At 67.4% G+C, this 57,671-nt stretch carries 38 protein-coding genes, 1 tRNA gene and 3 rRNA genes (1 of these 42 running past the window's edge); 10 read left to right on the top strand and 32 right to left on the bottom strand.

The genetic code is table 11. The annotated features are described in order from the left end of the window. Positions 1-76 precede the first annotated feature (76 nt). Both OG798_RS37495 and OG798_RS37490 read left to right on the top strand, forming a co-directional pair. Positions 77-913, top strand: a complete 837-nt coding sequence (locus OG798_RS37495) for a DNA-formamidopyrimidine glycosylase family protein (protein ID WP_267062976.1) — start codon at positions 77-79, stop codon at positions 911-913. An 87-nt stretch (positions 914-1,000) separates the two neighbouring features. Continuing rightward, positions 1,001-1,762, top strand: a complete 762-nt coding sequence (locus tag OG798_RS37490) for an SDR family NAD(P)-dependent oxidoreductase (protein ID WP_095852267.1) — start codon at positions 1,001-1,003, stop codon at positions 1,760-1,762. A gap of 213 nt (positions 1,763-1,975) precedes the next feature. On the opposite strand, the gene OG798_RS37485 is transcribed toward OG798_RS37490, so the two are convergent. The 10 genes from OG798_RS37485 to OG798_RS37440 form a co-directional block, all read right to left on the bottom strand. Next, positions 1,976-2,236 carry a hypothetical protein gene (locus OG798_RS37485; RefSeq protein ID WP_095852268.1) on the bottom strand — a complete coding sequence of 87 codons (261 nt, stop codon included), beginning with the start codon at positions 2,234-2,236 and terminating at the stop codon, positions 1,976-1,978. A gap of 164 nt (positions 2,237-2,400) precedes the next feature. Then, positions 2,401-2,871, bottom strand: a complete 471-nt coding sequence (locus OG798_RS37480) for a Dps family protein (RefSeq protein WP_095852269.1) — start codon at positions 2,869-2,871, stop codon at positions 2,401-2,403. Positions 2,872-3,084: 213 nt separating this feature from the next. Continuing rightward, positions 3,085-3,462, bottom strand: coding sequence for a helix-turn-helix domain-containing protein (locus tag OG798_RS37475; protein WP_054228608.1), 378 nt, complete (start codon positions 3,460-3,462; stop codon positions 3,085-3,087). 109 nt (positions 3,463-3,571) lie between these two features. Beyond that, the gene (locus OG798_RS37470) at positions 3,572-4,117 is read right to left on the bottom strand and encodes a CinA family protein (RefSeq protein WP_121414849.1); all 546 of its coding nucleotides are present in this window, start codon (positions 4,115-4,117) and stop codon (positions 3,572-3,574) included. Further along, positions 4,114-4,827: a CDP-diacylglycerol--glycerol-3-phosphate 3-phosphatidyltransferase gene (gene pgsA / locus OG798_RS37465; RefSeq protein ID WP_075030681.1), complete on the bottom strand. Its 714-nt coding sequence runs from the start codon at positions 4,825-4,827 to the stop codon at positions 4,114-4,116. The genes OG798_RS37470 and pgsA overlap by 4 nt, the downstream gene beginning before the upstream one ends. Further along, positions 4,824-6,311 carry a 30S ribosomal protein S12 methylthiotransferase RimO gene (gene rimO / locus OG798_RS37460; RefSeq protein WP_267062974.1) on the bottom strand — a complete coding sequence of 496 codons (1,488 nt, stop codon included), beginning with the start codon at positions 6,309-6,311 and terminating at the stop codon, positions 4,824-4,826. The genes pgsA and rimO overlap by 4 nt, the downstream gene beginning before the upstream one ends. A gap of 142 nt (positions 6,312-6,453) precedes the next feature. Further along, complete coding sequence (locus tag OG798_RS37455) at positions 6,454-7,308, bottom strand: helix-turn-helix domain-containing protein (protein WP_095852272.1); 855 nt, start codon at positions 7,306-7,308, stop codon at positions 6,454-6,456. Positions 7,309-7,621: 313 nt separating this feature from the next. Next, positions 7,622-10,360: a DNA translocase FtsK gene (locus tag OG798_RS37450; RefSeq protein WP_121418292.1), complete on the bottom strand. Its 2,739-nt coding sequence runs from the start codon at positions 10,358-10,360 to the stop codon at positions 7,622-7,624. Positions 10,361-10,484: 124 nt separating this feature from the next. Then, positions 10,485-11,168 carry a response regulator gene (locus OG798_RS37445; protein WP_054228614.1) on the bottom strand — a complete coding sequence of 228 codons (684 nt, stop codon included), beginning with the start codon at positions 11,166-11,168 and terminating at the stop codon, positions 10,485-10,487. Between the two features lie 301 nt (positions 11,169-11,469). After that, positions 11,470-16,965, bottom strand: coding sequence for a HAMP domain-containing protein (locus OG798_RS37440; protein ID WP_095852273.1), 5,496 nt, complete (start codon positions 16,963-16,965; stop codon positions 11,470-11,472). Positions 16,966-17,387: 422 nt separating this feature from the next. Here OG798_RS37440 and OG798_RS37435 point away from each other — a divergent pair, with 422 nt between their 5' ends. Further along, positions 17,388-20,135, top strand: a complete 2,748-nt coding sequence (locus tag OG798_RS37435) for a SpoIIE family protein phosphatase (protein ID WP_121414850.1) — start codon at positions 17,388-17,390, stop codon at positions 20,133-20,135. A gap of 64 nt (positions 20,136-20,199) precedes the next feature. Here OG798_RS37435 and OG798_RS37430 read toward each other — a convergent pair. The 8 genes from OG798_RS37430 to thyX form a co-directional block, all read right to left on the bottom strand. Beyond that, positions 20,200-20,275 (bottom strand) — tRNA-Thr (locus tag OG798_RS37430). 84 nt (positions 20,276-20,359) lie between these two features. Continuing rightward, positions 20,360-21,022 carry a DegT/DnrJ/EryC1/StrS family aminotransferase gene (locus OG798_RS37425; RefSeq protein ID WP_121414851.1) on the bottom strand — a complete coding sequence of 221 codons (663 nt, stop codon included), beginning with the start codon at positions 21,020-21,022 and terminating at the stop codon, positions 20,360-20,362. A gap of 114 nt (positions 21,023-21,136) precedes the next feature. Further along, positions 21,137-21,253, bottom strand: a 5S ribosomal RNA gene (gene rrf / locus OG798_RS37420). 97 nt (positions 21,254-21,350) lie between these two features. After that, a 23S ribosomal RNA gene (locus tag OG798_RS37415) occupies positions 21,351-24,471 on the bottom strand. Between the two features lie 316 nt (positions 24,472-24,787). After that, positions 24,788-26,313: ribosomal RNA gene (locus OG798_RS37410) — 16S ribosomal RNA — on the bottom strand. The 16S, 23S and 5S rRNA genes sit together here, the layout of an rRNA operon. A 536-nt stretch (positions 26,314-26,849) precedes the next feature. Beyond that, entirely contained in the window at positions 26,850-28,535 is a 1,686-nt protein-coding gene (locus OG798_RS37405; RefSeq protein ID WP_095852276.1) for a ribonuclease J, read from the bottom strand. Positions 28,536-28,672: 137 nt separating this feature from the next. Then, positions 28,673-29,572: a 4-hydroxy-tetrahydrodipicolinate synthase gene (gene dapA / locus OG798_RS37400; protein WP_067371314.1), complete on the bottom strand. Its 900-nt coding sequence runs from the start codon at positions 29,570-29,572 to the stop codon at positions 28,673-28,675. 210 nt (positions 29,573-29,782) lie between these two features. Further along, entirely contained in the window at positions 29,783-30,523 is a 741-nt protein-coding gene (gene thyX, locus OG798_RS37395; protein ID WP_121414852.1) for an FAD-dependent thymidylate synthase, read from the bottom strand. Between the two features lie 203 nt (positions 30,524-30,726). Here thyX and OG798_RS37390 point away from each other — a divergent pair, with 203 nt between their 5' ends. Together OG798_RS37390 and OG798_RS37385 are read left to right on the top strand one after the other, a co-directional pair. Continuing rightward, entirely contained in the window at positions 30,727-30,966 is a 240-nt protein-coding gene (locus OG798_RS37390; protein ID WP_054232800.1) for a hypothetical protein, read from the top strand. A gap of 122 nt (positions 30,967-31,088) precedes the next feature. After that, entirely contained in the window at positions 31,089-31,646 is a 558-nt protein-coding gene (locus OG798_RS37385; protein WP_095852277.1) for a hypothetical protein, read from the top strand. 164 nt (positions 31,647-31,810) lie between these two features. Here OG798_RS37385 and OG798_RS37380 read toward each other — a convergent pair whose 3' ends face one another. The 5 genes from OG798_RS37380 to rpsO form a co-directional block, all read right to left on the bottom strand. Next, the gene (locus OG798_RS37380; RefSeq protein ID WP_054232802.1) at positions 31,811-32,266 is read right to left on the bottom strand and encodes a hypothetical protein; all 456 of its coding nucleotides are present in this window, start codon (positions 32,264-32,266) and stop codon (positions 31,811-31,813) included. Positions 32,267-32,298: 32 nt separating this feature from the next. Further along, positions 32,299-33,051, bottom strand: coding sequence for a 4-hydroxy-tetrahydrodipicolinate reductase (gene dapB / locus OG798_RS37375; protein WP_075031318.1), 753 nt, complete (start codon positions 33,049-33,051; stop codon positions 32,299-32,301). 26 nt (positions 33,052-33,077) lie between these two features. Beyond that, complete coding sequence (locus OG798_RS37370) at positions 33,078-34,457, bottom strand: M16 family metallopeptidase (protein ID WP_095852278.1); 1,380 nt, start codon at positions 34,455-34,457, stop codon at positions 33,078-33,080. Continuing rightward, positions 34,454-36,670: a polyribonucleotide nucleotidyltransferase gene (locus OG798_RS37365; RefSeq protein ID WP_067371302.1), complete on the bottom strand. Its 2,217-nt coding sequence runs from the start codon at positions 36,668-36,670 to the stop codon at positions 34,454-34,456. Before OG798_RS37365 ends, OG798_RS37370 begins: the two co-directional genes overlap by 4 nt. A 376-nt stretch (positions 36,671-37,046) precedes the next feature. After that, positions 37,047-37,334: a 30S ribosomal protein S15 gene (rpsO, locus tag OG798_RS37360; protein WP_019064787.1), complete on the bottom strand. Its 288-nt coding sequence runs from the start codon at positions 37,332-37,334 to the stop codon at positions 37,047-37,049. Positions 37,335-37,599: 265 nt separating this feature from the next. Between rpsO and OG798_RS37355 the strand changes: the two genes are divergently transcribed. Continuing rightward, positions 37,600-37,938, top strand: coding sequence for a DUF397 domain-containing protein (locus OG798_RS37355; protein ID WP_179436421.1), 339 nt, complete (start codon positions 37,600-37,602; stop codon positions 37,936-37,938). Between the two features lie 67 nt (positions 37,939-38,005). On the opposite strand, the gene eccD is transcribed toward OG798_RS37355, so the two are convergent. Continuing rightward, positions 38,006-39,514 carry a type VII secretion integral membrane protein EccD gene (gene eccD, locus OG798_RS37350; protein WP_120987390.1) on the bottom strand — a complete coding sequence of 503 codons (1,509 nt, stop codon included), beginning with the start codon at positions 39,512-39,514 and terminating at the stop codon, positions 38,006-38,008. A 332-nt stretch (positions 39,515-39,846) separates the two neighbouring features. On the opposite strand from eccD, the gene eccCa reads away from it, so the two are divergent. Next, on the top strand, positions 39,847-43,815 hold the full coding sequence (gene eccCa, locus OG798_RS37345) for a type VII secretion protein EccCa (RefSeq protein ID WP_095852279.1): 3,969 nt from the start codon (positions 39,847-39,849) through the stop codon (positions 43,813-43,815). Positions 43,816-44,007: 192 nt separating this feature from the next. On the opposite strand, the gene OG798_RS37340 is transcribed toward eccCa, so the two are convergent. The 8 genes from OG798_RS37340 to OG798_RS37305 form a co-directional block, all read right to left on the bottom strand. Beyond that, complete coding sequence (locus tag OG798_RS37340; protein ID WP_328758382.1) at positions 44,008-46,107, bottom strand: protein kinase domain-containing protein; 2,100 nt, start codon at positions 46,105-46,107, stop codon at positions 44,008-44,010. Positions 46,108-46,147: 40 nt separating this feature from the next. Further along, positions 46,148-48,358: a protein kinase domain-containing protein gene (locus OG798_RS37335; protein ID WP_328758379.1), complete on the bottom strand. Its 2,211-nt coding sequence runs from the start codon at positions 48,356-48,358 to the stop codon at positions 46,148-46,150. 9 nt (positions 48,359-48,367) lie between these two features. Continuing rightward, a complete protein-coding gene (locus OG798_RS37330; protein WP_328758377.1) occupies positions 48,368-49,312 on the bottom strand; it encodes a serine/threonine protein kinase in 945 nt (314 codons plus the stop codon). A 111-nt stretch (positions 49,313-49,423) separates the two neighbouring features. Then, a complete protein-coding gene (locus OG798_RS37325) occupies positions 49,424-49,723 on the bottom strand; it encodes a WXG100 family type VII secretion target (protein WP_067371291.1) in 300 nt (99 codons plus the stop codon). Between the two features lie 75 nt (positions 49,724-49,798). Then, positions 49,799-50,149, bottom strand: a complete 351-nt coding sequence (locus OG798_RS37320) for a WXG100 family type VII secretion target (protein WP_097224624.1) — start codon at positions 50,147-50,149, stop codon at positions 49,799-49,801. A gap of 121 nt (positions 50,150-50,270) precedes the next feature. Continuing rightward, on the bottom strand, positions 50,271-51,512 hold the full coding sequence (locus OG798_RS37315; RefSeq protein WP_443053939.1) for a S8 family serine peptidase: 1,242 nt from the start codon (positions 51,510-51,512) through the stop codon (positions 50,271-50,273). A gap of 90 nt (positions 51,513-51,602) precedes the next feature. Further along, complete coding sequence (locus OG798_RS37310; protein ID WP_267062966.1) at positions 51,603-53,375, bottom strand: hypothetical protein; 1,773 nt, start codon at positions 53,373-53,375, stop codon at positions 51,603-51,605. 2 nt (positions 53,376-53,377) lie between these two features. After that, positions 53,378-53,800 carry a hypothetical protein gene (locus OG798_RS37305; protein WP_306458595.1) on the bottom strand — a complete coding sequence of 141 codons (423 nt, stop codon included), beginning with the start codon at positions 53,798-53,800 and terminating at the stop codon, positions 53,378-53,380. Positions 53,801-54,411: 611 nt separating this feature from the next. On the opposite strand from OG798_RS37305, the gene OG798_RS37300 reads away from it, so the two are divergent. The 3 genes from OG798_RS37300 to OG798_RS37290 all read left to right on the top strand — a co-directional run. Beyond that, positions 54,412-54,888, top strand: coding sequence for a hypothetical protein (locus OG798_RS37300; RefSeq protein ID WP_121414860.1), 477 nt, complete (start codon positions 54,412-54,414; stop codon positions 54,886-54,888). 11 nt (positions 54,889-54,899) lie between these two features. Further along, positions 54,900-57,206 (top strand): hypothetical protein, encoded by a 2,307-nt coding sequence (locus OG798_RS37295; protein WP_097224629.1) that lies wholly within the window; start codon positions 54,900-54,902, stop codon positions 57,204-57,206. A 116-nt stretch (positions 57,207-57,322) separates the two neighbouring features. Next, positions 57,323-57,671: the 5' portion of a hypothetical protein gene (locus tag OG798_RS37290; protein WP_257037977.1), read on the top strand. 71 nt of this gene lie beyond the right edge of the window; 349 of the gene's 420 nt are visible here — the first part of the coding sequence; it begins with the start codon at positions 57,323-57,325; its stop codon lies off the right edge, out of view.

Below are 57,671 nucleotides of genomic sequence, written 5' to 3'. Positions count from 1 at the left end.
CCACCCACACGCACCCCCGCGTACCCGCACCCCACCCCGCCGCACCTCCACCCCCACTCGTGCCACCCTGGGACCCATGCCCGAAGGAGACACCGTCTGGCAAGCCGCGAGGCGGCTGCACACCGCCCTCGCGGGCAAAGTGCTGACCCGCTCCGATCTACGGGTGCCCAAGTACGCCACCGCCGACCTCACCAGCCGCACCGTCCTGGACGTCACCCCGCGCGGCAAGCACCTCCTCACCCGGATCGAGGGCGGCCTGACCCTGCACTCGCATCTGCGGATGGACGGCTCCTGGAAGGTGTACGCGAACGGCCGGCGCTGGAGCGGCGGCCCCGCCCACCAGATCCGGGCCATCCTCGGCACCGCGGACCGCACGGCCGTCGGCTACCGGCTCCCCGTCCTGGAGTTGCTCCGCACCGCGGACGAGGACCGCGCCGTCGGCCACCTCGGCCCCGACCTCCTCGGCCCGGACTGGAACCCCGACAGCGCCTTGGAGAACCTCCTCCAAGACCCCGCCCGCCCCCTCGGCGAGGCCCTCCTCGACCAGCGCAACCTCGCCGGGATCGGCAATGTCTACAAGAGCGAGCTGTGCTTCCTCCTCCGGGTCACCCCCTGGCTGCCCATCGGTGAGCTTCCCGCCGACCGCACCACCCTGCTCCCGGCCCTGGCCAAGAAGCTCCTGGAGACCAACCGCGACCGCCCGACCCGCATCACCACCGGCCGCCGCGACCAGAACCTCTTCGTGTACGGCCGTGCGCCCCGCCCCTGTCTGCGCTGCGGCACCTCGATCCGCCGGGGCGACCAGGGCGACGGCTCCCGAGAGCGCCCCACGTACTGGTGCCCGACATGCCAGACGGGCCCGACTCCGCCCCCGGGCCGTATCCCGCCCTCCGAGCGCCGGCCCCTCCCGTAAATCTCCTCGTCGTACAACTCCTCGTCGTGCAACTCCTTGCCGTACGACTAATTGACGACCCGTCAGAAACCCTCGTACCGTCCCTACATGCCCGTCAAGGCGTACGACCTCACCGGACGCACCGCATTCGTCACCGGCGCCGCCAGCGGGATCGGCCGCGCGTCAGCCGTCCTGCTGGCGGAGGCGGGGGCCGCCGTCCACTGCGCGGACCGGGACCCGCAGGGCCTGCACGAGACGGCGACCCTCATCAAGGCTCAGGGCGGTACGGCCCACACACATCCGCTCGACGTCAGCGACCGTGCGCAGCTCCGACAGGCCGTCGCGTCCTGCGAACGGCTCGACGTCATGGCGGCGGTCGCCGGGATCATGCACAGCAGCCCGGTCCTGGAGACCCGCGACGAGGACCTCGACCGCGTGCTGGGGGTCAACTTCAAGGGCGTGCTGTACGCCTGCCAGGAGGCCGCCCGCCTCATGATCGCGAAGAGCGTCCGCGGGAGCATCATCACGATGGCGTCCGGCGCCATCGACACCGGCGGCCCCGGTCTGCTCTGCTACGGCGCGTCGAAGGCGGCCGTCGTGCAGCTGACGAAGACCCTGGCGACCGAGATCGGCCCGCACGGCATCCGTGTCAACGCGGTCGCGCCCGGCTGGACACGTACGCCGATGACCGACCGTCACGGGGACGCCCAGGCGCGCACTGAAGCGGTCATGGCCCGGCTGTCGCCGCTCGGGCGGGTCGGCGAACCCGAGGACATCGCCCACGCCGTGCTGCATCTGGCCTCCGACGCCTCGGCGTTCACGACGGGGCAGATCCTGCGCCCGAACGGCGGCGTAGCGATGCCTTGGTAGCCCCCCAGCAGCACCCCCACGCGGCCCCCAGCAACCCAGCAACACCCCCACACCGCCGCCGGGCATCCGCCCTACGGCATCTCTCCCCTGCACCCGCCCCCTCCGAGCACCCGCCCCTCTGAATCTCAGCCCCTCCCGCGCCGAGCCCCAGGCACCACGCGTCCCCAAACGCGCCGTACCCGTCCCCCACCCCCTCCACCGAGCGCCCCGCCCCTACGAAGCCCCCGGCTCGCGCCCCCCACGCGCCCCACGCCGTAGCCACCCCTCCCGCCGCCCGTGCGCCCCAGCGCCGGCGCGCACGACCCCCGCCTTCGGCACACAGTGCACCGGCAGCAGGCTCAACCCCCACCCACCGGCCGCGACCGCCCCTTCCAGCGCCCCGGCATCGGGCGCCAGCGCGAGCCGGAGGACGCCCCACCACCACAGCGCACCGAGCCCCAGCGCTGCCCCCCAGCGCGCTATCCGCCCTGCCATGGTGTCCACCTCCAGCCCGAAGCTAGACCCGCGCTCTCACCCACCGGCAGGGCGCACCAACGGCACAGAGGCGCACCCAAAGCACATCCGAAGCCGACCATGGCGCCCCGCGGCCACCACAGGGCGCCCGTCGGCCACCACCGTGAGCCGCCCGCCTCCGGGCGTCACCCGTTCTCCGCCTGGAACATCCAGTGATGCTTCTCGAGGTCGGCGGTGATCTGGATGAAGATGTCCTGACTCACCGGATCGGCTTCGCCCGTCGCGTCCACTCGCACCCGCATCCGGCTGATCACCGCGCTCAGCGCGTCCACGAGCTCCCCCACGGCGTCGGTGTCCTTGATCCAGCCCTCGGGCGTCACGCCGATACCGCTGGTGGTGGCCACGGTCGCGGCCCGTCCGTCGGGCGAAACTCCGAGCGTCGCGGCGCGCTCCGCCACCGTGTCGGAGTGCAGCCGCGCGGTGTCCACGACCTCGTCGAGCTGGAGGTGGATGGAGCGGAAACGCGGTCCGACCACGTTCCAGTGGACCTGCTTCGCCACCAAGGAGAGATCCACCAGGTCGACCAGCGCTCCCTGGAGGGCGCCGGACACGGTCCTAAGATCCGCGTCGGACAACGGGCTCTTCACGACGTACATCGGGATTCTCCGATCCACTCGACCTCATCAACAACGGCCTCATCCATCACGACCTCATCAACCATGGCATATACGCACAATTCGGGTCACCTGGAGCGAGTGGACCCGGAGACAGCGAAAGCCCCTGCCGAATCCGCTCCAGGTTTCCCCTGGAGCAGCCCCGGCAGGGGCTTTCACAAGCGTGCTCAGCTCATGAGCGTGAACTCGTGAGCGTCAGGCGGCGACGACGTCGACCGCCTCGGCTGGCGCCTTGATGGTGACCCGTTCCGGTGGTACGCCGGTGACCGATACGGAATTCAGCATCGGACGGCGCACCGGTGTGGGCACCGGCTCGGTGGCCGCTGCAGACTGGGCCAGCTCGGCGAGAGCGAGCTCGTCGCTCACTTCCCGCATGAGCTCGGACATCCGTACGTCCAGCGCGTCGCAGATGGCGGAGAGCAGCTCGGAGGATGCCTCCTTCTGCCCCCGCTCCACCTCGGAGAGATAGCCGAGTGAAACTCGGGCGGACGAGGAGACTTCGCGCAGAGTACGGCCCTGGCGCTGGCGCTGCCGACGCAGCACGTCACCAAGCAGGCGACGGAGCAGAATCATCGGTGGCTCCCTCCTCGGACCGCGTAGCCGCATCCTTCACGCCCCACCGTACCGCCTTGCGCCGCGGCCGTGCGGGGAGCGATGTCGTGTTCACTCAGGGCTGCAAACATCAAAACCCCCCGTTCTGTTCCGTATCCTGTGCCCGCTCATTCCCGGTCTGTTCGCCCGCCAGCTCCTGCAGGAGCAGTGCGAGTACGCTCCGTACACTCTCCATACGGATTTCCGCCCGGTCGCCGTTCAACCGCAGCGGTACCACTTTCCCGCCGCCGGCAGCATGAAAAGATGCTCGGGACGGCCCGTCGACGGCCACGAAAACCGTCCCGACCGGCTGCCCGTCCTGGGGTTCGGGTCCCGCGACACCGGTGGTCGCGATCCCCCAGTCCGCGCCGAGCGCCTTGCGCACCCCGGCCGCCATCTGGGCCGCTACCTGCGGATCCACCGCACCACGCTCGGCCAACAGAGTGGCGTCGACACCCAGCAGTTCGTGCTTGAGTTCGGTGGCATACGCCGTCACGGAGCCCCGGAAGGCCTGGGAGGCCCCGGGCGTCGCGGTGATCTCCGCCGCCACCAGACCACCGGTCAGCGACTCGGCGACGGCGAGCGTCTCGCCCCTCACCGTGAGTAGTCGCAGCACTTCGGCGGCCGTAGAACTCACCGTTCTGCCTCCTCGGCCGCCGCCTGCCGCTCGGCGATCCCGCTCCTGCGCAGCACAATGGCCTGTCTCACGTAGTCGAGCCCGGTGACGACGGTCAGGACGACCGCCACGGCCATCACCCAGAACCTCAGGGTGGCCAGTGGCCCTGTCAGCGCCAGGACGTACATCCCGACCGCGGTGCCCTGCGCGAGGGTCTTCAGCTTGCCGCCGCGGCTGGCCGGAATGACTCCGTAGCGGATCACCAGGAAGCGCATCAGGGTGATCCCGAGCTCGCGCCCGAGGATCACTCCCGTCACCCACCACGGCAGATCACCGAGGTAGGACAGGCAGACCAGCGCGGCACCCATGATCGCCTTGTCGGCGATGGGGTCGGCGATCTTCCCGAAGTCGGTGACCAGGTCGTACGTACGCGCCAGGTGCCCGTCGAAGATGTCGGTGATCATGGCGACGGCGAAGGCCGCCCACGCCCAGGCACGCCACGCGGGGTCGTACCCGCCGTCGGCCAGCATCAGCGCCACGAAACCCGGCACCAGGACGAGCCGGATCATGGTCAGGATGTTCGCGATGTTCCAGAGGCTGGCCTGATTGACGGCCACAGCGCCCAGCTTCCCGCCCCGCGCCGGCTTGGAGCCTCCGGGAACGCCGGGAGCGCCCGCCGCGCCGTTCGCGCTGGGGGAGCCGCCCGCCGCGGACGCCGGGGCTCCGGTCATCTGGCCGCCTCCTCAGTACACGGGAGCGAGCCCAGGAGCGGCTCGGCCACCAGGTCGACACCTTCCGTACCGACCACCTTGGCCTCGACGATACGGCCCACCGTCAGACCTTCGCCGCTCGTGAACTGCACCTGACCGTCGGTCTCGGGGGCCTGGTGCGCGGCACGGCCGACCGCACCCCACTCCTCCCCGTCGGCGGAGCCGAGCGACTCGACGAGCACGTGGACGGTCTCACCGACGCGCTCCTCGGCGCGCTGCGCGACCAGCTCCTCGGCGAGCCGGGACACGCGCGCGAGGCGCTCGTCGACCACGTCCTGGTCGAGCTTGTTCTCGTACGTCGCCGCTTCCGTGCCGTCCTCGTCGGAGTACCCGAAGACGCCGATGGCGTCGAGGCGTGCACCCGTGAGGAAGCGCTCCAGCTCCGCGAGGTCGGCCTCGGTCTCGCCGGGGAAGCCCACGATGAAGTTGGACCGCACGCCGGCCTGCGGGGCCTTGGAGCGGATGGTGTCGAGCAGCTCCAGGAAGCGGTCCGTGTCGCCGAAGCGCCGCATCGCGCGCAGCACGTCGGGCGCGGAGTGCTGGAAGGACAGGTCGAAGTAGGGCGCGATGTTCGGCGTGGAGGTCAGCACGTCGATGAGCCCGGGGCGCATCTCGGCGGGCTGGAGGTAGCTCACGCGCACGCGCTCGATGCCGTCGATCTCGGCGAGCTCGGGCAGCATGGTCTCCAGGAGGCGGATGTCGCCCAGGTCCTTGCCGTACGAGGTGTTGTTCTCGGAGACCAGCATGATCTCCTTGACGCCCTGCTCGGCCAGCCAGCGGGTCTCGTTCAGCACGTCGCTGGGGCGGCGCGAGATGAAGGAGCCGCGGAAGGACGGGATGGCGCAGAAGGAGCAGCGCCGGTCGCAGCCGGAGGCGAGCTTCACCGAGGCCACCGGGGAGCCGTCCAGGCGGCGACGCAGAGGCGCACGCGGGCCAGAGACCGGGGCGACGCCCTCCGGGAGGTCCGCGGGCGCGCCGTGGCCGGGAAGGGCCACCTCCTCGCCCGCGCTCTGCCGCTCGGCGGGGCTGATCGGCAGCAGCTTGCGCCGGTCACGGGGGGTGTGGGAGGCGTGGATGCCGCCGTTCAGGATGGTCTGGAGGCGGTCGGAGATGTCCGCGTAGTCATCGAAGCCGAGCACGCCGTCGGCCTCGGGGAGGGCCTCGGCGAGCTCCTTGCCGTACCGCTCGGCCATGCAGCCCACCGCCACGACGGCCTGGGTTCTGCCATGCCCCTTGAGGTCATTGGCTTCCAGGAGGGCGTCGACGGAGTCCTTCTTGGCGGCTTCGACGAAGCCACAGGTGTTGACGACGGCGACGTCCGCTTCTTCGGCGTCCTCCACGAGTTGCCAGCCGTCCGCCTCCAAGCGGCCTGCGAGCTCCTCCGAGTCCACCTCGTTACGGGCGCAGCCAAGGGTGACGAGTGCGACGGTACGGCGTTCAGGCATGGGCTCAAGACTACTTTGTCTCACTGACAGCCCACGTCGACGGGGTTGGCCGATCTTGGCCAACCCCGTACCCGCCTGTGCGGTGCGCCCTTTGTGCGCCCGCTTCGTAAGCCTTTCGTGCGACCCTCACGGCCGTCCGAAGTCATCCGACGACGGGGTCGCCCTTCGTGTACGTCAGTCGCTCGACCTGGCCGGGCTGGAACTGGTCGTCGATCTTCTTGCCGTTCACGTACAGCTTGATGGCACCCGCGTCACCGAGGACCAGGTCGATCTTCGTCTTGTCCTGGAAGGTCTTGGACTCGCCCTGCTTGAGCAGACCGTCGAAGAGGAGCCGGCCGTTGTGGTCCTTGGCGGAGATCCAGCTGCGCCCGTCGGGGGCGCTCACCTGGACGGTCACCTTGTCCTGCGGGGCTGCCGCGATGGCGCTGTCGGTGGGCTCGGGCTTCGGGTCGGCGGGCTTGCTGATCTTGGGGGTGGCCGAGGTGGTGGACGTACTGGCGGTCGGTGTGGAGCCCTCGGCGACCGACGACTTCGAGTCGCTTCCACCGCTGCCCTTGACCACGGTGAATCCGACGAAGCCGATCACGGCGACGATCGCCGCGACCATGGCGGCGGTCCAGTTCGGCCCGCGGCGCTCGGGACGGATCCGTTCCGCCTCGAACATCGGGGCGGCGGGGGTGGGCGCGGGCCGCCCGCCGTGTTCGGCGTCGTAGCGGGCGAGCAGCGGGGCCGGATCGATGTGCACGGCCCGGGCCAGCGTCCGGATGTGGCCGCGCGCGTACACGTCACCGCCGCAGGGGGCGAAGTCGTCCTGCTCGATCGCTTGCACGATGGCGATACGGACCCGGGTGGCGTTGCTGACGTCGTCAACGGTCAGTCCTGCCTCGATGCGGGCCTGCCGCAGGGAACGACCGACCGAGAGGCCTTCTTCGCGATGCTCGTCGAACGGGCGCTCGTCTTCGGGGGAGTTGCCGTCAGGGAAGTTGCCGATGGACACGGGGGCGCCTTTCGAGCGTGTAGCCACCTGTGCTGGAGGTTCAGTTTAGGGGGGGTACGAAAGGGTGGGGCAACCGGGCGGTGGGACTTTGTACGCCATCAGAATGGCCGGTCACCCTGATGTTGGGACAAGGACCTGTCCCCTCGCTCAACTTGACGTACGACGAAGGGAAACGGTTGCCCGTCTTTCCCTTACGGGTAAGTCACGTTCGAATATCCACATGTCACGGAGCGAACCGTCCGCGCCATGACCGAGCCGCCGAGATCTCACCCGTACGGTGACCGACCTGTCCTGTTTTCCTCCGCCAAAAGCTCTACGCTTCAGCTTCCCCACGAATCACGGCGAGCACTCCATCCAGCTCGTCGGCCTTCACAAGAACATCACGCGCCTTGGAGCCCTCGCTGGGCCCGACGATGCCGCGGGACTCCATGAGGTCCATCAGCCGCCCGGCCTTGGCGAAGCCGACCCGCAGCTTGCGCTGGAGCATCGAGGTGGACCCGAACTGCGAGGTGACGACCAGTTCGGCGGCAGCGCACAGCAGGTCGAGGTCGTCGCCGATGTCCTCGTCGATCTCCTTCTTCTGCTTGGTGCCCACGGTGACGTCGTCCCGGAAGACCGGAGCCATCTGGTCCTTGCAGTGCTGCACGATGGCCGCGACCTCGTCCTCGGTGACGAAGGCACCCTGCATACGGGTGGGCTTGTTGGCCCCCATCGGCAGGAAGAGCCCGTCGCCCTTGCCGATCAGCTTCTCGGCACCCGGCTGGTCGAGGATGACGCGCGAGTCCGCCAGCGACGACGTGGCGAAGGCGAGCCGGGACGGCACGTTCGCCTTGATCAGACCGGTGACGACGTCCACGGACGGCCGCTGGGTGGCGAGCACCAGGTGGATGCCGGCCGCACGCGCGAGCTGCGTGATGCGCACGATCGCGTCCTCGACGTCGCGCGGGGCGACCATCATCAGGTCGGCGAGCTCGTCGACGATCACCAGCAGATACGGGTACGGCGTCAGCTCGCGCTCGCTGCCCTCGGGCAGCTTCACCTTGCCGTTCCTGATGGCCTCGTTGAAGTCGTCGATGTGCCGGTAGCCGAACGCCGCGAGGTCGTCGTAGCGCAGATCCATCTCCCGTACGACCCACTGCAGCGCCTCGGCGGCCCGCTTCGGGTTGGTGATGATCGGCGTGATCAGGTGCGGGATGCCCTCGTACGCCGTCAACTCGACCCGCTTGGGGTCGACGAGGACCATCCGGACGTCCTCGGGGGTCGCCCGGACCATGACGGACGTAATCAGGCAGTTAATGCACGAGGACTTACCGGAACCGGTGGCTCCGGCGACGAGCACGTGCGGCATCTTCGCCAGGTTGGCCATCACATAGCCGCCCTCGACATCCTTGCCGAGCGCGACCAGCATCGGGTGGTCGTCCTCGGCCGCGTCCGCGAGGCGCAGCACGTCACCGAGGTTGACCATCTCGCGGTCGGTGTTGGGGATCTCGATGCCGACCGCCGACTTGCCGGGGATCGGACTGATGATCCGCACGTCGGGGCTTGCGACGGCGTACGCGATGTTCTTGGTCAGCGCCGTGATCCGCTCGACCTTCACGGCGGGGCCGAGCTCGACCTCGTAGCGCGTGACCGTCGGACCACGCGTGAAGCCGGTGACGGCGGCGTCGACCTTGAACTCCATGAAGACGTTCTGGAGCGAGGCGACCACCGCGTCATTGGCGGCGCTGCGCGTCTTGCCGGGCCCACCACGCTCCAGGAGGTCGAGCGACGGCAAGGAGTAGGTGATGTCGCCGGACAACTGGAGCTGCTCCGCGCGCGGGGGCAGGTCGCGGGGTGCGTCGGGCGCGGACTTGGTGAGGTCGGGCACGACGGACTCGACGGCCAGGGCCTCCTGCTTGGGCCGCTTGGCGCCCGGGACGGCCTTGGCGCGCGCGGCCGGCACCGGGGTCGTCTCCTCGTAGCCGTCACGCTCCGCCGTGACGCCCTGCGTCAGATCGGCGACCAGCGGGGAGGGCGGCATCCCGTGCAGCACGGCGCCGTCGAGCGCGGCGGCCGCGGCCGCGGCGACGTCCACCGCATCCATGGGCCGGCTCATGTCGGGCTGCTGCACACCGGGCCGCCGGGGACGGCCGCGGCGCCTGGTGAGCGCCTCCTCCTCGGCGCTCTCCGCGTCGTATCCCTCAGGGGCGCGTGAACGCCGCCGGGAGCGGGCGGGAAGCGCCTCACGCCACTGTTCGTCGTAGCGCTCGTCGTCCTCGCCGAAGTCGTCCCCGTCGGGATCGGCCTGGACGACGCCCAGCTTCTGCCCGAGCAGCCGCAGCCGCTGCGGGATCGCGTTGACGGGGGTCGCCGTGACGACCAGCAGGCCGAAGATCGTGAGCAGCACGAGCAGCGGCACCGCGAGGACGTCGCCCATCATGTACGTCAGCGGCGTCGACGCCGCCCAGCCGATGAGCCCGCCCGCGTCCCTTATCGCCTGCATGCCGTCGCTGCGCGCGGGCGCCCCGCAGGCGATGTGGACCTGGCCGAGCACGCCGATGACGAGCGCGGACAGGCCGATCACGATGCGCCCGTTGGCCTCCGGCCTCTCGGGATGCAGGATGAAGCGGGCGGCGATGACCGCGAGCAGTATCGGCACCAACAGGTCGAGGCGGCCGAAGGCACCCGTCACCAGCATCTCGACGAGGTCACCGACGGGACCGTGCAGGTTGGACCACGTGCCCGCCGCGACGATCAGCGCGATCCCGATCAGCAGCAGCGCGAGCCCGTCCTTGCGATGCGCCGGGTCGAGCCCCTTTGCGCCCCGACCTATGCCGCGGAACATCGCGCCGACGGCGTGCGCGAGGCCCAGCCACACGGCGCGTACAAGCTTGTACACGCCCGCGGTGGGGTTGGGCGCCGACGCGGGTGGGGCCTTCTTCGCCGCGACCTTCTTGGCGGGCGCCTTCTTGGCGGCTGCCTTTTTCGCGGGGGCCTTCTTCGCCGGAGCCTTCGTCGGAGCGGCCGCCTTCTTCGCGGGCGGCTTCTTGGCTGCGGACTGACGTGAGGCCATGAGTGTGAGGTTACCGGTGGAGACGACAGCGGACACGTGTGCCTACTGCTTCACCCGTTCGTGTCGCCCGCACCAGGGACCAGAACTGACGCGCGCTCACCGCGAACGACGGCCTCCTCGGAGGTCAGTTCTGCGACGGCACCGACGGTGCGCCGCTTCCCGTGCCCGGCTCCAGCGCGTCCAGCGCCCGGCGCAGTCCCGTGAGTTTGCGTTCGAGATGGGCCGCGGTCGCCACCGCAGCCGCGTCCGCCGAGTCGTCGTCGAGCTGTTTGGACAGCGCCTCGGCCTGCTCCTCAACGGCCGCGAGCCGCGCGGAGAGTTCGGCGAGGAGACCGGCCGGCTCCTTGGCCGAGCCGAGCGCCGTCTTGCCGCCGCCCTCCAGCTGCAGCCGCAGCAGCGCTGCCTGCTCGCGCAGTTGGCAGTTCTTCATGTAGAGCTCGACGAAGACCGAGACCTTCGCGCGCAGCACCCATGGGTCGAACGGCTTGGAGATGTAGTCCACCGCACCCGCCGCGTACCCCCGGAAGGTGTGGTGCGGGCCGTGGTTGATCGCCGTGAGAAAGATGATCGGGATGTCCCGAGTCCGCTCACGCCGCTTGATGTGCGCCGCGGTTTCGAAACCGTCCATTCCAGGCATCTGGACGTCCAGCAGAATGACCGCGAAGTCGTCGGTCAGTAGCGCTTTGAGCGCTTCCTCTCCGGACGATGCCCGTACCAGTGTCTGATCGAGCGCGGAGAGGATCGCCTCCAGCGCCAGCAGATTCTCCGGCCGGTCATCGACCAGAAGGATCTTGGCCTTCTGCACCATGGCCCGCCCTCCTCGCCCCGGCAGTGCACCGGGCGCCGCCCCAGAGGACGACTCCCTTGCGTCGCCCGTCCTTGTGCCGGTCATGGTAGCCGCACCCCGCCTGTCGCCACACCCTGTCACCGCGATGTCACTGTGCACGTAGCAGAAACGTAGCGGGAGACCAGAAGGTTCCCCGAATCCCGCACTTCTACACGGCTTCGGCCACCGTCAGTTATACGACGTCGGGCGCCCCGCGCCGCCGACTCGGCGCGCACAGCCGGGCTTCCCGGCCGCCGACACCACCCGGCGACACCCATCCCGCTCACTCCTCGCGCATCCACTGCTCCATCACGGAGAGCAGATGGTCGGGATCGACCGGCTTGGTGACGTAGTCGGACGCGCCGGACTCGATGGCCTTCTCCCGGTCGCCCTTCATCGCCTTCGCCGTGAGCGCGATGATCGGCAGCCCGGCGAACTGCGGCATCCGGCGAATCGCCGTCGTCGTGGCGTAGCCGTCCATCTCGGGCATCATGATGTCCATCAGGACGACCGTCACGTCGTCGTGCTGCTCCAGCACCTCGATACCCTCACGGCCGTTCTCGGCGTACAGCACCGACAGGCCGTGCTGCTCCAGGACGCTGGTGAGCGCGAACACGTTGCGGATGTCGTCGTCGACGATCAGCACCTTCTCGCCCTCGAACCGGATGCCTCGGCGCGGCTGCGGCGCCGCCTCCTGCTGCCCCCCACTCGCCCACTGCTCCTGAGAGGCACCCGCGGCCCCGTTCGACCCCGGCAACCCCGGGCGCTGCTCGGTCGCGGGCAGCGCCCTGCGGCGCCGCCTGAAGAGCGCGGCGGGCCCGTTCTGCGTGTCCTGGTACGACTTCACCTCGGCCGGCGTCTCGATGTCGACCCCGGACAGCTCCGCCTCCGAGGCGAGCAGCTCCCCGGCCTCCAGAGCGGGCACGAGCTGCCCGTAGCCCTGCGGGGGCAGTTCGCTCGGGTGCATCGGCAAATACAGCGTGAACGTCGAACCGCGTCCCGGCTCGCTCTGGGCGTGGATCTCACCGCCCAGCAGACGCGCGATCTCCCGCGAGATGGACAGCCCCAGACCCGTACCGCCGTACTTCCTGCTCGTCGTACCGTCCGCCTGCTTGAAAGCCTCGAAAATCACCCGCATCTTGCTGGCGGCGATCCCGATGCCGGTGTCGGTCACCGAGAACGCGATCAGGCCGGCGTCCGCGTCCCGCAGCGAACCCGCCTCCAGGAGCTGCTCCCGGATCGCCACCGGGACATCCGCGCCGGCGGGCCGGATCACCAATTCGACCGCTCCTGAGTCGGTGAACTTCACCGCGTTGGAGAGCAGGTTGCGCAGCACCTGAAGGAGGCGCTGCTCGTCGGTGTGCAGCGTGGCGGGCAGTTCCGGCGACACCCGGACGGAGAAGTCGAGGCCCTTCTCCGCGGTCAGCGGACGGAAAGTGGCCTCTACGTAGTCGACGAGTTGGACCAGCGCGATGCGGGTCGGCGAGACGTCCATCTTGCCCGCCTCGACCTTCGACAGATCGAGGATGTCGTTGATCAGCTGGAGCAGGTCGGAACCCGCACCGTGGATCGTTTCCGCGAACTCGACCTGCTTGGGAGTCAGGTTCGACTCGGCGTTGTCGGCGAGCAACTTCGCTAGGATCAGCAGGGAGTTGAGCGGCGTCCGCAGCTCGTGCGACATGTTCGCCAGGAACTCGCTCTTGTAGCGCATAGAGACCGCGAGCTGCTCGGCACGCTCCTCCAGGACCTGCCGCGCCTCCTCGATCTCGGTGTTCTTGACCTCGATGTCGCGGTTCTGCTGGGCGAGCTGTTCGGCCTTCTCCTCCAGCTGGGCGTTGGAGTCCTGGAGTGCCTTCTGCCGGTTCTCCAACTCGGCCGACCGCTCCTGGAGTTGCTCGGTCAGCTCCTGCGACTGCTTGAGCAGCACCTCCGTCTTGGTGTTGACGGAGATGGTGTTGACGCTCGTCGCGATCATCTCGGCGATCTGGTTCAGGAAGTCCTTCTGGATCTGCGTGAACGGCGTGAAGGACGCCAGCTCGATCACACCCAGCACGGTCCCCTCGAAGAGCACCGGAAGAACGATCACCTGCGCCGGGGGCGCCTCGCCGAGCCCGGACGAGATCTTCAGATAACCGCTCGGCGCGTTCTCCACCAGGATCGTGCGCTTCTCCTGCGCCGCCGTCCCGATCAGCGCCTCACCGGGCCGGAACGACGTCGGCATGGAGCCCATCGAGTAGCCGTACGAGCCGAGCATGCGCAGCTCGTACGCGTCCTCGTCGTTGCCCGCCTCCTTGCCGTCGACCAGCGGCATGGAGAGGAAGAACGCGCCGTGCTGGGCGGAGACCACCGGCGTCAGCTCACTCATGATCAGCGAGGCCACGTCGTCGAGATCGCGGCGCCCCTGCATCAGCGCGGAGATACGGGCGAGGTTGCCCTTGAGCCAGTCCTGCTCCTTGTTGGCGATGGTGGTGTCGCGCAGGTTGGCGATCATCTTGTTGATGTAGTCCTGAAGTTCCTGGATCTCGCCCGAGGCGTCCACGTCGATCTTCAGGTTCAGGTCGCCGCGGGTCACCGCGGTCGCCACGCGCGCGATGGCACGCACCTGCCGGGTCAGGTTCCCGGCCATCTCGTTCACCGACTCGGTGAGGTCGCGCCAAGTGCCGTCGACGTCACGCACGCGTGCCTGGCCGCCCAGTTGCCCCTCGGTACCCACCTCGCGGGCGACTCGGGTGACCTCCTCGGCGAAGGACGACAGCTGGTCGACCATCGTGTTGATGGTGGTCTTCAGCTCCAGGATCTCGCCGCGCGCGTCGATGTCGATCTTCTTGGTGAGGTCGCCCTTGGCGATGGCCGTGGTGACCATCGCGATGTTGCGCACCTGACCGGTCAGGTTGGACGCCATCCCGTTCACGGACTCGGTGAGGTCCTTCCACGTACCGGCCACACCCGGGACGTGTGCCTGCCCGCCGAGGATGCCGTCCGTGCCCACCTCGCGGGCCACCTTGGTGACCTGGTCGGCGAACGAACTCAGCGTCTTCACCATGGTGTTGAAGGTGTCGGCGAGCTGCGCGACCTCGCCGCGCGCCTCGATCGTGACCGTACGGGTCAGATCGCCGTTGGCGACGGCCGCGGCGACCTGGGAGATGTTGCGCACCTGCATGGTCAGGTTGTTGGCCATCAGGTTGACGTTGTCGGTGAGGTCCTTCCAGATGCCCGTGACGCCCGACGCGTGCGCCTGGCCGCCCAGGATGCCCTCGGTGCCCACCTCGCGGGCCACTCGAGTCACCTGCTCGGCGAAGGACGACAGCTGGTCCACCATCGTGTTCACGGTGGTGACGAGTTCGAGGATCTCGCCCTTGGCGTCGACGGTGATCTTCTTCGACAGGTCGCCCATGGCGACCGCCGTCGTGACCTCGGCGATGTTACGGACCTGGATGGTCAGGTTGTTCGCCATGAAGTTCACGGACTGCGTGAGGTCCTTCCAGGTGCCGGAGACACCCTGCACCTCGGCCTGACCGCCGAGCATGCCCTCCGTGCCCACCTCACGGGCCACCCGCGTCACCTGCTCGGCGAAGTTCGAGAGCTGGTCCACCATCGTGTTGAGGGTGTTCTTCAGCTCCAGGATCTCGCCGCGCGCGTCCACGTCGATCTTCTGCGACAGGTCACCCCGCGCCACCGCGGTCGCGACCTGCGCGATGTTGCGCACCTGGGCGGTGAGGTTGCCCGCCATGCCGTTCACGGAGTCCGTCAGGTCGCGCCACACACCCGCGACACCCGGCACCTGCGCCTGACCGCCGAGCCGGCCCTCCGTGCCCACCTCACGGGCCACCCGCGTCACCTGGTCCGCGAAGGCGGAGAGCTGGTCGACCATCGTGTTGATGGTGTTCTTCAGCTCCAGGATCTCGCCGCGCGCGTCCACGTCGATCTTCTGCGACAGGTCACCCCGCGCCACCGCCGTGGTGACCTGGGCGATCTGCCGTACCTGCGAGGTCAGGTTCCCCGCCATGAAGTTGACGGAGTCGGTGAGTTCCTTCCACGTACCGGACACGCCGTCCACGCGGGCCTGACCGCCGAGGCGGCCCTCCGTGCCCACGTCCCGGGCCATCCGCGTCACCTGGTCGGCGAACGACGACAGCTGGTCCACCATCGTGTTCACGGTGTTCTTCAGCTGGAGCATCTCTCCGGAGACGTCGACCGTCACCTTCTGAGACAGGTCACCGTTCGCGACCGCCGTCGTCACCTGCGCGATGTTGCGGACCTGACCCGTCAGGTTCCGGAACGCCGTGTTGACGGAGTCGGTGAGGTCCTTCCACGTACCGGCCACACCCGGCACCTGCGCCTGGCCGCCCAGTTCACCCTCGACACCGACCTCGCGCGCCACGCGCGTGACCTCGACACCGAACGACGACAGCTGGTCGACCATCGTGTTGACGGTGTTCTTCAGCTCCAGCATCTCGCCGGCCACGTCGACGGTGACCTTCTGCGACAGATCACCGTTGGCCACCGCCGTCGTCACCGCGGCGATGTCCCGCACCTGCGTCGTGAGGTTGCGGAACACCGTGTTGACGGAGTCCGTCAGGTCCTTCCACGTCCCCGCCGCGCCCGGCACGTTCGCCTGCCCGCCGAGCCGCCCCTCGCCACCGACCTCGTTGGCCACACGCGTGACCTCGTCCGCGAACGTCCGCAGCGTCTCGGTCATCTGGTTGATCGTCTCGGCGAGCTGCGCGACCTCGCCGCGTGCGGAAACGGTCACCTTCTGCGACAGGTCGCCGCTCGCGACCGCCGTCGTCACCTGCGCGATCCCACGCACCTGGGCCGTGAGGTTGCCGGCCATCAGGTTCACCGAATCGGTGAGGTCCTTCCACACACCGGCCACACCGGGCACCTGCGCCTGGCCGCCGAGCTCGCCCTCGGTGCCCACCTCGCGGGCGACGCGCGTCACCTCGGAGGAGAACGAGGACAACTGATCCACCATCGTGTTGACGGTGTTCTTCAGCTCCAGCATCTCGCCGGCCACATGAACCGTGACCTTCCGGGACAAGTCACCCTTCGCGACCGCCGTCGTCACGAGAGCGATGTCACGTACCTGAGCCGTCAGCCGGTACGCCATGGTGTTGACCGAATCCGTGAGGTCCTTCCACGAACCGGACATTCCACGCACTCGCGCCTGCCCGCCCAGCTTGCCCTCGGTGCCCACCTCACTGGCCACCCGCGTGACCTCGTCGGTGAACGTCGACAGCTGGTCGACCAGGTTGTTGACCGTCCGTCCGACCTTCAGGAACTCCCCGCGCAGCGGATGCCCGTTGCCGTCCGCCGCCTGCGCCCGCAGCTCCATACGCGGCGACAGATCGCCCTCCGCCACCGCGGACAGCACCCGGCCGACCTCGGAGACCGGTCGTACGAGGTCGTCGACGAGCGCGTTCGACGCGTCGATCGCGGCACCCCAGGAACCCTCGCAGGCGCCCGACTCCAGCCGCTCCGTGAGCTTTCCCTCACGCCCGACCACCCGCCGCACCCGCGACAGCTCACCCGTCAGATGCAGATTCCGGTCCGCCACCTCGTTGAAGACAGCCGCGATCTCCGACATCACACCATCACCGGAGACCGTGAGGCGCTTGCGGAAATTGCCGTCCCGCATCGACACCAGGGCCGTCAGCAGCCTGTTCAGGGCAGCCGTATCCACCTCGGTGGTGCCATTGCGTGGTGTGCGCCGGTTGTTCAGGGACTGTCCGTCTTCCGCGCGCGTCTTACCGCCCCGCGTCGCTGCGCCAGACTCCACTGTGTCCCTCCCGCAAGGGTCGACCATTACTGCTCGGCGTACTCGGGTACTGCTTGCTCGGGTACTACTGCTCGTGCTCAGGTACTACTTGCTCGGCGAACTGGCAGGCTCTCGGCCTGTCCGACCTTCTCACTGGAGCTTGCCCAGTGTTTCACCCCGGCTGAACCAGGCCATAACAGTTCGGCAGCTTCGCACATCGTCCGCACACCGCCCGGAGGCGGGCACAGCCTCGTCAGGACGGAAACACAGGCACCTGTCCGAACGGAAACTCTGCCCCTCTCCCGACGGAAACACTGGTGACCGGCATCCGCATGGACGGCGAAGGTAAGTAACCTTGCATGCGGCTGTCCAGCCACACCGGTTTGTCCGGCCTGGGCGGTGGCACAAGAACGAGCGGGCAGGCATCGGAGGGGCACCGCACCATGACCACCGGACTGCATCCTGGGGGACAGCCCCAGGATCCTCGGCCGACGGGGAACCAGGCACTGCCCCGGCAGGAGCGGGTCGACCATGGGGCCCTCCACGCCGACAACCGGACAAGGAGTGCTGTGATCACCGCGCGCGCGGCCGCCAGTTTCGATCCCGTCGGGCGATCGGTCGCGACCGCCAGATCCTTCGTCCGCGACACCCTCCAGGGCTGGGGCTTCGCCGACATCGTCGACGACGCGGTGGTCCTGACCAGCGAACTCGTCACCAATGCTGTCGTGCATGCGGGCACCTCCGCGGATGTCCTGTGTCTGCGCAGCGACGAAGGCGTACGCATCGAGGTGGCGGACCGCTACCCGGAGCGTGAGATTCCACTCCAGGCGACGGCTGTGAACATGGGCAGCCCCGACCGCGAGGGCGGACGCGGACTCCAGTTGTGCGCCGCCCTGGCCGGCCGCTGGGGCGTCGACTACTCCCCCACGCACAAGCAGGTCTGGTTCCACCTCGACCTCCCCGATCGCCCGGTCGGCACCCGCACCGCGGGCCCCTCCCTCCCCGCCGACCTCCTTCCGCTCGCCGACGGCCGCGTCCGCGTCGCGGTGATCCAGATCGACCGTGTCGGCGCCATCTCCGCCTGGAACGAGGACGCGGAGGACCTCTTCGGGTACGCCGCCGAACAGGTCATCGGCAAGCCCCTCACCGACCTCGCGGCCTGGCCGCACACCCCGGGCACCAGCACCGGCATCGTCGAGGCCCTCCAACTCTCGCGCTGGGAGGGCACCTACGGGCTCCGGGGCGCGAGCGGCCGCGTGACCCCGGTCTACGCCTCCCACCTCCGCGTACGCGACACGGGCGGCGAACCCTCCACGGTCTGCCTCCTCGTACGCGACCACGAACGCGCCGTCCTGCAGACCCCGTTGCGGGCGTCGGCCACCGACACGACGACCAGCTCCGAGGGCCAGGCCACGGACCCCTTCGAGGTCTTCATCGGCTCCCCCGCCCCGGACGACCTGGACGGCCTCCTCCAGCGCACGGTGGAGCGCGCCCGCGACATGCTCGACGGCGACTCCGCCTTCCTGCTCCTCGCGACCGACGACGAGACGGAGTTGGAGGTACGAGCCTCGACGGGCCTGCCCTCCGCCCGCCAACGCTTCGCCCGCGTCCCCGTCGAGGCGGGCCCCGGCCGCTACGGCTCGGCCCGCATGCCCGCCGTCCACGAGGACCTGACGGTCGTCCCCGGCGCCGTACCTCTGCTGGCCGGCACCGGCATGCGCTCGGTCGTCACGGTCCCGCTGAAGGTCGAGGGCCGCCTCACCGGCTCCCTCGGTGTCGCGGCCGAGGGACCCTCCCGCTACTCCAACGAGGAGGCCCTGCGCCTCCAGTTCGCCGCCGACCGCATCGCGCTCGCGGTGGAATCGGCCCGCCTGGGCGAGCTGGAACGCCTGCGCCGCGGCTCGCTGAGCTTCCTCGTCGAGGCCTCCGACCTCCTCGCCGGCACCCTGGACCGCGACCAGACCCTCGCCCTCATGGCCCAGATGACGGTCCCGACCCTCGCCACCTGGTGCGCGGTCTACACGATCGCCGACCAGGCCTCGGACCCGTACCTCTCGTACGTCCTGCACGAGGACGAGGAACGCATCGACGGTCTGAAGGCCCTGCTCTCGAAGATCGCCCCACCGGACCCCGTCCCCACCCCCGGCGCCCGCGTCTGGGCGGCCCCGGGCGAGGCCGCCCACCAGGCGGCCCTGCGCACCTCCATGCGCAGCCTGGGCCGCGGCGAGCCCGCCTCGGTCACCTCCGGCATCGGTACGACCCTGGCGACCGCCGCGGCGGTCGGCGGCGAGACCGTCGTCCTGCCCCTGGTGGCCCGCAACCGCGTCATCGGCATGCTGACGCTCGGCAAGCCCTCCGACGAACACTTCCGCCAGGAAATCCTGGAACTGGCCGAGGACCTGTCCCGCAGGGCCGCCCTGGCCCTCGACAACGCCCGCCTGTACTCGGAGCGCACGGCCATCAGCCAGTCCCTCCAGCGCAGCCTCCTGCCGCCCGACCTCCCGCACATCGACGGCGTCGAGGTCGAGGTCATCTACCGCGCGGCCGGCGAGGGCAACGAGGTCGGCGGCGACTTCTACGACCTCTTCCCGATCCGTGACGGCGTCTACGGCTTCGCCATCGGCGACGTCTGCGGTACGGGCCCGGAGGCGGCGGCGGTCACGGGCCTCGCCCGGCACGCCCTGCGCCTCCTGGCCCGCGAGGGCTTCGGCGGCCCCGCGGTCCTGGAGCGCCTGAACTCAGCGATCCTGGACGAGGGCGCCCGCAGCCGCTTCCTGACCCTGCTGTACGGCGAGTTGTGGCCCCAGGAGGACGGCAGCGCCATGCTGAAGGTGGTCTGCGCGGGCCACCCGCTCCCGCTCCGCCTGCGCCAGGACGGCACCGTGGAGGCGGCCGCCGAACCGCAGCCGCTCCTCGGTGTCATGGAGGACTTGGAGCTGTACGAGCAGACCATCACCCTCGACCCGGGCGACGTGCTGTTGTGTGTGACGGACGGCGTCACCGAACGCCGTGAGGGCACCCGCATGTTGGGCGACGACGGCCTCACGGACGTCCTCACCACGTGTACGGGCCTCACGGCGGGAGCGGTGGCCGCCCGCATCATGCGCGCGGTCGAGCGCTTCGCCTCCGACGCCCCGTCCGACGACATGGCGATTCTGGCGATGCGGGTGCCGGGTCTTCCTCGGGACTGAGGTCGGAGCTCGACTCCGGGACATGAGAAAGGCCCCCGCCCGTGAGGGCGGAGGCCTTTTCTGCTGGAGCCCCCCAACGGAATCGAACCGTTGACCTTCTCCTTACCATGGAGACGCTCTGCCGACTGAGCTAGGGGGGCCAGTCGCCTTTTCGAGGTTTCCCTCGCGGCAACGAAATAGATCATACCCCGAACAGCAGCGTGCTCCCAACCAGTCCCGTCGGATCAGAAGGCGGGCTGCAGCAATCCGCCGAGCGCATTGCACGCGGAGACGATCCGCTGCATCTCCCGCTTCGTCAACGACGCGTCCACGGGCAGCGCGAGGGTCTCGTCGGCGGCCCGCTCCGTCTCCGGGAGGTGCACGTCCCGACGGAACCCGGGCAGCCGGTGCACGGGCGTCTTCACCGGCACCCGGCACTCAACTCCCTTGGCCCGTACGGCCCGTGCGAAGGCGTCCCGGTCCGGCCGACCATTGCCGGGCACGCGCACGATGTACTGCTGGTACGTGTGTCCGTCGCCGCCGTCCGGCGTGCGCACTCCGCTCAGCCGCCCGTCGAGATAGGCGGCCCGCTCCCTGCGCTGCGCGATCTCGTCGTACGGCGCCTGGGACTCGCCCAGTTCCAGCAGCAGAAGCCCGTGTCGCTGCCCGACGTCCCGCAGCCGCACCATGTCGGCCGACCGACCGAAGCGGTGTACGACGACGACAGCGGTCGACCGCGGGGTCACTGCCGCCTCGACAGCGCCGGCGTCAAGGCAGTACGTCACCGGGTCTATGTCGGCGAAGACGGCCGACGCACCGACCTGGGTCACGGCCTCCGCGACCTCGACGTTCCCGAACGCCGGCACGATGACCTCGTCGCCGACTCCGACGCCCGCGGCCCTGAGCATTGCAGCTGTACCCATGCCGCGGATGCTTGTCGCGCAAAGTGAACGCAAAGTGTCGGACAACAAAAAAGAGCTGGTCCCCGAACCGAAGTTCGGGGACCAGCTCTTTTAATATGAGTTCGGCGGCGTCCTACTCTCCCACAGGGTCCCCCCTGCAGTACCATCGGCGCTGTGAGGCTTAGCTTCCGGGTTCGGAATGTAACCGGGCGTTTCCCTCACGCTATGACCACCGAAACACTATGAAACTTGTCAAACTACCGCACCAAACCCAGTGGCCCTGGGAATGGGGTTGTTCGTGGTTTCAGAACCAACACAGTGGACGCGAGCAACTGAGGACAAGCCCTCGGCCTATTAGTACCGGTCACCTCCAGCGGTTACCCGCCTTCCAGATCCGGCCTATCAACCCAGTCGTCTACTGGGAGCCTTAACCCCTCAAAGGGGGTGGGAATACTCATCTCGAAGCAGGCTTCCCGCTTAGATGCTTTCAGCGGTTATCCCTCCCGAACGTAGCCAACCAGCCATGCCCTTGGCAGGACAACTGGCACACCAGAGGTTCGTCCGTCCCGGTCCTCTCGTACTAGGGACAGCCCTTCTCAATATTCCTACGCGCGCAGCGGATAGGGACCGAACTGTCTCACGACGTTCTAAACCCAGCTCGCGTACCGCTTTAATGGGCGAACAGCCCAACCCTTGGGACCGACTCCAGCCCCAGGATGCGACGAGCCGACATCGAGGTGCCAAACCATCCCGTCGATATGGACTCTTGGGGAAGATCAGCCTGTTATCCCCGGGGTACCTTTTATCCGTTGAGCGACGGCGCTTCCACAAGCCACCGCCGGATCACTAGTCCCGACTTTCGTCCCTGCTCGACCCGTCGGTCTCACAGTCAAGCTCCCTTGTGCACTTACACTCAACACCTGATTACCAACCAGGCTGAGGGAACCTTTGGGCGCCTCCGTTACTCTTTAGGAGGCAACCGCCCCAGTTAAACTACCCATCAGACACTGTCCCTGATCCGGATCACGGACCCAGGTTAGACATCCAGCACGACCAGAGTGGTATTTCAACGACGACTCCCCCTGAGCTGGCGCTCAGAGTTCAAAGTCTCCCACCTATCCTACACAAGCCGAACCGAACACCAATATCAAACTGTAGTAAAGGTCCCGGGGTCTTTCCGTCCTGCTGCGCGAAACGAGCATCTTTACTCGTAGTGCAATTTCACCGGGCCTATGGTTGAGACAGTCGAGAAGTCGTTACGCCATTCGTGCAGGTCGGAACTTACCCGACAAGGAATTTCGCTACCTTAGGATGGTTATAGTTACCACCGCCGTTTACTGGCGCTTAAGTTCTCAGCTTCGCCACCCCGAAGAGTGACTAACCGGTCCCCTTAACGTTCCAGCACCGGGCAGGCGTCAGTCCGTATACATCGCCTTACGGCTTCGCACGGACCTGTGTTTTTAGTAAACAGTCGCTTCTCGCTGGTCTCTGCGGCCACCCCCAGCTCACGGAGTAAATCCGATCACCGGTGATGGCCCCCTTCTCCCGAAGTTACGGGGGCATTTTGCCGAGTTCCTTAACCATAGTTCACCCGAACGCCTCGGTATTCTCTACCTGACCACCTGAGTCGGTTTAGGGTACGGGCCGCCATGAAACTCGCTAGAGGCTTTTCTCGACAGCATAGGATCATCCACTTCACCACAATCGGCTCGGCATCAGGTCTCAGACTATGTGTCAGGCGGATTTGCCTACCTGACGTCCTACACCCTTACCCCGGGACAACCACCGCCCGGGATGGACTACCTTCCTGCGTCACCCCATCACTCACCTACTGCAGGTCTGGTCCGTCGGCTCCACCACTCCCCTTTGCCCGAAGGCTCCGGGGCGGCTTCACGGACTTAGCATCGCCTGGTTCAATGTTTGACGCTTCACAGCGGGTACCGGAATATCAACCGGTTATCCATCGACTACGCCTGTCGGCCTCGCCTTAGGTCCCGACTTACCCTGGGCAGATCAGCTTGACCCAGGAACCCTTAGTCAATCGGCGCACACGTTTCTCACGTGTGTATCGCTACTCATGCCTGCATTCTCACTCGTGAACCGTCCACCACTGCCTTCCGGCGCGGCTTCACCCGGCACACGACGCTCCCCTACCCATCACAGCGGGCGTTGGCCCTATTGCTGCAATGACACGACTTCGGCGGTACGCTTGAGCCCCGCTACATTGTCGGCGCGGAATCACTAGACCAGTGAGCTATTACGCACTCTTTCAAGGGTGGCTGCTTCTAAGCCAACCTCCTGGTTGTCTCTGCGACTCCACATCCTTTCCCACTTAGCGTACGCTTAGGGGCCTTAGTCGATGCTCTGGGCTGTTTCCCTCTCGACCATGGAGCTTATCCCCCACAGTCTCACTGCCGCGCTCTCACTTACCGGCATTCGGAGTTTGGCTAAGGTCAGTAACCCGGTAGGGCCCATCGCCTATCCAGTGCTCTACCTCCGGCAAGAAACACACGACGCTGCACCTAAATGCATTTCGGGGAGAACCAGCTATCACGGAGTTTGATTGGCCTTTCACCCCTAACCACAGGTCATCCCCCAGGTTTTCAACCCTGGTGGGTTCGGTCCTCCACGACCTCTTACAGCCGCTTCAACCTGCCCATGGCTAGATCACTCCGCTTCGGGTCTTGAGCGCGCTACTAAATCGCCCTATTCGGACTCGCTTTCGCTACGGCTTCCCCACACGGGTTAACCTCGCAACACACCGCAAACTCGCAGGCTCATTCTTCAAAAGGCACGCAGTCACGAGGCAAGCACAAGTGCTTGCCCGACGCTCCCACGGCTTGTAGGCACACGGTTTCAGGTACTATTTCACTCCGCTCCCGCGGTACTTTTCACCATTCCCTCACGGTACTATCCGCTATCGGTCACCAGGGAATATTTAGGCTTAGCGGGTGGTCCCGCCAGATTCACACGGGATTTCTCGGGCCCCGTGCTACTTGGGTGTTTCTCAAACGAGCCGTTGACGTTTCGACTACGGGGGTCTTACCCTCTACGCCGGACCTTTCGCATGTCCTTCGCCTACATCAACGGTTTCTGACTCGTCTCACGGCCGGCAGACCGTGAAAGAGAAATCCCACAACCCCACATACGCAACCCCTGCCGGGTCTCACACGCATATGGTTTGGCCTCATCCAGTTTCGCTCGCCACTACTCCCGGAATCACGGTTGTTTTCTCTTCCTGCGGGTACTGAGATGTTTCACTTCCCCGCGTTCCCTCCACATACCCTATGTGTTCAGGTATGGGTGACAGCCCATGACGACTGCCGGGTTTCCCCATTCGGAAACCCCCGGATCAAAGCCTGGTTGACGACTCCCCGGGGACTATCGTGGCCTCCCACGTCCTTCATCGGTTCCTGGTGCCAAGGCATCCACCGTGCGCCCTTAAAAACTTGGCCACAGATGCTCGCGTCCACTGTGCAGTTCTCAAACAACGACCAACCACCCATCACCCCAAACCTTCCGGTTCGAGTGCACTGGGGCCGGCACTGAAGGCAGCCAATTCGGCCGTACCTTCAGACACCCAACAGCGTGCCCGGCACCCCCGCCACTCATGATCAGCTTTCCACGCCCCGAAGAGCAGTACTCACAGCCTGAGATGACTGAAGATGCCGAATAATCAACGTTCCACCCATGAGCAACCAGCATCAGACATTCGCCGATGTACTGGCCTCTGACCTCACCCCGGAGGGATCGGTAAGAAGTGCTCCTTAGAAAGGAGGTGATCCAGCCGCACCTTCCGGTACGGCTACCTTGTTACGACTTCGTCCCAATCGCCAGTCCCACCTTCGACAGCTCCCTCCCACAAGGGGTTGGGCCACCGGCTTCGGGTGTTACCGACTTTCGTGACGTGACGGGCGGTGTGTACAAGGCCCGGGAACGTATTCACCGCAGCAATGCTGATCTGCGATTACTAGCAACTCCGACTTCATGGGGTCGAGTTGCAGACCCCAATCCGAACTGAGACAGGCTTTTTGAGATTCGCTCCGCCTCACGGCTTCGCAGCTCATTGTACCTGCCATTGTAGCACGTGTGCAGCCCAAGACATAAGGGGCATGATGACTTGACGTCGTCCCCACCTTCCTCCGAGTTGACCCCGGCAGTCTCCTGTGAGTCCCCATCACCCCGAAGGGCATGCTGGCAACACAGAACAAGGGTTGCGCTCGTTGCGGGACTTAACCCAACATCTCACGACACGAGCTGACGACAGCCATGCACCACCTGTACACCGACCACAAGGGGGCGACCATCTCTGGCCGTTTCCGGTGTATGTCAAGCCTTGGTAAGGTTCTTCGCGTTGCGTCGAATTAAGCCACATGCTCCGCTGCTTGTGCGGGCCCCCGTCAATTCCTTTGAGTTTTAGCCTTGCGGCCGTACTCCCCAGGCGGGGAACTTAATGCGTTAGCTGCGGCACCGACGACGTGGAATGTCGCCAACACCTAGTTCCCACCGTTTACGGCGTGGACTACCAGGGTATCTAATCCTGTTCGCTCCCCACGCTTTCGCTCCTCAGCGTCAGTAATGGCCCAGAGATCCGCCTTCGCCACCGGTGTTCCTCCTGATATCTGCGCATTTCACCGCTACACCAGGAATTCCGATCTCCCCTACCACACTCTAGCTAGCCCGTATCGAATGCAGACCCGGGGTTAAGCCCCGGGCTTTCACACCCGACGTGACAAGCCGCCTACGAGCTCTTTACGCCCAATAATTCCGGACAACGCTTGCGCCCTACGTATTACCGCGGCTGCTGGCACGTAGTTAGCCGGCGCTTCTTCTGCAGGTACCGTCACTTTCGCTTCTTCCCTGCTGAAAGAGGTTTACAACCCGAAGGCCGTCATCCCTCACGCGGCGTCGCTGCATCAGGCTTTCGCCCATTGTGCAATATTCCCCACTGCTGCCTCCCGTAGGAGTCTGGGCCGTGTCTCAGTCCCAGTGTGGCCGGTCGCCCTCTCAGGCCGGCTACCCGTCGTCGCCTTGGTGAGCCACTACCTCACCAACAAGCTGATAGGCCGCGGGCTCATCCTTCACCGCCGGAGCTTTTAACCCACCCAGATGCCCGGGCAGGTGTTATCCGGTATTAGACCCCGTTTCCAGGGCTTGTCCCAGAGTGAAGGGCAGATTGCCCACGTGTTACTCACCCGTTCGCCACTAATCCACCCCGAAGGGCTTCATCGTTCGACTTGCATGTGTTAAGCACGCCGCCAGCGTTCGTCCTGAGCCAGGATCAAACTCTCCGTGAATGTTTTCCCGTAATCGGGACGACACCACGAGAGCGGAACCAAGGAGAGGAATAATCCCCCCGGTTCACAGCGTCCTCGCTGTGCGCCTGCCAGGCAGTGCCCGGCAGGACTTTTTCAAAGGAACCTCGCCCCAGCCGATCGGCCGGAGACGGGGTATCAACATATCTGGCGTTGATTTTTGGCACGCTGTTGAGTTCTCAAGGAACGGACGCTTCCTTTGTACTCACCCTCTCGGGCTTTCCTCCGGGCGCTTCCCTTCGGTCTTGCTGTCTTGCTTTGTTCTTGCGTTTCCGACTCTATCAGACCGTTTCCCGATCCGATTTCCTCGGTGCTTTCCAGGTTTCCGCTTTCGCGTTTCCCTTTCCGGCGGTTCCGACTTTATCAGAGATTCTGAGTCGGAATTTCCGTCCCGCTCGGGTGACTCCTGGCACACGGTCGTACCGGGTTCCCGTTCAGGCGGAGCCGTAAACGTACTGGAGCGGGGCGCCCCGATGCAAATCGAGGGGCCCCGCTCCGGAGTTGGCGCGTGCGAGGGGTCAGACCTCGACGACGACCGGCAGGATCATCGGGCGGCGGCGGTAGTTGTCCGAGACCCACTTGCCCAGCGTGCGGCGGATGAGTTGCTGCATCTGATGGGGCTCGACCACGCCGTCCTGGGCCGAGCGCTCCAGGACCTCCGTGACCTTCGGGATGACGTCCGCGAAGGCGGAGTCGTCGATGCCCGAACCACGCGCGTGGACGTGCGGACCGGCGTTGATCTTGCCCGTACTCGAGTCGATCACCACGAAGACCGAGATGATGCCCTCGTCACCGAGGATCTTGCGGTCCTTGAGCGCCGGCTCGCCCACGTCACCGACCGAGAGGCCGTCGACGTACACGTAACCCGCCTGGACCTTGCCGGAGATCTTCGCCTTGCCCTCGATGAGGTCGACGACGATTCCGTCCTCGGCGATCACGATGCGGTCGTGCGGGACGCCGGTGAGGGCGCCCAGCTCGGCGTTGGCGCGCAGGTGGCGCCATTCGCCGTGGACCGGCATCAGGTTCCGCGGCTTGCAGATGTTGTAGAAGTACAGCAGCTCGCCCGCGGAGGCGTGGCCGGAGACGTGCACCTTGGCGTTGCCCTTGTGGACGACGTTGGCGCCCCAGCGGGTAAGGCCGTTGATGACGCGGTAGACCGCGTTCTCGTTGCCCGGGATGAGTGACGAAGCCAGGATCACCGTGTCGCCCTGGACGATCCGGATCTGGTGGTCCCGGTTGGCCATCCTCGACAGGGCCGCCATCGGCTCGCCCTGCGAGCCCGTGCAGACGAGGACGATCTCGTGGTCCGGGAGGTCGTCGAGCGTCTTGACGTCCACCACGAGGCCCGGCGGGACCTTCAGATAGCCCAGGTCGCGTGCGATGCCCATGTTGCGGACCATCGAGCGGCCGACGAAGGCGACCCGGCGGCCGTACTCGTGGGCCGCGTCCAGGATCTGCTGGATGCGGTGAACGTGGCTGGCGAAGCTCGCCACGATGATCCGCTTGCGGGCGCTGGCGAAGACCGTGCGCAGTGCGTTCGAGATGTCGCGCTCGGGCGGGACGAAGCCCGGAACCTCGGCGTTCGTGGAGTCGGAGAGAAGAAGGTCGATGCCTTCCTCGCTCAGACGTGCGAACGCGTGCAGGTCGGTGAGGCGGTTGTCCAGCGGGAGCTGGTCCATCTTGAAGTCGCCGGTGTGGACGACCATGCCCGCGGGGGTGCGGATGGCGACCGCGAGGGCGTCCGGGATGGAGTGGTTGACCGCCACGAACTCGCAGTCGAAGGGGCCGATGCGCTCGCGGTGGCCCTCCGCGACTTCGAGGGTGTACGGGCGGATGCGGTGCTCCTGGAGCTTCGCCTCGATGAGGGCGAGTGTCAGCTTGGAGCCGATCAGCGGGATGTCCGGCTTCTCGCGCAGGAGGAACGGGACAGCGCCGATGTGGTCCTCGTGGCCATGGGTGAGGACGATGCCCTCGATGTCGTCGAGGCGGTCCCTGATGGACGTGAAGTCCGGCAGGATCAGGTCGATTCCGGGCTGCTCCTCCTCGGGGAAGAGCACTCCGCAGTCGACGATCAGCAGTCGGCCGTCGTACTCGAAGACCGTCATGTTCCGGCCGATTTCGCCAAGGCCACCGAGCGGGGTGACCCGCAGGCCTCCCTTGGGGAGCTTCGGCGGCGGGCCAAGTTCAGGATGCGGATGACTCAAAAGACTCTCCTCACCACACGCGCCACGTACCTGGCAAGGCACGTGGCGCGCATGACGTTCGTGCAGTAGCAGTTGTCTGTGTGGGGTGCAGGCCCCTGGCCTGCGTTGTCGTGCATATTCAGTTGTGAAGTCTGTATTTAGAGTTCTACCCCGCCGGCAGCAAGATCGATCTTGAGCTGGGCGGTCTCCTCGGGCGACAGCTCGACCATCGGGGCGCGCAGCGGTCCGGCGGGCAGGCCCTGGAGGGCGAGCGCGGCCTTGGTCGTCATGACGCCCTGGGTGCGGAACATGCCGGTGAAGACGGGGAGCAGCTTCTGGTGGATCTCGGTGGCCTTCTGTACGTCGCCCGAGACGTACGCGTCCAGCATGGCGCGCAGCTCCGGGGTGACGACGTGGCCGACGACGGAGACGAAGCCGACCGCGCCCACGGAGAGCAGCGGCAGGTTCAGCATGTCGTCGCCGGAGTACCAGGCGAGTCCGGAGCGGGCGATGGCCCAGCTGGCTCGGCCGAGGTCTCCCTTGGCGTCCTTGTTCGCGACGATACGCGGGTGCTCGGCCAGCCGCACGAGGGTTTCGGTGCTGATCGGTACGCCGCTGCGGCCGGGGATGTCGTACAGCATCACCGGCAGCTCGGTCGCGTCGGCGATGGCCGAGAAGTGACGGTACAGGCCCTCTTGCGGGGGCTTGTTGTAGTACGGCGTCACGGTCAGCAGGCCATGCGCGCCGGCCTTCTCGGCGGCGCGGGCGAGCTCGATGCTGTGGTGGGTGTCGTTCGTGCCGACGCCCGCGACGATGTGGGCGCGGTCGCCGACCGCCTCGAGTACGGCTCGTACGAGATCCGATTTCTCCACGTCACTGGTGGTCGGTGACTCACCGGTGGTGCCGTTGATGATCAGGCCGTCGTTGCCTGCGTCCACCAGGTGGGTGGCGAGCCGCTGTGCGCCGTCGAGGTCGAGTGCGCCGTCCGCCGTGAAGGGCGTGACCATGGCGGTGAGGACCCGCCCGAAGGGGGTCTGCGGAGTGGAGGTCGGAGCCATGGGTAACACGCTACTCGCTGCTCAAGGCATGGTCTGCCCTCGCGGGACACGACAAAGCGCGACAAATGCGGAGCCCGGCACTGCCTGCTCGGGGGTTCAAGCAGTGCCGGGTCCGTTTGATCAGGCTAGATGAACTTCTCGAAATGCCGCAATACGGACACCTCGCTCGGTTGATCCGTACATCTGTGCCGAACGGCGCGTGGGAGCGCGTTACGGCGCCACGCGCCCGTTGGCGTTGAAGGCCGCGTAGGTGAGCGGCATGAGCTTGGCCCACTCCGCCTCCATCTGCTCGCCGACCATCTCGATCTCCCGCTGAGGGAAGGACGGGACCTTGGCGAGCTCGTGCTGGGTGCGCAGACCGAGGAAGTGCATCAGGGAGCGTGCGTTGCAGGTGGCGTACATCGAGGAGAAGAGGCCGACGGGGAGGACGGCGCGGGCCACCTCGCGGGCCACACCGGCGGCCAGCATCTCCTGGTACGCCTCGTACGCCTGTCGGTAGGAGTCCTCCATCACGCGGCCCGTGAGCTCCTGCTGCGCCTGGGTGCCCTCGACGAAGACGTACTTGCCGGGGCGGCCCTCCTGGACCAGCTTGCGGGACTCGTCCGGGACGTAGAAGACCGGCTCGAGCTCCCTGTACCTGCCCGACTCCTCGTTGTACGACCAGCCCACACGGTGCCGCATGAACTCGCGGAAGACGAAGATCGGGGCGCTGATGAAGAAGGTCATCGAGTTGTGCTCGAAGGGGCTGCCGTGCCGGTCCCGCATCAGGTAGTTCAACAGGCCCTTGGAGCGCTCGGGGTCCTTCTGGAGCTCGTCGAGGGACTGCTCACCGAGGGTCGAGACGCGGGCGGCGAACAGCACGTCCGAGTCGGACGCGGTGTGCTTGACCAGCTCGACGGTGACATCGCTGCGGAAACTGGGCTTGAGGTCGTCGGCGGGGGTGTCGGTCACGGTGCGGAGGGTCCTTCCCATCACATCTCTCGGGCGGCGCCCACTCTACGGCCCGCCACTGACAACGGGGCGTTCGGTGCCGTGCCGCGACATTCGTCGGCGAACTTCAGCGAATTCGGTGATTCCGGGCACCTCTTGGGCCGTTCGCTCGTCTGTATTGGTGACAGTGATCCGTTCGAGTCTCCAGAGGAGAAGCAACCCCCATGTTCCGTCGGCGCGAGCCCGTACCGTTCGCCTTCATCGCAGAAGCCGACCAGTTCCGCAGCAATGTCGCTCCCCCACCCCGCCGACGCTCGTCGGCCGGCGAGATATTCGGCCGCTGGCTCCTGGGCCTCACCGTGGTCGCCGGGCTGGTGGGCGCGCTGATCGTCGGGATGCCGGCCCTGTCGCTCGACCAGTCGTCCGCGACGACCCAGCATTCCGAAGCCTCCAACGGCCGCTGACCCTCCCCCGCAGCCCAAAGGGCGTGGCGGCACCCCCATGGCCCCCCAAGGGTGGTGAGCGGGGACCCCGCTCGATAGCCTCACCGGGCACAGCCCATGCGTGGATTGAGTGAGGATCAGTCGTGCCCCTGCCCTTCCTGACGGCGGACCGTGACTTTGACGAGGTGGCGGACGAACTCGCCCTGCCCTTCGACGACCGCGGCCGCTGGCGGCGCCCCTACCGGCCCGGGCCGTGGCGGGTGGCCCTCGCCGCGCTCGTGCTGCTGCTCGCCTCCTACGTGCTTGTCGCGGCCGTGCTCGTCGCGCTCACCGGCAGCCGCTCCTCCGCCCTGCTCTGCTTCGGTGGCTCCGTGCTCGTGATCCTGTGCGCGTTGCGGCTGCTGCGGATGGGCGTCTGGGTGAGTGCGCGGGGGCTGCGCCGCGTGGGCTTCCTGAACACGAGTACGGCGTCCTGGGACCAGGTCGTCGCCGTACGCACCGTCCAGCAGCCGGTGCGCTGGCTCGGGCTGCCGCGCACCGTGCAGGGACAGGCGCTGATCCTCGTACGCAAGGGTCGTGCGGCGGACAGCGTGCCGCCGCTGCTCACCTCGCACAACTCCGACTTCCTGGCGCGTACGGAGGCCTTCGACCGGGCGGCGGACGCCGTCGAGGTGTGGGCCGACGAGTACCGGCGGGACTGAGCCCCAGCGGTCGTAGCAGGGCGTCGTAGCAAGGCGAGGTAGCCAGGCGACGTACTAGGGCGCCGTAGCAGGGCGAAGGGGCCGGTCTGCACTCCGCGGGCCGGCCCCTTCGACGTTCTTCTCCGCCGTGCCGCTCGTCGCACTTCTCGTGTGCGCCGGGGTTCTCAGGCCTCGGCGGGGCGCCTGCCCTCGCGCAGGGCGATCGCCCGCTGCATCGCCTTGCGGGCGCGCGGGGTGTCGCGGGCGTCGTGGTAGGCGATCGCGAGGCGGAACCAGCTGCGCCAGTCGTCCGGGGCGTCCTCGGTCTCGGCCTTGCGCCTGGCGAAGACCTCGTCGGCCGAGTCACGGTCGATACGGCCGCCCGGGGTGCGCTTCAACTCGTCGACGGGCAGGCCCCCCTCGGCGTCGAGCTCGGCGGCGAGCCGGTTGGCCTTGCGGACGAACTGGGTGTTCTTCCACAGGAACCAGATGCCGATGACCGGCAGGATCAGCACCGCGACACCGAAGGTGACGGTGATCAGGGTGCCGTTCTCGATGAGCAGCACGCCTCGGCTGCCGACCAGGACGAAATAGACGACCAGGACGGCTGCCGTGACGGCGTAGGTGATCTTCGCACGCATGTCTGCCGGCTATCTGTTGTACGTCCCTCGGCTCAGCCGAGGTCCAGGAAGTGTTCCAGGCCGAAGGTGAGGCCCGGGGCGGTCACCACGCGGCGGACGCCGAGCAGGATGCCCGGCATGAAGCTGCTGTGGTGGAGGGAGTCGTGGCGGATGGTGAGGGTCTCGCCCTCGCCGCCGAGCAGGACCTCCTGGTGGGCGAGGAGCCCACGCAGGCGGACCGCGTGCACCGGGACACCGTCGACGTTCGCGCCGCGGGCGCCGTCCAGGGCGGTCGCCGTGGCGTCGGGCTGCGGGGCGCTGCCCGCGCGCTCCCGGGCCGCGGCGATGAGCTGCGCGGTGCGCGTGGCGGTGCCGCTGGGGGCGTCCACCTTGTTCGGGTGGTGCAGCTCGACGACCTCGACGGACTCGAAGTACGGGGCGGCGACCTCGGCGAACTTCATGGTCAGTACGGCCCCGATGGAGAAGTTGGGCGCGATGAGCACGCCCGTCTCCGGGGACGCGGCCAGCGAGGTGTTGAGCTGAGCGAGGCGCTCGTCGGTCCAGCCGGTCGTGCCGACCACGGCGTGGATGCCGTGCCGGACGCAGAAGTCGAGGTTGCCCATCACCGAGGCCGGGGTCGTCAGTTCGACCACGACCTGGGTGCCGGTGGCGACCAGCGCTTCCAGCTCGTCGCCGCGGCTCAGCGCGGCCACCAGCTCCAGGTCCTCGGCGGCCTCGACGGCTCGTACCGCCTCGGCCCCGATCCGGCCCTTGGCACCGAGGACCGCCACGCGCAGCTTGCTCATTGCTTCGTTCCTTACCGAGACGGGAATTACGCGACCGCGTCGTGCAGGCGGGAGGCCTGCTTGTCCTTGAGCGGGCCGATGACCGACAGCGAGGGCCGCTGTCCCAGGATGTCGCGGGCGACCGAACGGACCTCGTCCGGGGTGACCGACGCTATCCGGACCAGCATGTCGTCGACGGACATCTGCTCGCCCCAGCACAGCTCGCTCTTGCCGATACGGTTCATCAGCGCGCCGGTGTCCTCCAGGCCGAGGACGGTGGAGCCCTGGAGCTGACCGATGGCGCGGCCGATCTCGTCGTCCGAGAGGCCGTGCTCGGCGACCTGGTCGAGCTCGTCGCGGCAGATCTTGAGCACGTCGTGGACCTGGCTCGGCCTGCAGCCCGCGTACACGCCGAAGAGGCCGCAGTCGGCGAAGCCCGAGGTGTACGAGTACACGCTGTAGGCCAGGCCGCGCTTCTCGCGGACCTCCTGGAAGAGGCGGGAGGACATGCCACCGCCCAGGGCGGTGTTCAGGACGCCCAGGGCCCAGCGGCGCTCGTCGGTGCGGGCGAGGCCCGGCATGCCGAGAACGACATGGGCCTGCTCGGTCTTGCGGCCGAGGAGTTCCACGCGGCCCGCGGTGCGGATGGCGCGGCGGCCGTCGCGCGGGGCGATCGGCTCGACGGCGCTCTCCTTGAGGGCTCCGGCCTTCTCGAAGGCGGCGCGGACCTGGCGTACGACCTTGTTGTGGTCGACGTTGCCCGCGCAGGCGACCACGAGGTGCGTCGGGTCGTAGTGCTTCTTGTAGAAGCGGCGGATGCGGTCGGCGCTGAGGGCGTTGACCGTGTCGACCGTGCCGAGGACCGGGCGACCGAGGGGGGTGTCGCCGAGCATGGTGTGCGCGAACAGGTCGTGCACGCAGTCGCCCGGGTCGTCCTCGGTCATCGCGATCTCTTCGAGGATCACGCCGCGCTCGGCGTCCACGTCGCCCTGCTCGATCAGCGAGCCGGTGAGCATGTCGCACACGACGTCGATGGCGAGCGGAAGGTCGGTGTCGAGCACACGCGCGTAGTAGCACGTGTACTCCTTCGCCGTGAACGCGTTCATCTCGCCGCCGACCGCGTCGATGGCGGAGGAGATGTCCAGGGCGCTGCGCCGGGAGGTGCCCTTGAAGAGCAGGTGCTCCAGGTAGTGCGTGGCGCCGTTCAGCGTCGGCGTCTCGTCGCGGGAGCCGACGTGCGCCCAGATCCCGAAGGTGGCCGAGCGTACGGAGGGGAGGGTCTCGGTGACGATGCGCAGGCCGCCGGGGAGGGTGGTCTTACGGACCGTACCGATGCCGTTCTCGCCCTTGATGAGGGTTTGGGTACGGGCGACGGCCCGCGCCTCCGAGGAGGTGCGGGCCGTCGTCGTGGAGCTACGAGACGTCACTGGTCGGTGTCGTCCTTCTTGTCGTCGTCGCCTTCGCCCTCGATCACGGGGATCAGGGAGAGCTTGCCGCGGGAGTCGATCTCGGCGATCTCGACCTGGACCTTCTGGCCCACTCCGAGGACGTCCTCGACGTTCTCCACGCGCTTGCCGCCGGCGAGCTTGCGGATCTGCGAGATGTGCAGCAGACCGTCCTTGCCCGGGAGCAGCGACACGAACGCACCGAAGGTCGTCGTCTTCACGACGGTGCCCAGGTAGCGCTCCCCGACCTCCGGCATGGTCGGGTTGGCGATGCCGTTGATCGTGGCGCGGGCGGCCTCGGCGGCCGGGCCGTCGGCGGCACCGATGTAGATGGTGCCGTCGTCCTCGATCGTGATCTCGGCGCCGGTGTCCTCCTGGATCTGGTTGATCATCTTGCCCTTGGGGCCGATGACCTCACCGATCTTGTCCACGGGGATCTTGACGGTGATGATCCGCGGGGCATTCGGGGACATCTCGTCCGGCGTGTCGATCGCTTCCATCATCACGTCGAGGATGTGGAGGCGGGCGTCGCGGGCCTGCTTGAGGGCCGCGGCCAGGACGGAGGCCGGGATGCCGTCCAGCTTGGTGTCGAGCTGGAGGGCGGTCACGAACTCCTTGGTGCCGGCGACCTTGAAGTCCATGTCGCCGAAGGCGTCCTCCGCACCGAGGATGTCGGTGAGGGCGACGTAGTGCGTCTGGCCGTCGATCTCCTGGGAGATCAGACCCATGGCGATGCCGGCGACGGGGGCCTTCAGCGGCACACCGGCGTTCAGCAGCGACATGGTGGAGGCGCAGACCGAGCCCATGGACGTCGAGCCGTTGGAGCCGAGGGCCTCGGACACCTGACGGATCGCGTAGGGGAACTCCTCGCGGGTCGGCAGGACCGGCACGAGCGCGCGCTCGGCGAGGGCGCCGTGGCCGATCTCGCGGCGCTTCGGGGAGCCCACACGGCCCGTCTCACCGACGGAGTACGGCGGGAAGTTGTAGTTGTGCATGTAGCGCTTGCGGGTCACCGGGGAGAGGGTGTCCAGCTGCTGCTCCATGCGGAGCATGTTGAGGGTGGTGACGCCCAGGATCTGGGTCTCGCCACGCTCGAACAGCGCCGAGCCGTGCACGCGCGGGATGGCCTCGACCTCGGCGGCGAGCGTACGGATGTCCGTGACGCCGCGGCCGTCGATGCGGACCTTGTCCTTGATGACGCGCTCGCGGACCAGCTTCTTGGTCAGCGCGCGGTACGCGGCGGAGATCTCCTTCTCGCGACCCTCGAACTGCGGGAGCAGCTTCTCGGCGGCGATCTCCTTGACGCGGTCCAGCTCGGCCTCGCGGTCCTGCTTGCCGGCGATGGTGAGCGCCTGGGCGAGCTCGCTCTTGACCGCGGCGGTCAGGGCCTCGAGGACGTCGTCCTCGTAGTCGAGGAAGATCGGGAACTCGGCGGTCGGCTTGGCGGCCTTCGCGGCGAGGTCCGACTGCGCCTTGCACAGCACCTTGATGAAGGGCTTCGCGGCGTCGAGGCCGGAGGCGACGACCTCCTCGGTCGGCGCCTCGGCGCCGCCCTTGACCAGCTGGATGGTCTTCTCGGTGGCCTCGGCCTCGACCATCATGATCGCGACGTCGCCATCCTCAAGGACGCGACCGGCGACGACCATGTCGAAGACGGCGTCCTCGAGCTCGGTGTGCGTCGGGAACGCGACCCACTGGCCGTTGATCAGCGCGACGCGGACGCCGCCGACCGGGCCGGAGAAGGGCAGACCGGCCAGCTGCGTGGACGCGGAGGCGGCGTTGATCGCCACGACGTCGTACAGGTGGTCGGGGTTGAGGGCCATGATCGTGGCGACGACCTGGATCTCGTTGCGCAGGCCCTTCTTGAAGGACGGGCGCAGCGGGCGGTCGATCAGACGACAGGTGAGGACGGCGTCCTCGGAGGGACGACCCTCGCGGCGGAAGAAGCTGCCGGGGATCTTGCCTGCGGCGTACATCCGCTCCTCGACGTCCACCGTGAGGGGGAAGAAGTCGAGGTTGTCCTTGGGCTTCTTGGAAGCACTGGTGGCCGACAGCACCATGGTGTCGTCGTCCAGGTACGCCACGGCGGAGCCGGCGGCCTGCTTGGCCAGGCGGCCCGTCTCGAAGCGGATGGTGCGGGTGCCGAAGGAACCGTTGTCGATAACGGCCTCGGCGTAGTGGGTCTCGTTCTCCACTAGCGTTTTCTCCTCGTCTTCGTCCCGTCCTGCCCGTGTGGCAGGGGGACGGTGGCGGAGAGGCGCTCCGTCTGGTGCGGGCCGGTCTTCGATCGAAGCACCCGGGATCTCATTCCCCCGGGGGCCACTACCGAGGACCGGCGGCGGTGCGGTGCGCGTCTCCTCGTTCGTTGACGTGACGGTCCCTACCCGGCGGGTACGGAGTCATCACGCTGTGTCGTACGTGCTGTGTCCTGCGTATTGCGTTGTGCTACCACACTACAAAGCGTCGGTGACACTCCGCACGTACAGAGACGTACGGCATTGCTCACGGCAGTGGCACGTACAGCAAAAGGAGCGGCTCCCAAGAGGTGGGAACCGCTCCCTTCACGGCGTCTTACTTGGCGCCCGCCGCACCGCGGCGGATGCCCAGGCGGTCGACCAGCGCACGGAAGCGCTGGATGTCCTTCTTGGCCAGGTACTGCAGCAGCCGGCGGCGCTGACCGACCAGGATCAGCAGACCACGACGGGAGTGGTGGTCGTGCTTGTGGGTCTTGAGGTGCTCGGTCAGGTCCGAGATGCGGCGCGAGAGCATGGCGACCTGGACCTCGGGGGAGCCGGTGTCGCCCTCCTTCTGACCGAACTCACTGATGAGCTGCTTCTTCGTAGCGGCGTCGAGCGACACGCGTACTCCTCGTAGTCTTTGATGTGCCACCGAGTGCCCCTGGTCCACATCTCAGGGGAGCTTCCGTTACTCGGGAGGCGGGGATCCGCTGGGCGCGGCCTCCAGAGCGATGGGCTCCGGGGGTGCGTACACGAACGGCCGTCACACAGCGTACCAGCCTGGCCGGATGCGTCTGTCCAGGTCGCCGAACCTCCCTGGTGACGCGGGCCCGGCCACTAGGGTGACCGCACAGGTCATTCGTACGTGGGGAAGGGGCCGCTTGAACATGGCCGAGGCAGCGGACGCAGCGGGCGTAGCGGACAAGGACATCGCGGCGGAGACGGACGCCGACGTCAAGGCGCGCAAGGAGCGGGAGAGGGACGAGCTCTACGCCCTGGACATCTCCGACGTCGAATGGCACAGCGCACCGGGCACGGAGGAACACGAGGAGCGGGTCGAGATCGCGTACCTGCCCGAGGGCGCGGTGGCCATGCGTTCCTCCCTCGACCCGGGCACGGTCCTGCGGTACACGGAGGCGGAGTGGCGGGCCTTTGTGCTGGGGGCGCGGGACGGGGAGTTCGATCTGGAGCCGGGGCCGCGCAATGGGGGGCTTGCGGCGGGGTGACCGAAGAACGGCGAAGGGGGAGGGCGGCACGCCGTGCGTGCCGCCCTCCCCCTTCGTGGTCCGGTCGTCAGCTGGTCATCGCCCGCGCCTGCCCGTACACGTCGAAGACGGCGAGGGCCAGCGGGATCAGGGTGAGCAGGACGAAGCTCTCGGCGATCTCCAGGAAGCGCCCCCAAAACGGGGTGAGGCCGCGCCGCGGGGTGATCAGGCCGATGGCGGTGACCAGGGCGATGGCCGCGCCGACCGCCGCCACGAGCCAGACGCTGCGGATGTCGAGGGCGGTGGTGTCACCCAGAAGGGCGTCGCGCCAGTAGCCCCGGGGCGGGTTCAGGGCGAGCCCGAGACCGAGGAAGACGAGGGCCGCGAGGCCGGCGGCCAAAGTGGCGACGACTTGCGCGGTGTAGCGGAACAGGTGGGCTCGCATCAGCATGGCGATGCCGGTCGCCAGAGCGAGGAGCTGCGCCCATACGTTGCTGGAGAAGCCGAGGACGATCGACGCGCCCACGGAGACGAGCGCGCAACCGCCGACCAGGCCCACCAGCAGTTCGTGGCCACGACGGGCCTGGGCCGCGACGCGCTCGGCGTCGACGGGGTCCTGGGGGGCCGGCTCGCCCGCGGCGTAACCGCCACGGGAAGGGTTGGGCGGTTCGAAACCGATGGGCAGCCGCGCGAAGCGCATCGACAGGCCCGGCAGGAAGGCGAGCGCGCACACGGAGAGCGGGGCGCAGACGGCGGCCGTCTCGATGGGCCTGAGGTGGGCGAGGATCGCGACGAACGTGGTCACCAGGCCGATCCCGGAGGCGAAGACGAACGCCACGAAGGGGCCGTCGCCGCTGGGCGACACCAGAGTGAGCACCACGGAGACGACCAGGACCGCCGCGCAGGCGAGCAGGAACTGGAGCTTTCCGATGCCCTGCCCTTCGGAGAGCGGCAGCAGTCCGGAGCCCGCCACGGCGACGTTCGGCAGTGCGCCCAGGCCCAGAGCGGCCGCGGAGCCCCGGTCGTCGTACACACGCGTACGCACGCACGCGATGGTGGCCAGCAGGATTCCGGAGACGCCGGCAAGGATGCCCTGGAGGCTGTGCATGTCGTGCCGGATCTGGGAACTCCAGGCCACGAACGCGAGCAGCGCGGGCAGGATGCCGCCCGCGACGAGACCGGCGGCGCGCGTGAGCTCGCCGTTCCACAGGGAGCGGTCACTGGTGACGGCGGAGGCCACCGCCTCGGACACGTCGTCGAAGACGGCGGGCGGCAGCGACTCGGAGAACGGGCGCAGGGTGAGCAGTTCGCCGTCGAGGATGCGTTGCGCCGCGAAGGACCGGGCGCTGTCGAGGACGGTCCCGTCACGTCGTACGAGGTGATAGCCGACGGGGGCGCCCTCGTCGGGGCTCTGCTGGGAAAGGCGCAGGATCTCCGGGTGCAGATCGGCGACCGGCACGTCGTCGGGCAGCGCCACGTCGATGCGGCTGTCGGGGGCCACGATGGTGACCCGGCAGAAGCCGAATCCCATGTTCGCCCCGGAAGGGGCTCCGGTGCCCGGTCCGCCGGTCGCGCCGGCCGGCGCGGAGGCCATCATGCTCACCTGCTGTTCCCCCTCGTCGGTGATGGGGGCACGGCGCCGCCGCGCACGCATTCACCCGTAAAGATCCTGTGTACGTTGTGCCGTGCCGCCCGCGCCGCCGGTCAACTGGGCCTTGGTGCCCGGAGCTTGCGGGAGGCGCTTGTTTCGAAGCGTTGTGGATTGCCCGTTTTTTCCGGGCCGATTCGCAACTGCTCACACGTCTCACGGGCACCCTACCGCCCGCCGTTGTCCGTGGTTGTCAGTAGGATCGCGCTTCGCGATCGACGTCCGCCTGGCACGGGGCGGCGGACGGAAACAACTCGGTCCGGCAAGGGAATTGGTGCGTAGTGAGCCACATCGTCGTCAAGCGCCCACCACGGGCGCTGCCGAAGGAAGTGCCCACGGACGAGGTCGTGCTGCAGGCGCCGCCGGAGCTTCCGCGCGGTCAGCAGGAGGGCGCCCTGATGCAACTCCTGCCCATGCTCGGCATGGGCGGGTCCGTCGTGTTCTTCTTCAACCCCTCGGCCCAGCCCTTCATGAAGATCATGGGCATGGTGATGGTGGCCTCCACGGTCGCGATGGGCATCTCCATGCTGGTCCGCTACCGGCGCGGCAACCAGGGGCAGATGGCCGACATGCGCCGCGACTACCTTCGCTATCTGTCACAGACCCGGCGCACGGCGCTGGAGACCGCGCGGGCCCAGCGCGATGCCCAGTACTACCTGCACCCTTCACCGGAGCAACTGTGGGCGCTGGTCGCCGAGGGCAGCCGGGTGTGGGAGCGGCGCACCGGTGACGAGGACTTCGGGCAGGTGCGGGTGGGCCTGGGCCCGCAGGCCCTGGCCACTCCGCTGTTCCCGCCGCAGACCGGGCCGGTGGACGAGTTGGAGCCGCTCACCGCGGGCGCCATGCAGCGATTTCTGGCCACGCACGGCACCCTCGAGGACCTGCCGATGGCGGTCTCGCTCCGGGCCTTCTACCACGTGACGATCAGCGGCGAGCCGGGCACCGTGCGGGGCACCGCGCGCGCTGTCGCCGGCTCCCTCGCCTCGTTGCACTCCCCCGAGGACCTGGTCATCGCCGTCGCCACCGGACGCGAGTCGGCACCGTGGTGGGAGTGGGCCAAGTGGCTGCCGCACGCACAGGCTCCGGGCCTCACGGACGGCGCGGGCAGCATCCGGCTGATCACGACCGACCCGGCACAGTTGGAGGAGCTGCTCGCTCCCCGCCTCCAGGGCCGCCCGCGCTTCCACCCCGACGGGGCCCCGGTTCCCGAGCAGCCGCATCTGGTGATCGTGCTCGACGGCGTCTCCCTGCCTCCCACGTCGTTCCTGGCCAGCCCCGAGGGCCTGCAGGGCGTGACGGTCATCGAGGTCGTTCCCGGGGACCTCACCACCGGACGCGGCGACCTCTCCGTCATCGTGCAGCCGAAGGAACTGCGCCTGGAGTCGGCGCACGGCATGGTCTACGACGGCACGCCGGATGTCCTCTCGTACGAGGCCGCGGAAGCGCTGGCCCGCCAACTGGCGCCGCTGCGCATGGCATCGGGCGGCGACAACGACGAACCACTGCTCGCCAACCTGGAGTTCACGGATCTGCTGAACCTGGGGGACGCGGCCTCCGTCGACCCGAAGCGGACATGGCGACCGCGCTCGCAGTCGGAGCGGCTGCGCGTGCCGATCGGTCTCGGCGAGGACGGCCGGCCCGTGATGCTGGACCTCAAGGAGGCGGCGCAGGAGGGTATGGGCCCGCACGGCCTGTGCGTCGGCGCGACCGGCTCCGGCAAGTCGGAGCTGCTGCGCACGCTGGTCCTCGGCCTCGCCGTCACCCACTCCTCCGAGACGCTGAACTTCGTCCTGGCGGACTTCAAGGGTGGCGCGACGTTCGCGGGCATGGCCCAGATGCCGCACGTAGCGGCCGTGATCACCAACCTCGCGGACGACCTGACCCTGGTCGACCGCATGGGCGACTCGATCCGCGGCGAGCTGAACCGCCGCCAGGAGATGCTCCGCGACGCCGGCAACTACGCGAACATCCACGACTACGAGAAGGCCCGCGCCGCCGGTGCCCCGCTGCAGCCGATTCCCTCGCTCGTCCTGGTGATCGACGAGTTCAGCGAACTGCTCACGGCGAAGCCGGACTTCATCGAGATGTTCGTGCAGATCGGCCGCATCGGCCGTTCGCTGGGCGTGCACCTGCTGCTCGCCTCGCAGCGCTTGGAGGAGGGCCGCCTGCGGGGGCTCGAGACCTACCTGTCGTACCGGATCGGCCTGCGGACGTTCTCGGCCGCGGAGTCGCGTGCCGCGCTCGGCGTGCCGGACGCCTACGAACTGCCGAACGTCCCGGGCTCCGGTTTCCTGAAGTACGGCACGGACGAAATGGTGCGCTTCAAGGCGGCGTACGTCTCTGGGGTGTACCGCACGAGTTCGGTGCAGGCGTCGCTCGGCGGGCCGCTCCCGATGGACCGCCGGCCCGTGCTGTTCACGGCGGCCGAGGTCCCGGTGCAGTATGTGGCGGTGCCCCAGCAGCGGCAGGCCGCTCCTGACGAGACCGACGACGCGCTGGCCGACACGGTGCTGGATGTGATCGTGCGGCGCTTGGAGGCGCAGGGCCCGGCCGCGCACCAGGTGTGGCTGCCTCCGCTGGACAGTCCGCCGTCGCTCGACACCCTGCTGCCCGGGCTGGCGCCGGTGCCCGGCCGGGGTATGACCCAGCCCGGCTACGAGGGCGCGGGCCGGCTCGTCGTTCCGGTCGGCATCGTCGACAAGCCGTACGAGCAGCGCCGCGACCCTCTCTGGGTGGACTTCGGCGGCGCGGCCGGCCACATGCAGATCCTCGGCGGCCCGCAGTCCGGCAAGTCGACACTGTTGCGCTCGCTCGTCGCGTCCTTCGCGCTCACGCACACCCCGCACGAAGTGCAGTTCTACGGGCTGGACTTCGGCGGTGGCGGCCTGTCGGCCGTGGCCGGTCTGCCGCACGTGGGCGGGGTGGCCTCGCGTCTGGACCCCGAGAAGGTGCGGCGTACGACGGCCGAGGTGTACGGCGTCATGACCCGCCGCGAGGAGTACTTCCGTTCCGCGGGCATCTCCTCGATCGCGGAGTTCCGCACGCGCCGCGCGCGGGGCGACATCTCGATGACCGACCAGCCCTGGGGCGACGTCTTCCTGGTCATCGACGGCTGGGGCAACTTCCGTACGGACTACGAAGCGCTGGAGCCGCTGGTTCTGGACATGGCGGCGCGCGGTCTGGGCTACGGCATCCATGTGATCCTCACCGCGTCGCGTTCCATGGAGGTCCGCGCGAACCTCAAGGACCACCTGATGAACCGCCTGGAGCTGCGGCTCGGCGACCCCATGGACTCCGAGTTCGACCGCAAGGTCGCGGCCAACGTGCCCACGGGCGTGCCGGGACGCGGCCAGACCCCGCAGAAGCAGCACTTCATGGCGGCGGTCCCGCGGATCGACGGCCTGTCCTCCGACACGGATCTGGCGGAAGCGAACACAGCCCTCGCGACCGAGGTCGCCCGCCACTGGCAGCAGCCCGGAGCCCCCGAAGTGCGGCTCCTGCCGAGGGAGTTCGCGGCGCACCAGCTCCCTTCCGGGGACCGGTTCCCGAACCGCGGTGTGTCCTTCGCCCTCGACGAGGACAACCTCGAGCCGGTGTTCGTGGACTTCGAGCAGGACCCGTTCTTCCTGGTCTTCGGCGAGAGCGAGTCCGGCAAGTCGAACCTGCTGAAGCTGCTCATCCAGCGCCTCACCGAGCGCTACGACGGCAACTCCTGCAAGCTGTTCGTGGTGGACAACCGCCGCTCGCTGCTCGGCGTGACCCCGCCCTCGCATCTGGCCGAATACATCCCCATGTCGAACCAGATGCAGCATCACATGGACGCCCTCGCCGACCTGATGCAGCGCCGCACGCCGACCGCGGACGTGACCGCGCAGCAACTGCGCGACCGCAGCTGGTGGAGTGGTCCCACGGTGTACGTGATCGTCGACGACTACGACCTGGTGTCCACGTCGAGCGGCAACCCCCTGGCCGGTCTCACGGAGCTCCTGCCGTTCGCCCGCGACGTCGGCGTCCGGTTCATCATCGCCCGCTCCACGGCGGGCGCGGGCCGCGCCGGCTACGAGTCCTTCATGCAGCGCATCAAGGAACTCGGGGCGCAGGGCGTGGTCCTCGCGGGCGATCCGGCCGAGGGCGATCTGCTGGGCGGCGTACGGCCGCGGCCGATGCCCGCCGGACGGGGTGTGTTCGTGTCGCGGAAGCGGGGGAAGCCGTTGGTTCAGGTCGGTCTGGTGGCGGACGGAGACGTGTGACGGGCGGCTGACGTACGGGGATCTTGGGGCCGTGATCGCTTCGGCGGTCATGGCCCCGGCTCGTTGGGCAACGGGCAGTCACCATGAAGGTCGCACGACGGGTGGGTCTATTCGCAGTCCCGCCGCTGACGCTTGTCCTCACGGTGGGCTGTCCACGCAGACTGAGCACACGTTGCCGGAGTATTCCGTGGCTCAGAAGACCGGCAGCGCGCAGAGCAAGTCGTCGTTTCTGATGAAGGCCCTGTTGCCGTCGACCGCGATCCCGTGGTGCTCGGCTTCGGGCAGTTCGTAGCTCCAGCCCGGATATCCGTTCTCCGCGTACACGGCGTTCACCTCAGTCTTGTACGAGTCGTCGATCATCCACACACCGGTGCCTTGGACAAGGACGGGACTGCCGCTGCTGCCGTCCTTTCGGGAAGTCCAGATACTGCTGCCGTCGGTGATGCCGACGCGTTCGGGAAACATCCCCCCGACCGCGTACACGGAGTCTCCGTGGACATTCACGGGGCCCCATTCCGCGGGAACCTTGTACATGTCTCTGGTCGGGCGGGACCAGATCTCCTTGCCGTCGGCAATCCTTCGCGCGATCAGTTTCTTGCCATTGAGGTACACGACTCCGTCCTGTGCGACGGGGCTGATCCCGATCTTCTTCGCCTGGTTGCGCCGCTCCCACACCAAGCGGCCGTCACTCGTCGCCAGGGCCAGAACATGACCATCGGTCGTCGGGAGCACCAGACGTCCGCTGCTGACCGCTCCGTTCGAGGAGATCTTTCCGCGATACTCCGGCGGAATCCGCGCTGTCCAGCGGACTTTCGCGTCCGAACGTCCCACGCTGCGCAACCGGTTGTCCTTCGTCACGGCGTAGACAGCTTTCTCGTCCGCAGCCACGAGAGACTTGGCGTCGGCGTTCGCCGTCCACTTGGGCTCGCCAGTCGATGCCACGAACGTACGCAGCGTTCCCTCAGTACCAATGGCCACGATCAGGCGGTCGGACAGCGACAGGTAGTGACCCGGAAGTACATTTTGCGCCACCCAACGTTGCTTTCCGTCAACGACGTTGTAGGCCGCGATACCGCGCATCCCGCCACTGCCGTAGTAGCCGATCACGACGACATCCCGCACGGGCAGTGGAGCAGCGGAATCCTGAGCCACCACCTCACGCAGGGTCCACAGCGCCTTCGGAGACCCGTCGACCAGGTAGTCACCGTCGTCCGCGGAGAGCAGACGAGCCTCGGGCGTCTGCAGAGCAGGCGGAAAGGCGAACGGGTCCGGCGTCTCCTGACGTTCCTTCTGCCGGAGCAGCCACCAGCCCGTGGTGCCGCCCCCTGCGGCGAGCACCGTGCCTCCTGCTGCAAATCCCGTGAGTAGTCGCCGCCTGGTCACGGTCGTCACCGCGCCCGTCGTAGGTGGCGCAGTGAGCTGTCGTACCTGGCGTTTCCGGTCCTTGATCTCATCCGCCACCGGGCCGCGCCGCCACACCCGCTCGCTGTTCCTGGGCGCGGCGAATGCGGTGGCGATCTGCCCGGGGGCGGGCCGTGACGCACCGTCCTTGACGAGGCAGGGGGCGGTGAGTGCGTGCAGTTGGGGGGACAGGCCGTTCCAGCGTGGCTCGCCATGAACGACCTCGTACTGGACAGCAGCCACATGCGCACCCTCGAAAGCGCGCCGGCCGGTGGCCGCGTAAATCAGGACGGCGCCCAGGGAGAACACGTCCGCGGCGGGCGTCACGCGACGGCCCAGCACCTGCTCAGGGGCGCCGTACCCGGGCGTGACCGGGATCTGACCGGTCGTGGTGAGCGTCAGACCGTGCTCGGGGCGTGCGATGCCGAAGTCGATGATCCGTGGTCCGGTCGACGTCAGCACGATGTTCTGCGGCTTGAGGTCGCGGTGGATGAAGCCCGCTGCGTGAATATCGGCCAGCGTGCGCGCGATCGACGCGGCCAGGGCGCGCACACCGGTTTCGTCGAAAGGCCCGTATTTCTCAACCACTTGGTCCAGGGTCGGTCCGGTCAGGAACTCCGTTGCGATCCAGGGACGTCCGCCCTCGGTCTGCGCTCCAAGGACCGCCGCCACGCCCGGGCTCCGCACCGCCTGCGCCGAGAACGCCTCACGCACGAAGCGCTGGGCGAGACCCGGGTCATGAGCGAGCTCCGGACGGAGCACCTTGATCGCGGCAACGGTACCCGCGCCGTCCTGACCGACGTACACCTTGCCCATGCCGCCCTCGCCGAGCACGCCGAGCAGGCGGTACGGTCCGAGGCGGATCGGGTCCCCGACACCCAGGGGTTTCATCGCTTACTGCCTTCTCTTCGGTTCATCGCAGGACAGCCGCTCACTTGAGGGGGAAAGCCGCAAGGAACTTGCCGCCCAGCGCGATGGTCACCTTGGCCTTCTCATGGGCGATGAAGCGATCTCCGGTGGTCTTGTACGAGGCTGTCGGCGTGCGCGATGCGAGATCGATCGCCCAGAGTGCCGAAGAACGCTTGCTGTACGCGCAGTCGGTGCCGATCACGGGCGCGGCGGACGTGTCCGCTTTCGTTCCCCCACCGCCCTTCTCCTCCCACTGCGCGCGCCCACTTCCGGATGCGAAGGCGACGAGGCCGAGGCCCTTCTCGACGGCGTACACCACACCGCCTTTGACCGTCGGAGGGCCATACGTGCGCCCGGGGCGCTCCGTCCCGGAGTCCCACACCTGAGCTCCGTCACTCAGCCGCAGAGCCCGCAACCGGCCGCTGCCCAGGTAGAGGTTGTCGGAGTCGGTCGCCAGCGGCAGTTGTACGCGGTCCGGTGCGGCACCGGCAAAAAGCTTCTCCCAGCGAACGGCGCCCGTACGGGTGTCGCGCACGACGACACGGACCTTGCCGTCGTTCGTCTCCTGAAGAGCCACCAGGTTGTTGCCGACGACTCGGGCCGTGGGGAAGTACAAGCGGTCGGATTTGTCCGGCCGCGTGGGCAGCGGCTTGGTCCACAGCCTCTTCCCCGTGCTGATGTCGACGGCGAAAAGCGACCAGGACTGGGATGTCAGAAAGTATGTGTCGTACTCTCCCTGGCCTGCCGCCGCATACACGACACCGTCGGCCGTACACAGCACCTGGTTGTAATCCATGACACCGTTGAAGTCTGCGAACTGGGCAAAGGGTTCAGCCGCTTTGCCCGAGACAAGGTCGACGGACGCGAGGATCAGGGGAAATCCTCCGGGCTTTCCCGCGTTGTTCTCGGACCCTTCCGCTGCCACCATCCGCACGAGCCGCTCACCGTCCGTCGCGATCTGCCAGTGGATCTCCATCTGGTCGGACGCCCACAAGACGTTTCCGGTCCTGGCGTCGATTCCGCCCAGACCTGTACCGGCCACGAGTGTGACCAGGTTTCCCACGGCGAGCGGCTCCACCGCCGGGACGGTGCCGTACGGAGAATCGGCGACCTGAATCTGCCAGAGCGAGTCGAGCTTCTTCCTTGGCAGCACGCTGTTGCTGGGAGTCGCCACGGGCAGCCGCGATTCAGACCCGGACCGCCGGCTCCACGCCCACGCTCCCGCTCCGACGGCCGCCGCGCCAAGTGCCATTCCGCTTCCCGCCAGCAGCAGTCGGCGACGGGGCATCGTCGCGGTCGGTGCGGTCGGCGTTTCCGCGGGTTGTGTGATCGGTGCGTCGAGGCGCTGAGGTGTGATCAGCCAGACCTCGGTGGCACGGCGGGCGATCTCCGCGAGCAGCGGATCCGAAAGATGGTCCGCGAACTCTCCCGTTCCATCGTGGAGTTGGGCCGCGAGTTCCGATGTGGTCGGCCGCCGGAACGGGTTCTTGTCCAGGCACCGGCCGAGCAGGGGGACCAAGGCGGCGGGTACGTCGCTCAAGTCCGGCTCGCCGTAACGGACCCGGTAGAGAAGATCCGCGGTCTGCCCGTGACCGAACGGGGCGTGGCCGGTGGCGGCATAGACAAGCACTCCGGCGAGCGCGAACACGTCTCCCGCCGACGTGTGTTCTTCGCCGCTCGCCTGCTCCGGTGACATGAAGCCCGGGGTGCCGACCGCGGCGCCGACCCTGGTGAGCCGGTCGTCGCCGATCGCGCGGGCGATGCCGAAGTCGATGACCTTCGGTCCGTAGGCCGTCACCAGGATGTTGGACGGCTTGAGGTCGCGGTGGACCACATCGGTGCTGTGCAGTTGACCGAGTGCCCCGCACAGCGCGGCTCCGAGGGCGCGTACGGTCGCCTCGGGGAGCGATCCGGCCACTTCGACCGCCTCGTCGAGAGGCGGACCGAGCACATATTCGGTGGCGATCCAGGGAGTCTCGGCCTGCGTGTCGGCGTCCACGACCAGGGCACCGTGCTGCCCGCCGATGACGCGGGCGGCGTCGGCCTCCAGCCGGAACCTGGTCCGGGCGCTGGGGTCCGAGGCGATACCGGCAAGCATCGTCTTGACCGCGACGGTCCGTCCGCCCGCGGAGCGTGCCAGGTAGACCGTGCCCATGCCGCCACTGCCGAGGCGGACGATAGGGCGATACGAACCGAACGTGTGCGGGTCGTCGTGAGTGAGCGGAGTAGGCATGCGGCGTCGTCAGTCCTGGCGGGAAGTGGACACGGTGGGGGGCGGGATCTCCGCGGCGAGTACGGTGGCCGATTGGTGAGCGATGGCGGCGATCACGCGGCTCGGCAGCCAGCCCGGGCCGAGCAGGGCGGTGGTCGTGGTCGTGAACCCGGCCCTGGCAGACTCCTGGTTCACGCCGGAGGCGAACACGCCCTGCAGTTCCGCCAGTTGGGGGCGGATTGCCGGGTCCCGTGACAGACAGCGGCTGATGACGGTACGCAAGGCCGGCGGAAGTTCGTCGCCTTCTGGGGCCGTCTGGCCTGTCGCGGCGTACGCGAGCGTCGCGCCGAGCGCGTACACATCGCCGTGCGGACGCGGGTGCCCGCCGGCCGCCTGCTCCGGTGGCAGACTGCCCGGCTCAAGTCCCGGCAAGCCAGAACGGGGTGTGCCGTCCGGTGCCGCCGCCCGTACGGCGCCGAAGCAGGTGAGGCGTGGACCGTCGGCGGCGAGCAGTACGGCGGCGGGTGACAGGCCTGCGTACGTGAGTCCCTGCCCGTGCATGACGCCCAGGGACTCGGCTAGGGCAGCCCCGAGAGCGCGGACGGTCCGCTCGGGAAGCGGGCCGCCGTGCACGGCGAGAGCGGTGGGCAGGGGAAGCCCGGGCAGATAGGGGCGGGCAGCCCAGGCCGCCTCTCCCGGTCCGGCACAGGTGACCGTGGACGCCACAAAAGGGCCGAGGAGGTAGCGGGAGGTGTCGGCCTCCGCCATGAAGCGCTGAGGGTCGGTACCGCGATGGGGAACGCTGAGCAGGACCGTGTGCTCACCGTCGTCGCTGCGGGCGATGTAGCACCGCTCCGGGACCGGGATGCGGCTGTAGGGATCGTCCAGCGCGGTGATCAGGACGTATGGACCGATCCGACGCGAGGCCGTGGTGCCTGGCTGCGCTGCACCGGGTCCAGCACCTGTCGCGCGCACCTGATTTCCCGTCCTTGCCGACCGACCTGTTGACCAACGACAGGGTGGGCGCCTCCCGCGCGCGCCCACCCTGCAGTTCCTCTACGAGGTAGTTCCTCTACGAGCCCCGTGCTACTGGAAGTAGCTGGCGCCCTTCTTGTCGCCTTCCATGTACGTACCGCCCGACGTGAACACGACGTGGCCGATGCCGGTCAGCGCCGTGTGAATGTCGGTGGCTTCCTTGTCCCACTTGTGCAGCTTCTCGTTGAAGGTGCCCTGGGCTTCGCCCTCCCAGTACTGCAGGCTGCTCACCACCAGCTGCTTGAGTTCCTGCAGATCCTGCTCAAGCTGCTTCGCCTCGTTACCAATCTTGGTCGCCGCGAAGTCGAGCCCGTCGTAAGTGACTGACAGTCCATCAGAGTTACGGCTCATACCCGTTTACCTCGTCTCGCTCGTGTGTGCCTCATGGGTGCCGGCGTGCTGCCGACGTCGTCAGTACCGCGCGGCTCAGTAAGAACTCAGCGACGACGACGTGACCGTGGGAGCACCGTCCTGTACATCGATCTTGTTGACGGCGGCGCGCACCTCGTCTTCCTTGCTGTCCTTGATGTTGCGCGTCGCGGTCATCGCCTCGATGACATCGCCGAGGATGTTGCCGATGTTCTGCAGGGACTCGTTGATCTCGTACTGCTTCTTGTCGAACGCAGCGCGCCCAATGCCCTGCCACTGACCCTCAAGGCCGTCGATCACTCCCTGAAGCGCGTGCACACGCTTCCGGATGCCGTCGTACTTCTCGTACATCTGCTTCTGAAGTTGGACTACTGCGGCATCTTCGAGCTTCTGCTTGCCGGTGGCCATGATCAGCCTGCCCTTCCTCTGTCTGTGTCTCGGTCCAACTGTCTCGGCTCATCGCTGAGTAGCGGTGAGCACGTTGTCCATGCCCTGCGCGAACCGTGCAGGGCATGGACGGCTGACGACGTCATCTGGCACGTCGCGCCCGCATGACGGCGAAACCGCCGCCTCCGATGACGATCACAGCGGCCGCGGCACCCATTGCGATCCACAGTGTGTTGCTGTCGCTCGACGAGTCCGCGCTCGATCCTGCCGCCGACGTGGCGCCGCCAGAACCCTTTTCCGGGGCTTGTGACGCGGCTGATGCAGAGGCGGAGGGTGAGGACGAAGCGGAAGACGTGGACGAGTCCGCGGACTTGGCCAGCAGATCGCCACCGTTCTCCCTGGCGAGCGGATCGACGTTCGCAGGGCCGGGGTTGTACTCGGGGTTCGCCAGAACCACGCGGGGGCGAACGGCGCCGTAGCCGAGGTAGGTACCCGGTTTGTTCTTCGGCCAACTACGGCCGGCCGTATCGATCAGGGAACGGGTGACCTGGTTCACCGTCCAGTCGGGGTGGGCGGACCAGATCAGGGCGGCGGAGGCGGAGGCGATGGCGGCTGCGGGACTCGTACCGTCCCTGTCGTCGCAGTACGAGCGGAAGTTCGCGTCACACCACCCGGGGAAGTCCTGTCCCGGCGCCGCGAAGTCCACGTAGCCTCCGGACGAGGAGAACTTCGACACTGTGCCAGATTCATCCGACGACGACACACCAACTACATACGGGAACGCGGCCGGATAACCAATCCTGCCCCCGGTTTCACCATCGTTACCGACTGAAGCGATCAGTAGCTTGCCCTTTGAAGCGGCGTAATTAATAGCCGCCTCTTCCTTGGTGCTTGGCCCCTCCGAGCCGAACGACATGTTGATGATCTTGACGTCGGTGTCGGCTGCCGCCCTGATCGCGTCTATAGGGTCGGGCGTCTTCTGCTTCTCTGCCGCACTACCTTTCAGGTTCTCAAGCTCGACGCGAAACGGGACGATCTTCGCTCCCGGCGCCAGGCCCTGCAACCCACCCCCGGCTCCCGTACCCGCGATCAATTCGGCCATGGTCGTTCCATGGCCGCTGTAATCGTCCGTGACGTGGTACGCGACCGACTTGGGGACTTCGTCGGTGAGGACCTGCCCCTTCAACGACGGAGTACTTGCGTTCACCCCGCTGTCGATGACAGCGACTTTGACGCCCTTCCCCGTGCTGACTTTCCACATCTGCTCGGCCTGCATCGGTTCCAAATACCACTGCTTCGACCGGGCGTCGTACGCAGCGGCGTTCGGAGCCATTCCCATACCCACAGCGGCCAGGACGCCGACGGCCGCGCCCACAGCACGCACTCGTCTACCGCAGCGCGTTCTGTGGAACGTAGCCCGCTCGGCTCGTCGGCTGGTCCCTGACTTCATCGTGTTCCGTGTCCTCGTTCGCGCTCAGTTGACGACCGGCGGCACATCGCGCCGCGGCTTGTTGGGCAGGTGGGTCTCTTCGTCTTCGACCAGGTAGTCGGGGCGCGGCGCTGCCTCCGCGTTTCCCTCGTCGCCAGGCTTTCCCTTACTGCCGGGTCCACGCACCAGGCCGGCGCCACCGCGTGTCATACCGTTGCGCTCGGCTCGGGCGGCGGAGTTACGCTCAGTCGGCCTGCCACTGACAGCCTCGGATGCTCCCGCAACGCCGCGAGAGGTGGTCGCGCTCGAACTGGGCCTCGCAGTGGGCTCAGATGCTCCGAAGACGCCACGCTGCCCGGGCCGGCCTGTCGTGGAACGGGAGTTGGCCGCTCCCTCGGCACCGACGACCGTGCCGCGAGGAATCCTCGAGCCGCCCTTCGCCGGAGAACCGGCAGCGGTCGTGGGCCGCCCCCCGACCACGCCGTTCTTACGGCCTGCGCCGGTGGTCGGGGCGCCGTTGGCGCGTGGCGTCGTCGTGCCACCGGCCCGCGGGGTACCACCGGTGACACCTCGGCCCAGCGGGGACGACTTCGCCCCGGAAGCAGCGCCCCTGGCAGCCGACTGACCAGTGGATGTGGCACGGCCAATCGGTCCCGTCGAACGTCCCGAGCCCGAATTGCCCAGACCAGATGTTCCAGCTCTGCCCTGAGTGGATGCAGGGGTCCGGACACCGCCTGATCCGCCTACGTTCCGGCCTGAAATGCCGCTGGGGATGGGTGTCCCGTACCCGCCCCCGAACAGATTGGTCTGCCCCCCACCCGTGGCAGGAGTACCGGTCACGGGTGGGGTGTGGCCGGTCACGGGCGTGGTCGTGGCTGGTGGCAGCGTGCCGACGCTGTCGATATTGGTACCGACGGGCTCGTCGGGCTCGTCGGGCCGCGTGATCTTGCCGACGATGTCCTTCGCGGGCGTCGGTTGGTCGCTTGTGACGTGCCTGGCCACATCGCTTGTCACCGTCGCGTGATGACCCGCGGGAGATGCCGTTCCGGTGCTTTCATGCGAGCCCGAGCCAGACCCTGAGGGCTCCTTCCAATCGGACTTCGCAGGCTTAGGAACTCCCACATCCGGCATGCTTTCGAACGTCGGAGCTTTCAGGCCCCCGAGTTCCTGGCTCGAGACCGCGTAGTACGACGCCAACCGATTCATCTGATTGATCGCCTCTTGGCGGTCCTTCTCCACCCGTACGGCAGCGGCGTAATCTTCTTTGTTCGCAGTCTTCTCGGCCGCCGTGAAATGCTCGGGGCGCTTCCGGTTCGAGTCCGTGTCACGAGACGGCATGGCACCGCGCACAGACGCCAGGCCTACGGCCGCAGCGGAGATCTGGTCGCCCGCACCTCCAGCGAAGGTGCTCAGTGCCGTCGTGCTCTCCACGAGATTCGTGCCCCACGTGCGGAAGGCTTGGCCCGACTCTCCGACCCAGTGAACCTTGTCGATGTGCCCTTTGAGCTCGTCAGCCGCCGTTTTGATGGCGTCGCGAGCGTTCCACAGGGCCCTGCCCGAGGTTTCCAGGTCCTCCGGATCGGTTCCCTCGACGAGGTCGAGCATCTGGTTCAGGGCGAGATTCTTCCCGTCGAAGTCCGTGCTGCCCCAAACGGTGTTCTTGTGCGGGTTCGTCTCGGCGACCGTACGTACGACGCCGTTGACCATGCTGGTGAACAGCCCGCCGCCCTGCGGCAGATGCTCACCCGCCCTGGTGATGTCCGTGTAGTCGTTCTCGGCGGTGACCCGCTGAAGATCCGCCTCGTGCTTGTCGGCCATCGTCAGTACCTCGCACCGGTCTTCGAGCCCGGGGCGTGCAGCTTGTCGCCCTCGGCGCTCTGGATGTCTCGAATCTCCGTCTGGATCGCCCAGAAGCGCCGACGCTGTTCCTCTTCCAGTTTGTCGAAGCCGTGAGCCGCGCCTTGCACGGCGATCCCGGTCGCCTCGATCTGGAGATGCAGGGTCTTGGACAGGGAGGTGAGCTCTTGGTGCACCCTGTCGTACTGCTTGTACAGGTCGTGCGCCTCGGGGAAGACACCCTCGGACCCAGCGCTGAGAGATGTCAGCCTGATCCCCTGGGCGCTCACCTTCGTCGGATTGCCCGCCGACCCCTCAAGGTCGCGGAGCACAGCATCCACCCGATTCACGAACGCGGTCAGCAGTTCGCCACTGGTCTCCAGGTCCGCCGCCCTGGTCGCCGACACGCCCCCCACCATGTCTGCCGGAAGCACGACGCTCCTCCCCCGTTCCCCGTTATGTCTGTCGAATGAGGCGCCTGTCCGCTCTCCGTACGATCGCAAAGCGAACCGCACCTCACAACGCGTTTACCACTGTAGTCAACCTGTACATCCGGGCCAACCGCCTTACGTGTTAACTCAGTTACGAGACCGAACCAGGCGCCACATTTTGTCCGCTTTTGCCATCCCACTGTGAACGAATGCACACCCCCTCCACGCCGCGCCTCGCGGGAGGTTGACCAACCTTGAACGGGGTCGGCGCGGGCATCGCGGCACCGTTTGCGATCTTCATCAAACTTCTACACGCGACGACGGCGTCGGCTCAGCAGCAACGCCACTCAGACGTCAGGCGAGTTGCCGGGGAAGCCTCGCGCACCCCTCCGGACCGCCGTTGCCGTCACCCGTCCATCGATCCGGCCTCCTTCGAACCTTCACGCCGAACAAACGACACACAACGGAGATTGCTCGAATTTTCCCTGCGCCTGGTTGCTAGCTTGACCGGACACCGCCGCGTCGAAATGGCAACATCCAACCGACGCGAACACCGAAAGTCAGGCACCGGGGGAAGGGGTCCGACCATGGCATGGGACGAGTGGGAGCAGCTCAAGGCTCAGGCGAACGAACGGCAGTCGACCCACATGCGCCTCAACCAACTGGCGCCGGACGGCGGAGGCGGCGGAGGCGGCGGGGATCTCGTCGTTCGCCAGGACGACCTCGGTGCCGTCGGGCATGAGGCGCACATCCTCTACGAGGACCTCCACGCGGGGGCCGACATCGCCGGAGCGGGGGCCGGCAAGGACGGGGTCGGTTCGACCATGCAGGCGGCAGCCACGTTGAAGTCGCACGCTTTCGCGACGGGCAGCGCCTTGGAGACGACCGTCGCGATCTGGACGTCTCAGGTCAAGTCCGTACTACAGGCCTGCGCGCACATCTCCAACCACCTGGACTACAGCAAGAAACTCCATACGGAGGACGACGCGAAGATCGGGGCCGTCCTCAGTGGCCGTGACGGCTCGGCCGTGTCGGTGTCGAAGCTCAACGAGTACTTCAAGTAGGGGAACCACCAGTGGCTCTCACGTTCACGGACCTCATCGAGGTCGACCTCGACAAGCTCGGTACTGCCGTGTCGGACTGGAAGAAGACCGTCGACGCCCTCAAGACATCGGCGGAGAACGCCAGCAAGGGAATGCAGGCCAAGTCGGACTCCGCCCATTGGGCCGGCGTCAACGCGACGGTGACGCGGGAGTTCATCACCAAGACGACGAAGGAGATCTCGGACCTCCACACCGAGGCGAACAGCATCTATCAGGTGCTCAACGACGGGCACACGGAGCTCGCCTCGCTCCAGAAACAGATCAAGAACGCCGTGGAAGTGGACGCGGGCAACCTCGGCATCCGCGTCGAGGACATCGGCGAGGGAAAGGTCCGCTGCTTCTTCCCCCATGTTCGCGGTGACACCGACGAACGTACGCAAGAACAGCTAGACGCCAAGCAGGAGCTGGAGGGCCGGATCAATGGGATCCTCGCCCATGCAGCCGAGATCGACGCCTCGGTCGCCCGGGCACTCAGCAAGAGCCACGGCAACGACGCCAACAACGCGGGCCACAGCAACTACGAGTCCCTGAACGACGCCCAGGCCGAACGCGCCCTCGAACTGGCCCGCAAGGGCGACAAGATGAGCGACGCGGAACTGCAGGAATTCAATCGCCTGATGCGTTTCAACGGCCGTGAGAAGGACGGCGAGTTCGCGACCGAGTTCTACCAGGGGCTCGGTGGGCCGGAGAAGACGCTCGAGTTCTACGCCGCGATGTCGATCAACGGCACCGACGCGGACGCGAGCAAGGTCCGCCTCGACGCCGTCCGGGACCTCCAGAAGAACATGGGGTTCGCGCTGGCCAACGCCACGGATCCGGACACGAAGCACCACCTGCCGAGCAGTTGGGGCGACGACTTCCGCCGCCTGGGGACTCAGCAGATCGGCTGGCAGAAAGGCCAGTGGAACAAGCCGTACGGCTACCAGGTCCTCGGTGGCCTGCTGCGCTACGGCAACTACGACCCCAAGTTCCTCGACCCGATCGCCGAACACGTCACCCAGCTGCACAAGAAGGACCCGTACTTCTTCCTCAACAACAAGCCCATGGGCCAAGAGGACATTTACGGCTTCAACCCCTCGGGCAGTCTGGGGACAGGGAACGACCCGCTCAACAGCGTTCTGGAGGCACTGGGGCACAGCCCCGAGGCCTCGGAGAAGTTCTTCACCCAGCCGCCGACCGCGTACAACGAAGACGGCACGGTGAAGAAGGGCGGCGATCCGGGCTTCAATTCGTATCTCGACGTGTTCACCGACAAGGACTTCGAGTGGACCGTCGACACAAACGACACGAACGTCCTGGCCGACGAGGACAAGACGAAGAACGCGCTGACCTTCGGCCCCGAGGCCCTCGGCCACGCACTGGAGTCGGCGACGACGGGTCGGCCGTACGACGACGACACCGGTGACGCCATCAAGCACACCGAAGCCCGAGCGCACCTGGTCAGTGAGATCGTCGACAAGTTCGGTGAGAATCCCGAACTCATTCGACACAACGAGAACGGTGACCTGGAGGACCAGGAGTCGGGACCGCTGTACGGCATGCGCGACAGCCTCGGAGACATCACCGCGGAGTACATGGGGGACTTCCAACGGGCCATGTACAAGGAAGACCCCAACAGTGATCTGTTCCCGACATTCGGCGCGGCCGCAGGCCTGGACACGGGTCACGCCGCTCGTTTCCTGGGCGCGGTGGGGCAGGATCCTGACGCCTATTCAGCGATCACGAGTGCCCAGCAGGCCTACACGTCCGAGGTCGTGGACCACGTCATCAACGGCGGCAGCCATTCGACGGCCTCGTTGGACGGACGCGTGGGTGATGTGGTCGCGCCGGGTTCGGCGATCGCCGGCATCATGAGCGACGCCAGAGCCGATGCGATCTACGAGTACCACGCCGCGTCGGACACCGAGTTCAACGAGGCCGCAGCCGAAAAGCAGAAATGGGTGGACCGCATCCTGGGCATGGGCATCGAGAAGGTCGGCGAGCGCATCCCCATTGCCGGTGCTCCTCTCGAATGGGCCTCGGAGGACATCCAGGAATCCATCATGAAGAGCATCGAGAAGGACACGACGACCGAGGCGGAGCAAGAAGCCGGGAAGCAGTACACCCTGGGTCGTGACGCAGCCATCGACTCAGCCCAAGCCGCGGTCAATAACGCCTTGGTGAACAATCCGCACATCAACTCCGACACGGCCGACGATCTGAGGCGCGCCGCTCGCACGGCCGCAGGTGTCAGCCACACGGACGGCGCCCAGTGGAACTCGGAGAGTGACGCGAATTGAGACACAAGACATTCATCCTGCGGGGTGTCTCCTTCTTCGTCGCCGCAATCGCTGCGGCCGGCTGCTCGGCAGACAAACCGGGGCGAGACTTCACGGTCCCGAAGGCCTTGTGCGGAGTGTCCGTTCCCACCGACGCTCTCTCTCACCTTCTGCCCGCCTCCGGCAAGAAACTCACCGCCGACGAGGCGGAGGGTTCGAGTGACGACGTGCAGCTGTGCAAGGTCACCGTCGACGACGTCATGGTGTTGACGTTGAGCAGGGAGCGAATCGACGCCGGTGACTCGGCGCAGCACATCCTGCTCAGCCAACTCTCCATCGCGCGGCCGAAGTCCGCTCAGGACGGCACCATCGCGTACGCCGACCAGGCCGCTGTCTCGCTGGTCAAGTGCCGCGGAGCCGGTGTGGAGAAGGAGGACATCAGCACCCTCGTCAAGGTCTTGAAGCCCGCGCGGCCGAACGAGTCGG

The organism is Streptomyces sp. NBC_00271, assembly GCF_036178845.1.
In the GTDB taxonomy this organism is placed as follows: Bacteria; Actinomycetota; Actinomycetes; order Streptomycetales; family Streptomycetaceae; genus Streptomyces.
Note: the sequence above shows the minus strand (reverse complement) of the source record. Positions and strands in the feature narration are given on the sequence as shown.

What these genes read in the sequence shown, in the direction of transcription:
- OG798_RS37495 (WP_267062976.1), top strand. Translation starts at nt 77, where the DNA reads ATGCCCGAAGGAGACACCGTCTGGCAAGCCGCGAGGCGGCTGCACACC.
- OG798_RS37490 (WP_095852267.1), top strand. Translation starts at nt 1,001, where the DNA reads ATGCCCGTCAAGGCGTACGACCTCACCGGACGCACCGCATTCGTCACC.
- OG798_RS37485 (WP_095852268.1), bottom strand. Translation starts at nt 2,236, where the DNA reads ATGGCAGGGCGGATAGCGCGCTGGGGGGCAGCGCTGGGGCTCGGTGCG.
- OG798_RS37480 (WP_095852269.1), bottom strand. Translation starts at nt 2,871, where the DNA reads ATGTACGTCGTGAAGAGCCCGTTGTCCGACGCGGATCTTAGGACCGTG.
- OG798_RS37475 (WP_054228608.1), bottom strand. Translation starts at nt 3,462, where the DNA reads ATGATTCTGCTCCGTCGCCTGCTTGGTGACGTGCTGCGTCGGCAGCGC.
- pgsA (WP_075030681.1), bottom strand. Translation starts at nt 4,827, where the DNA reads ATGACCGGAGCCCCGGCGTCCGCGGCGGGCGGCTCCCCCAGCGCGAAC.
- rimO (WP_267062974.1), bottom strand. Translation starts at nt 6,311, where the DNA reads ATGCCTGAACGCCGTACCGTCGCACTCGTCACCCTTGGCTGCGCCCGT.
- OG798_RS37450 (WP_121418292.1), bottom strand. Translation starts at nt 10,360, where the DNA reads ATGGCCTCACGTCAGTCCGCAGCCAAGAAGCCGCCCGCGAAGAAGGCG.
- OG798_RS37445 (WP_054228614.1), bottom strand. Translation starts at nt 11,168, where the DNA reads ATGGTGCAGAAGGCCAAGATCCTTCTGGTCGATGACCGGCCGGAGAAT.
- OG798_RS37435 (WP_121414850.1), top strand. Translation starts at nt 17,388, where the DNA reads ATGACCACCGGACTGCATCCTGGGGGACAGCCCCAGGATCCTCGGCCG.
- OG798_RS37425 (WP_121414851.1), bottom strand. Translation starts at nt 21,022, where the DNA reads ATGCTCAGGGCCGCGGGCGTCGGAGTCGGCGACGAGGTCATCGTGCCG.
- dapA (WP_067371314.1), bottom strand. Translation starts at nt 29,572, where the DNA reads ATGGCTCCGACCTCCACTCCGCAGACCCCCTTCGGGCGGGTCCTCACC.
- OG798_RS37390 (WP_054232800.1), top strand. Translation starts at nt 30,727, where the DNA reads ATGTTCCGTCGGCGCGAGCCCGTACCGTTCGCCTTCATCGCAGAAGCC.
- OG798_RS37380 (WP_054232802.1), bottom strand. Translation starts at nt 32,266, where the DNA reads ATGCGTGCGAAGATCACCTACGCCGTCACGGCAGCCGTCCTGGTCGTC.
- dapB (WP_075031318.1), bottom strand. Translation starts at nt 33,051, where the DNA reads ATGAGCAAGCTGCGCGTGGCGGTCCTCGGTGCCAAGGGCCGGATCGGG.
- OG798_RS37355 (WP_179436421.1), top strand. Translation starts at nt 37,600, where the DNA reads ATGGCCGAGGCAGCGGACGCAGCGGGCGTAGCGGACAAGGACATCGCG.
- eccD (WP_120987390.1), bottom strand. Translation starts at nt 39,514, where the DNA reads ATGATGGCCTCCGCGCCGGCCGGCGCGACCGGCGGACCGGGCACCGGA.
- OG798_RS37340 (WP_328758382.1), bottom strand. Translation starts at nt 46,107, where the DNA reads ATGAAACCCCTGGGTGTCGGGGACCCGATCCGCCTCGGACCGTACCGC.
- OG798_RS37335 (WP_328758379.1), bottom strand. Translation starts at nt 48,358, where the DNA reads ATGCCTACTCCGCTCACTCACGACGACCCGCACACGTTCGGTTCGTAT.
- OG798_RS37325 (WP_067371291.1), bottom strand. Translation starts at nt 49,723, where the DNA reads ATGAGCCGTAACTCTGATGGACTGTCAGTCACTTACGACGGGCTCGAC.
- OG798_RS37320 (WP_097224624.1), bottom strand. Translation starts at nt 50,149, where the DNA reads ATGGCCACCGGCAAGCAGAAGCTCGAAGATGCCGCAGTAGTCCAACTT.
- OG798_RS37310 (WP_267062966.1), bottom strand. Translation starts at nt 53,375, where the DNA reads ATGGCCGACAAGCACGAGGCGGATCTTCAGCGGGTCACCGCCGAGAAC.
- OG798_RS37300 (WP_121414860.1), top strand. Translation starts at nt 54,412, where the DNA reads ATGGCATGGGACGAGTGGGAGCAGCTCAAGGCTCAGGCGAACGAACGG.